The organism is Streptosporangium sp. NPDC006013, from assembly GCF_040614275.1.
GTDB lineage: Bacteria > Actinomycetota > Actinomycetes > Streptosporangiales > Streptosporangiaceae > Streptosporangium.
The window spans coordinates 1-42,613 of record NZ_JBEXUE010000024.1; the positions used below are offsets into that span (position 1 = coordinate 1).

Consider the following 42,613-nt stretch of genomic DNA (forward strand, 5'->3'; position numbering starts at 1 on the left):
GGCCGTCGCGCGGGCGATCGACGACGGCTTCGGCGCGGGACGCCCCGCGGCCGGGTTCGCCTGGCTGGCCCTGCTCGGCGGTGCCTGGCTGCTGGCCGCCGTCGGCGCGCGTCAGGTGGTACTGGCCGTCGCCGCGATCGTGGAGCCGTTCCGCGAGGAGCTGCTCGCGCATGTCGTCGACGACGCACTGCGCCACTCGGCCGCCTCCGGGCAGGGGCCGGGGGCGGGAGCGGTGGCCCGCGCCAACCTCCAGGTCGAGCTGGCCCGCGACGCCTTCGCCTCGGTCATCACCGTGGTCAGGTCGTTCGCGTTCACCGTGGTGAGCGTGGTACTCGGGCTGGCGACCCTCGTCCCCGGGGTGCTCGCGCTGGTGCTGCCGCCGTTCTGCGCGGGCCTCGTCCTCTTCTCACTGTCGCTGCGTGCCCTGGCCAGGCGGCAGCGGGACTTCATCCTGGCCGACGAGCGTACCGCCGGGGCGCTGGCCGGCATGGTGGGCGGGCTGCGCGACATCGCCGCCTGCCGGGCCGAGGAGCGGGTCGCGGGTGACGTCGGCCTCCGGGTGACCGAGCAGGCCCGCGCGGCCAGGTCGCTGGCGCGGGTGACCGCGCTACGCACCGCGTCGCTGGCGGTGGGCGGCTGGCTGCCGGTACTGCTGGTGCTGGCCGGGACCCCCTGGCTGCTCCGCGAGGGCGCGGGCGCCGGGGTGATCCTGGGCGCGCTGGCCTACGTCACCCAGTCGCTGGCGCCCGCGCTCGGCAACCTCGTGGAGGGGCTGGGGATCAACGGCGTCCGGCTCCGGGTGGCACTCGACCGGCTGCTGCGCGACGGCGACCCGCCCGTACGGGCACGCGGACGGCTCGCGGCCGAGAGCGGAGGTGCCGAGCTACGCGGCGTGACGTTCGCCTACGGCCCGCATGCCGAACCGGTGATCGACCGCCTCGACCTGTCGGTCCCCGAGGGGGACCACATCGCCGTGGTCGGGCCGAGCGGCATCGGCAAGTCCACCCTCGCCGCGCTGCTGACCGGCGTGCTGCTGCCGGGCTCCGGCCAGGTCATGGTGGGCGGCGTGCCCGCCGACCGCCTCGACCCCGCCGACCGGGTGCTCATCCCCCAGCAGGCGTACGTCTTCCGCGGCTCCCTGCTGGAGAACCTGACCTACCTGTCCGACGCCCCGAAGGAGGCGGTGGACGAGGCCGTGGCCGCGGTCGGCCTGACGAACCTGGTGGCGCGGCTGGGCGGCTACTCCGCCGGGATCGACTCCGGTCTGCTCTCACCCGCCGAGCAGCAGCTGGTCGCCCTGGCCCGCGCCTACCTGGCCCCGGCCCGGCTGGTGATCCTCGACGAGGCGACCTGCCATCTGGACCCGGCGGCCGAGGCCCGCGCGGAGGAGGCGTTCGCCCGCCGGGACGGCACGCTCCTCGTCATCGCCCACCGGCTGACCTCCGCCCTGCGGGCGCGGCGGATCCTCGTGATGGACGGCACCAGCGTCCGGCTGGGCACGCACGAGGAGATGCTCGCCGCCTCCCCGCTCTACGCCGACCTGGCCGGACAGTGGAATCCGTCGAGCAGACAGGAGCTGGTGCCTTGACTCTCCCCGAAGCCAGAGCCCTGGGTGTCCACGCCGAAGGAGATTCGATGATCTATCCTCCCGCCGAGCGGCAACCGGTCGTCGACCACCTGCACGGCCACATGGTGCCCGACCCGTACCGCTGGCTGGAAGACGCGGACAGCCCGGAGACGCGGGGCTGGATGTCCGCCCAGGAGGAGCTGTGGCGCGGCCACGCCGCCGCGCTGCCGGGGCGCGACCTGTGGCACGCGCGGGTGGCCGCGCTGACCGGCGCCGGGATGGTCGGCGTGCCGATGTGGCGCGGTGGGAGCCGGTTCCTGCTGCGCCGTACGGCCGACCAGGAGCACGCGGTCCTCTATCGCACCGGTCCCGACGGGGTCGAGGAGGCGCTGATCGACCCGGTGGAGCTGGACCCGAGCGGGCTGACCACGCTCGACCACTGGCAGCCCGACTCGGACGGCCGGCTGATGGCCTACCAGCTCTCCACGCACGGCGACGAGCGCTCGGAGCTGCGGGTGATGGACGTCGCCACCCGGCGGGTGGTCGACGGCCCGATCGACCGCTGCCGGTACGCGCCGGTGGCGTGGCTGCCCGACGGTAAGGCGTTCTTCTACGTCCGCGCCCGCCAGGTCCGCCTGCACCGGCTCGGCACCCCGGCCGAGGACGATGCCGTGATCATGGGCGAGGACCGCTCCTACGGGCTGGGGATCAGCTACAACGGGCGCTGGCTGACCGTCTCGGCGGCGGCGGACGACGGCAACGACCTCTGGCTGGCCGACCTGTCCACCTCCTCCCCCGAGCGCCCTGACCTGCGGGTCGTCCAGCGGGCGGCGGGCGCGGTGACGATGTCCGCGGTCGGCCGCGACGGGCGCCTGTACCTGCTCACCACCCTGGACGCGCCACGGGGACGGCTCTGCGTGGCCGACCCCGCGCGGCCTGGCACCGAGCACTGGATCGAGCTGGTCGGCGAGGACCCGCAGGCGGTGATCGGCGAGTTCGCGATCGCCGGACAGACGCTGCTCGTCGGCTGGACCCGGCACGCGGTCGGCGAGATCAGCGTCCACGACCTGGCGACCGGGGAGCGGCGCGGCCTGGTGCCGCTGCCGGGGCTCGGCTCGGCCGGCGCGATGTCCACCCGTCCCGAGGGCGGCCACGAGGTCTGGTTCACCTACACCGACAGCGTCACTCCGCCGAGCGTGCACCACTACGACACCCGTACCGGGCAGACCTCGCTGTGGAGCGCCGCGCCCGGCGCGGTACAGGTGCCGGAGCTGGAGGCCCGGCAGGTGGTCTTCGCCTCGGCGGACGGCACCCCGGTGCGGATGGTCGTGCTGGCACGGCCCGGCTCGGGCCCCCGGCCCACGATCCTGTACGGCTACGGCGGCTTCGGGCTCTCGCTCACCCCCTCGTACTCCGGCTACATCCTGCCCTGGGTCGAGGCCGGCGGGGTGTTCGCCCTCGCCCAGCTGCGCGGCGGCGGCGAGGAGGGCGCCGCCTGGCACCGCGACGGCATGCTGGAGCGCAAGCAGAACGTCTTCGACGACTTCGCGGCGGCGGCCGAGGCGCTCGTCTCCGGCGGCTGGACCACTCCCGCACAGCTGGGCGCCTGCGGCGAGTCCAACGGCGGGCTACTGGTCGGCGCCGCGCTGACCCAGCGCCCCGACCTGTTCGCCGCCGCGGTCTGCTCGGCACCGCTGCTCGACATGGTCCGCTACGAACGCTCGGGGCTCGGCCCGGCCTGGCGTTCGGAGTACGGCTCGGCCGACGACCCCGAGCAGCTGGGCCGGCTGCTGGGCTACTCCCCCTACCACCGCGTCACCGAGGGCGTCGACTACCCGGCGACGCTGCTGACCACCTTCGGCGGCGACTCCCGCGTCGATCCCCTGCACGCGCGCAAGATGTGCGCGGCCCTGCAGTGGGCGACCTCGGGCTCACGGCCGATCCTGCTCCGCCACGAGGGGGACGTCGGCCACGGCTCCCGCGCAACCGGCCGCGCGGTCGCCCTGGCCGCCGACATGCTCACCTTCCTCGCGGCCCACACCGGTCTGGATCTCCATACGTCAGCTTCTCAGCCCTGAAGGACTGAGCTTGCAGCTCCTCGCCGTCGGTGGTTTCGACGGTCTGGTCCGCGTCAGGCAGCGTGACTCACTGCCCAGCTCGTGACACCGCGTGCGGCGATGTTACGAGCTGCGTTGACGTCGGCGTGCTCAGCGAAGCCGCACGACGTACAGCGGAAGGTTTCCTGGTCGGGCCGGTTCTTCTTGTCCACATGCCCGCAGGCCGAGCAGCCTTGCGAGGTGTAGGCCGGGTCCACGTACACCACGGCGACACCGGCACGGGCCGCCTTGTAGGCGATGAACCGGCCGAGCTGGTGAAAACTCCACGAATGCAACGTGACCCGCTGGGGCTTGCGGAGCCGTACCCGGTCGCGGATGCCCTGGAGATCTTCCAGGGCGATGCCTTGCCCGGTGCGTGTCGCCTCGGTCACGATCTGCTTGGCGATGGTGTGGTTGGTGTTCGCGGCGAACCGGGCCTCGGCCCGGCGGCGCCGCTTCAACAGCCGTTTGGCGGACTTGGTCTGCTTGGCCTGCAGGCGGCGGCGCAGCTCGCGGTGGCGGTGGCGGACCGCGTTCAGACCTTTGCCGCTGTGGCGAACCCCGCCGCTGGTGGTCGCGAGGTTGGCGATCCCCAGGTCCACCCCGGTGAATCCGTTCGGGGTGCGCACCGGCACGTCCGGCAGGTCGCAGGTGGCGATGAGGAACCACCTGCCGTCGCGGTACAGAAGGTCTGATTCGCCCTTGCGGTAGGCGGCCAACGTCTGGAGCTGATCGGCCGAGGCGGTGAACGCCACGTTTTTCATTCGCCCGCGCGTGGTCCAGATGCTCACTGTGCACGCGTCCATCTGCCAGGACAGACAGCGGTCGTCGAACGACTGGGCCGCGCCGGGGCGAAAGACGATCGGCTTGGCCAAGGCCCGCTCGCGCCGCGCGGAGCCGGACCTGCCCACATTGCCGTTGCGGACATTGGCGTGCAGCGTGGCGTAGGCGTCGGTGACCTTCTTGACGACATGCTGCGCGGCCTGAGCCGCCAGCCCGTAGTCGTCCTTGATCTGCCCGTAGGCGTGCCTGCGCAGATCGTAATTGCGAAATACCCGCTGGTCGTGGGCGAGCACCGCCACCCAGGTGGCCGCGTCGTTGACCGCGCGCAGGGTCGCCTCCAGCGCCGCCGCCTGCTCAGGCGTCGGCAGGAGTCTCACCTGCACCACCAGCTTCACCTCGAACACTTTAGCCTTAGGTCCATGTCACCGAGATGGGAACCGAACCCCGATATAAGAAGGGGCCGAAGCGTTGTTTACACGCTTCATGCGCATTTGGTCTTCATCCCGAGGTATCGGCGAGGTGTGTTCACCGACGAGATTCTGCGTCGCTGCGAAGACATCATGATCGAGGTGTGCGACAGTTTCGGGGCGAAGCTGGTCGAGTTCAACGGCGAGGAAGATCACGTGCACCTGCTCGTGCACCACCCACCCAAAGTCGCCCTCTCGACGCTGGTGAACAGCCTCAAGGGCGTGTCCGCCCGGCTACTGCGCAAGGAGTACCCGGCACATATCCGTAGGTATCTGTGGGGCGGGCACTTCTGGTCGCCGTCGTACTTCGCCGCCTCCTGCGGCGGCGCACCCCTATCGATCATCAAGGAGTACATCGAAGACCAGAGACGCCCGGACTGAGCCGCTCGACGGCCTACCGGTCACCGCACCGCTCGGGCCCTGGCGACCCTCCCGCGCTGTCGTTTCCTCCCGGGCGTGAACGCCCGGGGCTCCACGCCAGATCACGCTGAAGCCGGGACCGGCGGCGTGAGTCCTGGTCATCGCCACCGGCCCCGGGGTCAGGAAGGCGGGCGGTGGTCGAGGAAGGCCGGTGCCCACGGTTGCGTGGGAAGGTGGGCACCGGCCTTCTGGGGCGAACGGCCGTACCTTGCCAGGCCGGTTCGATCGCTACGAGCAGCTGTCAACGCGCGGGATCACGAAGCGCTCGTGCGGGGAGTCCAGCCAGGCCGCGTGGATCTCCTCACCGGTCACCCGGCCCGCCAGGACGAACGCCGACGAGATGCTCTCCTCGATCGACCCGCCGTTCTCTTCCAGATCGAACCTCAGCCCATTCATGAAGGGATCCAGCGCGGTGATGTCCGTCCCGGTGCGGTGTTCGGGGAGGATGAAGGAGAGCCTCACCGCCACAGCGCCGTTCACCGCGTAGCCGATCTCCTCGTTACCGCCGATGTCCCAGCTCACGCTCAGGGCCCGGCGGCCGTCCTCGGAGAGTCGCATGAGGGTTTCGTCGAGCACGACGTCACAACCCGCGACCTGGAGAATCAGAGCCCATGCACCGGCCTGCCCGGCCAGGATCACGCCGTCACCGTACTGGATGTCCAGGTCGTCGCAGACCCCGGCGAGGGTGCACATGCGGGCGGAGCCAAGGTCGGCACCGAGCAGGGCGGCGATCGACCGCGGATCCCGGCCTTCGCACCAGAGGACGGCGAACTGCTCGAACGGGCTGGTCTCGTCGTCGTATTGCTCGACGTGCGAGAGAAGCAGATCGTACAACCGCGTATCGGAGCTCATGAATTCTCTTTCCGCCGACATCGGCAAAGCGTAGTGGCCGAAGTCGTGACGCTCGCACTCGATGCCCTACTCCTCTAAAGAGAGTCGAGGCGGGTCATTTCGTCCTCTGAGAGTCGCAGGGCGCCGGCGGCCACGTTGTCGGTCAGGTGATCGGGGTCGCCGGTGCCGGGGATGGCCAGCACATGTGGTCCGCGCTGCAACGTCCAGGCCAGCCGGACCTGCGCGGCCGTCACGCCGTGCGCGCGTGCGACGGCGAACACCTCCTCGCTGTCGGTGACCCCCGCACCCGCCTCGCGCCCGGCACCGGCGATCGCGAAGAACGGTACGAACGCCACCCCCTGTTCCCCGCAGATACGCAGGAACTCGTGGTCCTCGGGCCGTGCGCCGATGCCGTAGGCGTTCTGCACGCAGACCACCGGCGCGATGGCCTGGGCCTCGGCGAGGTGTGCGGGCGTGACGTTGGAGATGCCCAGATGCCGGATCAGCCCGGCGTCGCGCAGGTCGGCCAGCGCACCGAAGTGCTCGGCGATCGAGCCGGTCGCCAGGCTCCGCGGGATGCGCAGGTTCACCACGTCGAGGTGGTTCCGGCCGAGCTGGCGCAGGTTCTCCTCGACCTGGCCACGCAGTTGCTCCGGCCTGGCCCACAGCCACTCACCCGACGGATCCCGGCCCGGCCCGACCTTGGTGACGATGACCAGATCATCGGGGTACGGCGCCAGCGCGCGGTTGATCAGCTCGTTCGCCGAGCGCAGTGCCGAGAAGTAGAAGGCCGCGGTGTCGATGTGGTTCACCCCGAGCTCGACCGCGCGGCGCAGCACGGTGATCGCCCGGTCACGGTCGCTCGGGGCGCTGTTCCCGAACACCGTGCCGTGCTGCGTCAGGCGCATCGCGCCGAACCCGATCCGGTTGACCGGCAGGTCGCCGAGCTCGAAGACGCCCGCTGCCGCGGCGGTGATCGTCTTTGCGGTCATCGAATCTCCTTGAGCGTGGCGGCCCCCGCCTCCAGGCATGGGGAGGAAGTCAAGGTCGAAGTCTGCCAGCTCCTGAGCCGCGGCCACATCGCGACCGGAGTTCGGGCGGAAATCCCGGACCGCGTGAAAGGGCCTATGCGGCGCAGAACTCGTTGCCTTCCGGGTCCAGCATGATCCACCAGTGTCCGGCGGGCCCCTTGTTCACTTCGCGGACGCGGGTGGCGCCCAGGCCCTCCAGCCGTGCCGCCAGCGCGTCAAGACCACCGGGCTCGCTGTGTACGTCAATGTGCAGACGGTTCTTGCCGGATTTACTCTCGGGTACGTCCTGGAAGAGCAGACGTCGCCCGCGGCCGACGCCGCTGGTCTTGTCGAACGGGTCCTCGGGGTGGCGGATCGCGGCGTAGCCACGGAAGACCTTACGGCCGTGATGCTCGGTGACCGCTTCCTCGCCGATATGGCCGGCGGCCAGCAGCTGCTCGATGAGCACGCTGGGATCTTCCACTTCGTAGCCCAGTGCCGCGGCCCAGAAGTCCGCGAGCGCGGGTGCGTTCGTACTGTCAATGACCAGTTTCCAACTCAATGCCATGTAACCGGTCATACCGGTTACATGGCATTCACCGCAACCCGGAACTCCCCCAAGCCGGCCGGCAGTTCCTCTGCGCGGGCCGCTACCCGCCGTGCGTTGGTCACCCCGCGACGCCTGGCCTGCCGCTCGGCCTCGGCGAGCATGTCTTCATCGGGGTCAGCGCCCGACCGCCTCGGTGAAGAACCGCGCCATAGCGAGCGTCACGGCGCCCGGCCCGCAGCCGACGTCGAGGAGTCGGCTTCGGCCGTCCAGGGCTGTGGCCAGTGTGCCGAGGCGCCCGCACCTGAGCCACCGTAGACAATTGGTAAGTTTCTTTACAATAATGAGAGACCGCGCACCCCCCATCATCGCGGCCGCCAGTCCTGCGCCGCGCCCGCCAAAGCCCGGTCTCCGGGCTGGAGAAGGGTTATCCACATGACGCGAATACCGCGCCCGCTCGTGCTGGTCGTCTCATTACTGCTCGCGGCCCTGGGGGTCCTGGTCATCCAGACCTCGGCCCGCGCGGCCAACCTGCTCGCGAACCCGGGCTTCGAAACCGGCGCCCTGTCACCCTGGTCCTGCACCGGCGGCCTGGGATCCGTGGTCGCCTCCCCCGTCCGCTCCGGCACGAAGGCGCTCGCCGGCGCCGCCGACTCCTCCGATAACGCCCGGTGCAGCCAGTCCGTGTCAGTCCAGCCGAACACCGCCTACACGCTGACCGCCTGGGTCCGTGGCGGCTACGTGTACCTCGGCGTGAACGGCGGCGGCTCCACCTGGACCTCCTCGCCCTCGGCGTACAGCCAGCTCACGGTCCCCTTCACCACCGCGGCCAACCAGACCACCGCCGTGGTCTACCTGCACGGCTGGTACGGCCAGGGCACGTACTATGCCGACGACGTCAGCTTCGACGGTCCCGGAGCCACGCCCACGCCCACTCCCACGACCTCGCCCACGGTCAGCCCCACGCCGACGGTCAGCCCCACGCCCACGGCCTCTCCCACCCCGACGCCGACGGGTGACACGACGTGCCCGGTGAAGTCGAAGCCCGTGGGGAAGGTCCTGCAAGGTTACTGGGAGAACTGGGACGGCGCGGTCAACGGCGTGCACCCGCCCTTCGGCTGGACGCCGATCACCGACCCCCGCATTCGCCAGCACGGCTACAACGTGATCAACGCGGCGTTCCCGGTCATCCGCTCCGACGGCACCGTGCTGTGGGAAGACGGCATGGACGCCACCGTCAAGGTCGCCACCCCCGCCGAGATGTGCCAGGCCAAGGCGGCAGGCGCGACGATACTGATGTCCATCGGCGGTGCGACCGCCGGCATCGATCTCAACTCCAGCGTCGTCGCCGACCGTTTCGTCGCCACCGTCGTGCCGATCCTGAAGAAGTACAACTTCGACGGCATCGACATCGACATCGAGACCGGCCTCACCGGCAGCGGCAACATCAACCAGCTCTCCGCCTCCCAGGCCAACCTCATCCGCATCATCGACGGCGTGCTCGCCCAGATGCCGTCCAACTTCGGCCTGAGCATGGCACCCGAGACGGCCTACGTCACCGGCGGCAGCGTGACCTACGGCTCGATCTGGGGCGCCTACCTGCCGATCATCAAGAAGTACGCGGACAACGGCCGCCTGTGGTGGCTGAACATGCAGTACTACAACGGCAGCATGTACGGCTGCGCCGGCGACTCCTACTCCGCCGGCACGGTGCAAGGCTTCGTCGCCCAGACCACCTGCCTGAACAACGGGCTGGTCATCCAGGGCACCACGATCAGAGTCCCCTACGACAAGCAGGTCCCCGGCCTACCCGCCCAGCCTGGCGCCGGCGGCGGATACATGTCGCCCTCACTGGTCTCCCAGAGCTGGAACAGCTTCAGCGGCAACCTCAAGGGGCTGATGACCTGGTCCATCAACTGGGACGGCTCGAAGGGCTGGACCTTCGGTGACAACGTCAAGGCGCTGCAGGGCCGCTAAGGTGCGCCGTCAAAAGGATCCAGGTCGTACGAGATCATGTCCGGGTGATTCGCCGTCATGAACTGACCGATGAGAGTTACTCCCGTCAGGGCGGTCGAGCCGCCCTGACGGGAGTAACGATCGCCGGGTACTGAACGGCATCGCGTGGAAGATCCGTACCGGTTCGCCGTGGCAGGGCTGCGGTGAGACGGCGGCGAGGCTCCCGGCCGGAACATCGGATCTTGGTCGACCGCCGTCTTACCCGGGGCCTTCTCTTATCGACCGGCACCCTCCGCGGACCTGCTGCGACCAGGGCCGTCTCAGTCCTCCGCCAACAGCCACGCCTCCAGCGCACGCGGCACGGCCGGCGACGGCGAGAACCCCGTGCTGTGCAGCACACCCAGCCGCTGGGTGGCACGGGTCAGGGCGACGTACAGGTCGTTGAGCCCGCGTGGCGACTCGGCGACGATCAGGCCCGGCTCGACCACCAGCACCTCGTCGAACTCCAGGCCCTTGGCCTGCCTGACGTTCAGCGCGACGACGGGGCTGGGCGCACCGGGAGCCTCACCGACGGACGCTTCCGGCACCCCCGCCGCGATCGCGAGGCCGAGCGGTTCCAGCAGCGAGTCCGGTGTGATGACCGCCAGCCGCCGATCGGTCAGCCCGGCGGCCTCGGTCGCGACGACCTCGATCAGCCGGTCGGTGAGTTCCTCCGGCGGCACGCGGAGCCCCCAGGGCTCGACACCGCTCTCCCGTACCGAGACGGGCGCCTCAAGGCCGGCGTCGATCTCCGCCAGCACCTCGGTGGCGACGGCCATGATCTCAGCCGGCACCCGGTAGTTCCGGGTGAGGTTCTCAAGCCGCCAGCGCCCCTTGACATAGGGGTCGAGCACCCGTCCCCACGACAGGGTGCCTGCTAGGTCCCCGCTCTGCGCCGTGTCGCCGACGACGGTCATCGACCTGGCCGGGCATCTCCGCATCAGCAGCCGCCAGGCCATCTCCGACAGCTCCTGCGCCTCGTCGACGATCACGTGGCCGAATGCCCAGGTCCGGTCGGCGGCCGCACGCTCGGCCGAGGTGCGGTGGTCCGCCTCCCGGTGCCGCTCGGCGAGCGTGTCCGCATCGACCAGGTCGTTGACCGTGAGTATCTCGGCCTCCTGGTCGTCCTCCAGGTCTGTGGCCCGCGAACCCATCGCGACGTCCAGCACCCCCTGGGCGTAGGAGACCCGCTCACGCCGTTCATACTCCTGCCGGAGCCGCTCCGCCCAGGTGTCCTCACCGAGCAGTTCGGCCGCCTCGTCCAGCAGCGGCACATCGGCGGGCGACCAGCCACCGCCGGGCTCCCGCAGCAGCAGCGCCCGATCCTCGGGGGTGAACCCCGGTGCCGCGGAGGCGATGCGATCTGCGGAGCAGAACAGATCAGTGAGCAGCCGCTGTGGCGTCAGGTCGGGCCAGAGCTCATCGAGTGCGGCCATGACCGCCTCGTCGGTGAGCATCTCCCGGCGGATGCTCTCCACCTGGTCGTCGTCCAGCAGACGCTCACCGTCGAACGGATCGGTGCCGACGCGTTCGGCGTACTGCTCGGCGAGGGCTCCGCTGATCTCCCGGACCACGAGCGGTCTGGCCGGGTTGTGCGGGGACAGCGAGCCCCGCGCCAGGTCGCGCGCCCGCTCGCAGGTCCGCCGATCCAGGCGCAGCGTCTGTCTCTCGTACTCCACCTCCAGGTGGTCCTCCGGTACCCACTCGCGGTCGCGTACGGTGGCGGCGATCACCTCGGCCATCGCCAGCCGGCCCTTCACCTCGGCGGTCTCGGGCGTCTCCTGTCGTTCCGCGGTCACCCCGGGATACAGCCCGCCGATGGTCGACAGGAGCACACTCGTCTCGCCCAGCGCGGGAAGCACGTTCCCGATGTAGCGCAGGAACGTGGCGTTCGGTCCGATCACCAGCACCACCCGCCGCGCCAGCTGCCGCCGGCGGGTGTAAAGCAGGTAGGCCGCACGGTGCAGCGCCACCGCGGTCTTTCCCGTCCCGGGTCCCCCCTGCACAACGAGCACTCCGGTGTGCTCGGACCGGATGATGCGATCCTGCTCGGCCTGGATCGTCTGGACGATGTCGGACATCCGGCCGGTCCGACCGGCGTTCAGGGCGGCCAACAGGGTAGCCTCGCCCGCCAGCCCTTCGTGCCTGGCCCCTGCCGCGGATTCGAGGTCGAGCAACTCGTCATGGATCTCGATCACCGTGCGGTCGCGGTCCTTGATGTGCCGGCGCAGCCGGACGCCCTCCGACGTGACCGCGGTGGCGAGGTAGAACGGGCGGGCGGCCGGTGCCCGCCAGTCGATGAGCAGCGGGGCCATGTCCTCAGCCTCGTCCTCGGCGTCGTCGAACATGCCCATCCTGCCGATGTGGCGGCACTCGCCGTCGAGCATGTCGAGCCGTCCGAAGCACAGGCCCTGCTCGGCCGCGTTGAGCCGGGCGAGGCGTTCGACGTAGGCGGCGTGCGCGGTGTCCTTCTCGACACGTGCCTGGGCATTGCCACTGGATGTCGCGAGCACCTGGGTCAGCCGTCCGGTGACGTGTTCGCGGAGCTCGTCGAGCCGGCCGTACAGCATCGACACGTACTTCTGCTCCGCACGCAGCGCTTCGCTTGACAACAGCACTCCTCGTGATACAATTAACCGGCAGATGTGTGTGTTCTGCATCATGGACGACCAGTAGCGTAGCTCTCGTCGGCACGCCCGTCCAACCTCTCCCGCGCTCGTCGCCGAGCAGTGGCTCTTCCTGCACCCATGCCGCGACCGCGCGAGGTCGGCCTCGAACGTCATCGCGGGTTCCGCGGACCGCTGCCGCCGATCGTCGACCCCTCCCCGGACGCCCGGAGCAAACTCGCCGCCGACATGCGGACCGCCCGCCACAGCCTCGATCGACCCGGCCCCGGACAGCTGAGCGCCATCACCAAACCCAGCGCTTACCGCATTTCACACCGTCTATCTGGTGAACGACCGACCAGAGCAGTGACGCAAACAGCCTGAATAATTAGGCTATTTGGTGTTTAATGGCAATTATTCTATTGGTCGCATTTTGCCTCTTTGGTCGCCAATCACGTCGCAAACATCCGGGTCATTGTCCGGCATGGTCGTGTACAGTCGGGGCCACGATTTCATCCCTCATTTCGAGTGGCGACCAAAGAGAGGTAATGGAATATGCAGAAAGCAGCCATCGATCGAGTACAGCTCATTTTCACCCTGCTCGACGCGGACGGCACCGGCTACCTCGAAGCCGAGGACTTCGAACTCATGGCGACCCGCGTCATCGCGGCGGCCCCCGATTCCGACGATGCGGCCAAAGCCGCCATGCTCGCCGCTTTCCACCGTTATTGGATGACTCTCGCCGCGGAACTGGACGCCAACGACGACAACCGCATCAGCTTCGAGGAGTACACCGCCTGCGTCCTCTCCCCGGAACGCTTCGACGCGGCGATCACCGACTTCGCCGAGGCACTGGCCGCACTGGGCGACCCGGACGGCGACGGACTCATCGAGCGGCGTGTCTTCATGGCGCTCATGACGGCCATCGGCTTCGAGCGCGCGAACATCGACGCGCTCTTCGACGCGTTCGGGCCATCGGACGCCGACCAGATCATGGTCTCGGTCTGGGCCGCCGGCATCAAGGACTACTACCGCCCGGAGAAGACCGGAATTCCGGGCGATCATCTGGTCGGTGGGCCGATCTGATCGAAATCACGGCAGCCTGACATATCCGGCCTTCGACAGAGGAACACACGTGGAACCAGTCATCGGACTTGCCGTCGGCCGGGGAACGGGCCCCGAACTCGCGACGGTCTTCGAGCGGGTGCTGACCAGAGTCGCCGATGCGTATTCGGTCGAAATCAATGTCACCCGGTCGAAACGGGTTTACCACTCCTATTCCTCATTGAAGGCCGGCGCCGGAATCGAGCGGATCCGCGAACTCACCGGGGAGGACGCCGACCACTACGCGGAGTTCTGCCGCACGCGGGCCGCTCTCGGCGTCCCGGCCATCTTCCGCACGGCGATCAACGCCCAGTCGCTCTACCTGGTCCGCCAGCGCCTGCAGGCGGTGAAGGTCGACGCCATCGCCACCCCGGAGGCGTCACTGCTGCTGGTCCGGGACGAGGCCCAGGGCTTCTACACCGGGGAGAACAGCCACGCTCCAGGCGCACTCATCCGCACCATGGCGTTCAGCCGGGAGATCACCGAGAAGGTCATCGCCTTCGCCGTCCGGCGTGCGCGGCGGCAGTGGCCGGACGGCGGAATCGACCAGATCGTCATGGCGTACAAGTTCCACCTGCTCGACGGAGCCCTCGACGAGTGGGTGGCCGAGAGCGCCGCGCGGCACGGCGTCGAGATCCGCCTGTTCCAGCCGGACACGGTGAACCGCAACCTGATCGAGCACGGCCCGCGCCCCCGCACGGTGATCATCGCGGGCAACGAGTGGGCCGACATCATGCATGTGGTCCTGCTGGACCGTTTCGGCGCCGAACGCCAGGAGAACCGCTGCACCGAGAACGTCTACCTGCACCCCGACGTGGCCGGGCTGGTCGAGTACCAGACCGTGCACGGCTCCGCCGACGACCTGACGGGAACGGACACGGTCAACCCGGTGGCGACCGTACGCGCCGCGGCGATGATCGCCGAGCGGCACGCGGGCTGCGCCGGGGCGGTGCGGATGGTGGAGCGCGGCCTCGAATCACTCGGCCACCAGGGCATCGGCACCCCGGATCTGGGCGGACGGCACTCGACCACCGCCATGGTGGATGCGCTGCTCGACGTGCTGGAGCCCGCCGGACAGCCGGCCGTCAACGACCCCGGCCTGAAGGCTGGAGCTTGAAGTGCCGCATCGCGCACCGCCGGCTCCACATTGACCAGCCCCAGCCATCACGATTTGGAGGTGCAACCAGATGGCCATGTTGAACACACGTCGGCAGACCGGCTCCGGGGGGCTTCCTGGATTCACATGACCACCGCACTGGTCGTCGTGGACCTGCAGAACGACTTCTGTGTCGGGCCGACCGCCCGCGCCCGGTACTCCGGCGCCCCTGCGACCCTGGAGGCCGTCGCGACGAACACCGCGCTGGCCGTCGACCGGGCGCGGGCCCGCGGCATGGAGGTGGTCTTCGTCCGGTTCGTCGGCGACGCCGAACACCAGGGTCCGAGCTGGCGGCGCCGGGACCGCGTACAGAACAAGCCGCTCAAGTGCCTGGAAGGCTCGTGGGGTGCGGAGTTCCATCGGGTGTCACCCCTGCCGGAGGAGCGCGTCTTCACCAAGCAAGCGTGCTTCGACGCCTTCCTCAGCGCCGGGTTCGAGCAGCATCTCGTCCGTCGCGGCATCGGGCGGCTCGTGTTCGCGGGCCTGTACACCGACGTCTGCGTGGACTCCACCGCCCGGACCGCGTTCCAGAAGGGCTTCCACATCACGGTGCTGACCGACTGCACCACCAGCCGACACCTGCCGGACGCGGACATCCTGCGCTTCATGGCCGTTCTCTACGGCGCCCACCTCACCAGCTATAACCACCCGTGGACGCCCTCAGCCGGAGAGGAGAACCCGTGCCAGGTGTCGAAGGCGGCGTCGGCCTGACCGCCCTCATGGTCGCCGCCGCGCGGGCGATCGAGACCCACCGGCCCGATGCCCTGGCCGGCGACGCCTACGCCGAGCACTTCGTACGCGCCGCCAAGGTGTCCGCGGCCTGGCCGGTCCGCCCGGCGGAGGTGCCGGACGGGGACGCCAACCCCCTGTGGGGCAGGCTGGGGCGCTATTTCGGCCTGCGCACCCGAGTCCTCGACGACTTCCTCATCCGCTCGGTCCACGCGGGCGCCCGGCAGGTCGTTCTGCTCGGCGCGGGCCTCGACACGCGGGCCTTCCGGCTCGGCTGGCCGCCGGAGCGGGTCATCTACGAGATCGACCGCGACGGCGTCCTTGCGTTCAAACACCACGTGCTCGACGGCATCGCCGCCATCCCGACGGCCACCCGCCACCCGATCGCGGCCGATCTGCGCGACGACTGGACCCAGTCGCTGCTGAGCACGGGCTTCGACCCGGCCGTGCCGACCGCGTGGCTGGCCGAGGGCCTGCTGCTCTATCTCCCGTCGGCCGCCGAGCGGCATCTCATCGACACTGTGGACCGCCTGAGCGCCGACGGAAGCACCCTGGCCTTCGAGGTCAAGCTGGGGGTGGAGTCTCCGGAGGTCCGCGCCGGCCCCGTCTACGTCGCGGCCAGGCAGCAGATCGGCGTCGACCTGCTCGCCCTGTTCGACGGGGAGCCACGTCCAGACTCCGCCGGCCACCTGCGGGAGTTGGGCTGGTCCACCGCGACCCACACCCCCTTCGACTTCACCCGCCACCACGGCCGCGGCCCACGCCCTGAGCCGAACGACGCCCTGGCAAGCAACCGCTGGGTGTTCGCCAACAAACCCGGCATGTACCGCTGATCGGCTTCTCGGCGGTAACCGCCTGATGTCACACCACCGGTGTCCGGGCCACGGAGGGGAAACCCTCTTTTGATTCGGGGTGAGGAACGCCTCCGTACCGAGCTTGGGAACGGCTGTGGAACCGGGACCGACGGCGTGAGTCCCGGTCATCACCACCGATCCCGAGGTCAGGAAGGCAGGCGGCGATCAGGGAAGGCCGGTGCCCCAGGTCACGCGGGAAGTCCGCACGTCGAAAGTGACGGAGTATGGCGCTGACGTGCTTCCCAAGGGATCGCCGTACCCGGGACTGTCAGAATTCCTCAAGGAGTTCGGCGGCAGCCTTGGGATCCATGATGTTGGACCAGACCTGTTCCGCGGGCAGGAGATCGCGTTCGGGCAGCGCGTATTCGGGGAACCAACCGTCTGCCTCGCAGCCGGGAACCCTACCCAGGATCATCGCAACCAGGTTGGCCGGGACGGAACCGGTGATGCGGATCGCCGCATAGGTTTCGTTACCGTGATCGGCGCGGACCTGGACACCGAGGCGGAAGCCGGAGAAGTCAGCGGCATGTTCGTGGCCGTCATGCAGGGATCCACGTGCGAGATCACGGATGGTGGAGTTGAGCCGCAGGGCGAATCTGGTAGCCGCTTCGAGCCGGTAGCGGTCATGGTCGTCACGGGTGGGCAGGAGATGCCCGCTGTAGGTGCCGGTAGCCAAGGCATTGTCATGCTCAGCGTTGTAACGGGCACGGGCCGCTTTTCCGCTGCTTTCCAGAGCGGTATAGAAGTCATCGTTGGAACCGTCTTCGCGAGTCCCCGCAGCGACCATCCATGTTGGGACCTCAGCGTCGGGATCATCGGTCCATACGGCTCCACGCCAGCGTTGCACCTTCACCTTGAACAGCACCACGTCATCGATAGCACGGATGCGCTCGTGCACGCTGCCGGGATCGGCGAACTGCTCGGAAGCCTTGTCCAGCAGTGGATGGCTGATCGTGTCCAAGGGAGTCTGCCCAGATGGTACGGGCAGCTTCAGGTCGTTGCGGAGGACACGCAGTGTGGGGCGGACACGGTGCATGGAGATGTCAGTCCTCCCAGTCGCCGGTGCCACCGAGTTCGTTGATGCGTTCGGGCGACAGGCCGGTGAGCAGGGACACATTGGAGGACAGGGAGCCGTCCAGGACCTTCATCGACTCGATCATCCCGCGGCGGATCTGTTCGCGCTGCTGGTCCAGGTAGACGCGGACGGCGGCGGCGACCAGGTCTTTCTTGGTCATCCCGAGGAAGTGGGCTCCCTGGGAGATCAGCTCGTCGGTTGCCAGGTCGACTTTCAGCGGTGATTGCCGCTTGGTCGGGTGAGGCATCGTCATGGCTTCCCCCTTTCGCTTCCATGGTACCCAGGTACCTCAAGGTGAACAATCACCAGAGAACCAGCGAGTGGATGCCAGGTTGGCGTCTGAAGAAGATCCCGCACCGGCCGTCAGCAGAACCGGCTCCTCTCTCAAGGTCGAAGAGCTGACATAAAGGGGTTGCCTGGCGCGAACCTGACCGATGTCCTCGTGAAAGATGACATCCGGGATGCTCTCGGCTCCTCACGTCAATGCCTCCGCCATCTCGGGAGTCCGTGATCAGTCCCAGAAGTTGAACATCGCCTCGCCAACCGTTGCGGGTTCCAGCTCATTCGCCATGAGCTCGGAAAGGTCAGCGCGAGCCATCGGCAGAACCAGCTCCGCCTCGCTCAACAGCCGGTACGGCCCACACTCACCGAATCCCGCTCGCCAACCGAATCGTCCAGAAACGACACCGGCACGCCGTTCTCACTCCCACACCGAGCAGGTGCGAGAAGCGGAAGGAGTGTCACGATCCTGCCGCAGCCCGCCCGAACTCGTGGACGACCTCGATCACACCCACGATGTGGTCGTTGAACTCCGCCAACTCCTCGGCGGGCACCCACAACTCCAGGATGTCCCTGCCACCCGCCTGCCGGACCGGATAGCGAGCGACGAAGTCACTGTCGACCTGGAACCGGGTGACGTAACCGACCCCGGAGTGCGGGACGTTCCAGTCTCGGGCGATCTTCACCGCGTACGCCTCGTTGAGCACCGGATAGAAGATCGGCTGCTCCGGCAGACGCGGTGGCCACCTGCGCCACCCCGACCGGCGCACCAACTCCAACTCCTCCGGCCCGGTCGGCCTCCAGAGCGTGGTGAACCCCACCGGCCGCATCGACATGATCCCCTCCCTCTGGCGGCCATTCTCGTCAGACGAACCCAACGGAAGCGACCCGTTTCTTTAGCGGAGGTGTGCTCCTGGTCCGTACTCCCACCCTCAACTCGCGGAGGTGACACACCGCGCTAATCCTGCTCTTGCTGCTCGGACAGTGACGACGCGTCGCATCCCTGCTTGGCGGGGCCCTGTTCGAGGTGGTCTTCGTACACCCCGACCTTGAACGTGATCAGGTCCAGGCACCGGGTCAGCTTGTCCATCTGGGCGAGCACGTGCTCCCGGTGCCGTCGCAGCAGCGCGAGCCGTTCTTCCTCCGTGCCGGAACCCTGCCTGACCAGGTCGGTGTACTGGCGGATCTCGGGGAGGGGCATGCCGGAGGCACGGAGAATGACGCAGAGCCGCAGCCACTCCACGTCGTCCTCGCTGTAGAGACGACGTCTGCCGGGTCCACGGCCTACGGGATTGGCCAGGACGCCTTCACGCTCGTAGAAGCGCAGCGTATGCACGCTCAAACCGGTGCGTTCGGCGACCTGTCCGATGCTCAGATCCTGTTCGACTTTCGGCATGCCCTTCACAGTAGGGGCTTGCCCTAGAGCCGACTCTAGAACCTAGAGTACGCCGCATGATCACCCCGGCCCGCGACCACTAAGGGAGTTTGACCATGCACTACCGCGTTCTCGGTGGTACCGGCATCGAAGTGAGTGCCCACTGCCTCGGAACCATGATGTTCGGCGCTGTCGGCAACCCCGACCACGACGAGTGCGCCCGCATCATCCACACAGCCCTCGATCAGGGGATCAACTTCGTCGACACCGCGGACATGTACTCGGCGGGCGAGTCGGAGGAGATCGTGGGAAAGGCGTTGCGCGGCCGTCGTGACGACGTCGTGCTCGCCACAAAGGTGCACTTCCAGATGGGCGAGGGCCCGAATCGCAGCGGTAACTCCCGGCGCTGGATCATCAAGGAGGTCGAGGAGAGCCTCCGGCGCCTGCGCACCGACTGGATCGACCTCTACCAGATTCATCGCCCTGACCACACGACCGACATCGAGGAGACGCTCAGCACGCTGAGCGACCTCGTACGCCAGGGCAAGATCCGCGCCTTCGGCTGCTCCACATTCCCGGCCGAGGAGATCGTCGAGGCGCATCACGTCGCCGAGCGCCGCGGTCTGCTGCGCTTCAGGACCGAACAGCCGCCGTACTCGCTGCTGGCCAGGGGCATCGAGACCTCCGTGCTGCCGGTCTGCCAGCGGCTGGGAATGGGGGTGCTGACCTGGAGCCCGCTGGCCTCGGGCTTTCTGACCGGCAAGTACCGCAAAGGCCGGCCCATCGATCTCACCACCGGTCGTGCGGCACTGACACCGGCACGCTTCGATCCCTCGCTTCCGGTGAACGCCACCAAGCTGGACATCGTCGAACAGCTCGTGGAGGTCGCGGACGGCATCGGCTGCTCGCTGCCCGAACTGGCTGTGGCCTTCACCGTGGCACATCCCGGCGTCACCTCGGTGATCGTAGGGCCGCGAACGATGAACCAGCTGGAGACGCTGCTGAAGGGCGCCTCACTCACCCTCGACGACGCGACCCTTGACCGGATCGACGAAATCGTGCCGCCCGGGACCAACGCCTACCAGCCGGACGGTGCCTGGCGCCCGCCGGTGCTGGCCGACACCGCCCGACGCCGTCGCCCGCTCACGAACCGTTCCGCGGCCTAGTACTTACAGTGACACTTTGGGATCATGGCTGGTACGCGTTTCGATGACGTTCCGCGCGGACTTCTCCTGAGCGTCGAGAAGCTTGTCACCGTGCTGAGTCGCCCAACGTCCGAGGGCCTTCATCGGGCCGTCGACCAGGCTCTGTCCCAAGCCTGTCAGGGCGTACTCGACACGCGGCGGGGCTTCGGCATGTGCGCGGCGGTCGATCAGCCCGTTTGCGAGCAGGCGACGCAACGTATCTGTCAACACCTTGTCACTGATGCCGCCGATGGCATCGCGCAGTTCGCGCCGCCTGCGCGCCCCAGAGGCAAGAGCCGCCAGGACCACAGGATCCCAGGTGTGGGCGAACAGATCGGTGGCCGCACGCACACGGCAATCCGCCACGAACTCGTCTCGACCCATGTCCTGATCGCTCCTCTCGACGAAGCATGATCGCCTGTTTGTCACACACCGATCGGTGCATAACGACTTCTCTACCGTGACCACCAGACAATCGTCGCTTGACGCGAGTGCATGAGAGGGGTACGCGGATGCGCATCGGAATTTTGGGCACGGGAATGCTCGCGGCAGCACTCGGCGAGGGCTGGGCCCGCGCCGGACATGAGCTGACCGTCGCCGGGCGATCTCCGGCCAAGGCGCAGGAGCTCGCTGACCGGCTGGGGCGGAGGGCTCGCGCCGTCACGCCGCGCCAGGCCATCGTAAATCGAGATGCCGTGCTGCTCGCCGTGTCATGGCAGGGCGCCGAGGACATGCTGTGCAGCGCGGGCGCGGCTGACGGCTCGCTGGAGGGAATTGCGCTGATCGATCCGACGAACGCCGTCGAGCACGGCGTAGGTGTGGTGCTGACCGGACCCGGCGAGGCGATGGCTCAGCGGATCGCCAGGCTGTCTCCAGGCGCGCACGTCGTGAAAGCGTTCCACATGTTTCCCTCCGATCAGTGGACTAGGTCTCGCGCCACTGGCGAACCCCCTGTCACGGTGGCGATGTGCGGTGACGATCCGGAAGCGTTGCGCGTCGTCGGCGAACTGGTCCGTGATGTCGGCGGAGTCCCGGCCGTGCTGGGGTCGCTGGATCGCGTTCGCCAGCTTGAGGAGGTCGCGGGGTTCGTCATCAGGCTGACCTTCGTCGGCACCGACCCCAACTCCGCCATCCCACGCGTCCCGTCAGCGGCTGCGTGACACCCATGCCGACACTTCGCGATCTTGGCCCGGTGGTCGCATGATGAAGGCCACCACTTGATCATTCGGAGCTTGTGAAGATATCTGAAGATCACCTGATGGCCGTGGCCGACAACGTAGACCCTGACGACTGGCTGGCCACCTTCAACGACCTGATGAGCCGGATCGCCGGCCACTTCGGACGGGTCGAACCTCGTCGTACGGCCACCGCCTACGTTCGTGGCCTGCTGTCCGACATAGACCGGAAGAACTGCTGGAGCCTGGCCGAACAGGCCAGGCTCGCCGGCCCGCAGACCATGCAGCGCCTGCTGCGCAGCGCACGATGGGATGCCGAGGCCGTCCGCGATACCGGTGTGCTGATCGTGGACGAGACAGGCTTGAGCTTGCTCCGCTTTGACGGACACCGATGGTGTGGTGTTCAGGCTGCTGCGGCTTCGAAGTCGGCCTGGCGCACCCAGTCGCGCACCGCGGTCTCGGTCAGATCGAAGTCCGCGGCCACCTGCCTGACCGACCGGTCACCCCGCCGGCACAACTCGACGATCTCGGCCTTGAACTCCGGCGTGAACGAACGGCGAGGCCGAGGCTTCTTCTTCCCCATGCTCTCCATGATGGACATCCTTCCGGGGACGGACCCCTGATCTCGGATGTCCGCCAAACCGGATCAAGCCCACTTCGCCAGGGGGGCCATCTACGCGACAGGTGTGATGACCCCTTGTCACTGCCGGAAGAAGTCGTCGTAGGCACAAGCCGCGGCAATAATTCGGTTGGGCGAGGTGGGCGGGTAGGTTAGGCTCTCGCGCGTGATCTATTTCATTCGCCTGCGTTCAGCCTGACACGGCGCGACCGCCGGGCCTGCCCGCCATCGGGCGGCCCCTTTTGAGCGACCCTGTCCTTCGGGTCTTCTCCTGCGCGCCGTCGGAACACCTCGTTCGAGAACCGACAGGACATCATGCGTACGCGCGAACACATCGCCATGATCGGCTGCACTGCGCCGAGTCACATCTATCCCTCGCTGGCCGTCATCACCGAACTCGTATCCCGTGGATACCGGGTGAGCTACGCGGTCGGTGAGGCCCTGACCGGGCTGGTGGAGCCCACCGGCGCCGAAATCGTCGCCCACCCCTCGCTGCTCCCGACCAGCGAGGCCGACTGGCCGGACGATCCGGCTTCGGCCATGCACGTCTTCCTCGACGAGGCGATCGCGGTGCTGCCGCACCTCATCGACCGCTACGACGACGACCGACCCGACCTCCTGCTCTATGACATCGGCGGGCTGCCCGCACCCGTGCTGGCCGCACGGTACGGCATCCCCGCCGTGCAGCTTTCCCCCACGCTCGTCGCGTGGGACGGCTACGAGCAGGATCTGGCCGAACACCTCGACGCGATGCGGACGTCGGAGTCGGGCGAGCGCTACTACACGGCGCTCACCGCCTGGCTCCGCGACAACGGCATCGAGCGGGACGCCTGGGACTGGCAGTCACACCCTGACCACGCCCTCTCCCTGATCCCTCGCGCGATGCAACCCAACGCCGACCGGGTGCCGTCGAACGTCCGGTTCGTGGGGCCGTGCCTTTCTCCCCAGCGGCTGGCGGACACCGGTTGGACGCCGCCCGGCGATGACAGGCGGGTGCTGCTCGTCTCGTTCGGCACCACCTTCAACGACAAGCTCGACATCTACCGGGCGTGTCTCGAAGGTTTCGCCGGTTCGGACTGGCACGTGGTACTCGCGGTGGGCGCGAACGTCGATCCCGCGGATCTCGGCCCGCTCCCGGACGGCTTCGAGGTGCATCGCACCGTGCCGCAGCTGGCCGTACTGGCCGAGGCCTCGGCGTTCATCACCCACGCGGGAATGGGCGGATGCGTCGAGTCGCTGTGGTTCGGCGTGCCGACCGTGGCGATCCCCCAGGCCGTGGACCAGTTCGGCAACGCGGCCATGCTCGAACAACTCGGTGTCGGAAGGCATCTGCCCACCGAGGAGGTCACATCGGCGACCTTGCGCTCCACGGTCGAGGAGGTCGCGGGATCAGCGGAGGTGGCCGCCCGCCTGGCGGAGATCCGTGCGACCGTACGGGCTGACGGCGGCGTCGACCGCGCCGCGCAAGCGGTGGAGTCGTTCCTGAGCTGAGCCCTCGTCCTCGCGGGGCAGGCCCCCTGCCCCGCGAGGCGGGTATCACGACAGTGCGGTGACCCGGAACATGTAAGCAGCCGAACACCTCCTCAAGGTGCGACAGCTCGACTCCGCTTCCGTGACCACGTGGCGCCCGCCTCGTCCTTCCCGGTCAGCCGGACCTGCCCCGGCGCCAGTAGGCGCTCACCGCTCGGACCGCTCAGCGCGTCGTACGCGGCACGTCCGGGCTCAGCTCCCGATGATCCGCTCGACCAGCTCGGGTACCCACTCGACGTACTCCACTTCCGGCCCGCCGGCGTGGCGGGCGTAGAGGAACCGCCCGGTGGGGCTCGTGCTCATCGCGGTGGTGATCTCGGCGCCGTGCGCCTCCAGGGCGCGGACCTGCTCATCGAGGTCGGAGACGATGACGGTCGCCGAGGCATGGGCGTACCTCGCTCGCTCCTGCTGCGGTCCGGCCACGATGAGGAGGTCGCCGATGGCGGCCAGCTCGACGCCGTCGAAGGCGAACCGCAGGTCGGGTTCGGCCCCGACCATCTCCCGCAGCAGGGGCAGAGCGCGGTCGAGGTCGTCGGCCCACAGGCGGCCATAGGTCTTCAGGATCGTCATGGGACCTCTCCCGGTCGGCGGGCCTTCCGGCCACACTCTCTTGTAGTTACCCGGTAACCGTAGAAGAGTGTGCGTTGACGTGGAAGAACGCACTTTTTGGAAAGGGAGGCACCTCGCGGTGACCGAGCAGCTCAGCCCCGTGCCGCACCGGGCGGACCTGACCCGTGCCGACTCGCTGGCACGCGAGATCTTCATCGGGATCGCCAACAAGTGGGCCCTGCTGATCGTCAACGTGATGGGCGAGCGCACGTTGCGCTTCACCGAGCTGCGCGCCGAGATCGAGGGCATCAGCCACAAGATGCTGACCCAGACGTTGCGCGGACTGGAACGCGACGGGCTCGTGGACCGGGTGGTCCACCCGACGGTTCCCCCGCGCGTGGAGTACACCCTGACCGCCGCGGGCCGGGAACTGCGGGACACCGTCAACGGCATCTGCGGCTGGACCCGCCGGTATCTGGACCACATCGAGCAGGCCCGCCACCGCTACGACGCCACAGCCCGGCGGTGACCTTCGGACAGCGGGCGACCGCCGCGGAACTCAGCTGCTGTGATCATAGGTCGCGGTCAGGGAGGAGCTTGACCTTGACGCGACGTCAACGTCTGTAATACAGACATGCGAATCGGAGAGGTCGCGGCGCTGGTCGGCATCACCACCCGCGCCGTACGCCATTACCACCACCAGGGACTGCTGCCAGAACCACCGCGGCGGCCCAACGGCTACCGCGTGTACGGCCTGCGGGACGCGGTCGAGCTGGCACGGATACGGCGGCTCACCGAGCTCGGCCTGGCCCTTGAGGAGGTACGCGACGTCCTGGCCGACGACCGGGGCCGTGACCTGCACGAGGTGCTCGTCGAACTGGACGCCGATCTCGCCCGCCAGGAGCGGGCGATCCAGGAGCGCCGGTCCCGGCTGGCGGTGCTGCTGGAAAAGGCCTCCGGCGCCGATCTCGACCCCGACGACGTGGTCTCCCCCGGGCTGGCCGGGTTGTTCGGCGCGATGTCGACCTCGGCAGCCGAGCTGCCGGAACCCGCGCTGGCGGCCTGGGACCGCGAACTGCTCGCGCTGATGGACACGGCAGCCACTCCCGAGGATCGGGAGCGGCTGTTCGCCGCCATGCGGCCGATGGCCGCCGACCCCGGCGCCGTGGCCCGCTCCTACGAGCTCTACCGCAGGCTCGGCGAGCTGACCGAGGCGACCGCCGACGATCCGCGGATCCCCTCGCTGGCCGCCGAGTTCGCCGACCACGTCCCGGCCGACCTGCTGGCCCTCCTCGGCTCCGATCTCCCGGGGGCCTCCACCGATCCACTCGGTGCGGCCTTCCTGGCGGATCTTCCCCCGGCCCAGGCCGAGGTCGTACGCACGACGCTGCGGCTTCTCGGCGGGCGGCTGTGCTGACTTCCTCCCCGCGGCTGAAGCCCGGGGTCTCCACGCTGGAGGTATTCAGATGAAGCGGCTGGTCCGCGCGATCGCCTACGCGGTGCTCCCCGCGGAGATGGCCCTGGTGGTGTGCCTGGTCGCGGGCGTCCCCATTCCGATGCCAGTGATCGTGGTGGCCGAGGTGGCCGTCGCCACTCTCGTCGGGGTGGAGGCATTCCTGCTGACCGGGGCGTTCAGAAGGCACCGGTCGGCGGGCCTGACGGCCGCCGAGGCGGCCGGGGCGGCGCTGCGGGAGCTGGTTCCCGAGCCGGTCCTGCGGTTGACGGCGCATGAGGCGAGAGCCGTGGCGAGCATCGGATATCTGGTCGCCGGGCGGCGGCAGGGGGTTCGCGGCGACGCCGTCGCGATCGGCTACGCCCGCGAGCAGACCCCCATGATGGTCATCCTGCTCGTGGTGTGCGTGATCGAGACGGTGGTGCTGGCCATCCTGCTGCCCTGGCCCGTCGTCCACGCGGTCGTGCTGGTCCTGGACGTGTACACCGTGGTCACGATGCTGGCGATGACGGCCGCCGGCATCGTCCGGCCCCATGTCGCCGCCCCGGGCGAGCTCAGGCTCCGCTGGGGTACCCTGTTCGACCTCCGCGTGCCGATGGCACTGGTCGAGTCCGTACGGGTGGACCGGCGCTACGACCACGAAGGTCTCCTGCGGGTGACCGGTGACGAACTCTCCCTGGCGGTGTCGTCCCAGACGAACCTGGTCGTCGACCTGGCGGAGCCGGTGACCGCGGTGCGCCCGCTGGGAGCCGTCGTCACGGCCCGGCGCCTCCGCTGCTACGCCGACGACCCGGCCGCCGCCGTCGCCGCGATCGGTCGGGCTCGTGACGGAGCACGGGCGACCGCATCGGCCGCCCAGCCTGAGTGAGGATTCGAGAGGGGTGCCACCGGAATGACGAACGTGCCCACCGGGTAGCCCTTGGGCGGCGCGGGCCTCTGGTAAGTCAGGTGGAGTTCGCCACCGATGAGGGTGATCGGCCCGTCGTAGCCGTGGTCGAGACGCAAGGCTCGGGCGGCTTTCGTGCCGGCAAGGCTCGCTCCGACGATGACCATGCCGGGCTTGGCGGCAGGGCAATGCTCCTAGATGATCTCGAGGTTGGCCATCATGGCCATGTCCTCGTGTTCGGCGTTGTGGCAGTGGAACAGGTAGCGGCCGCGGTAGCCGTCGAAGCGGGTGATGATCTCCACCGCTTCGCCCGGCCGCAGGGAGACGGTGTCTTTCAGGCCCGCGTCGTGGGGCAGCGGCGGCCGGCCGCGGCGCGAGAGCACCCGGAAGCCGACCAGGTGCAGGTGGACGGGGTGGTGGACGTCGGCGATCAGCCGCCACACCTCGACATCGCCGAGGCGGGTGGTGACGTCGGAGCGGGCGGGGTCGAACGGTTGCCCGCCGATCAGCCAGCCGCGCCCGCCGTGCATCCGACCGGTGCGGAAGGCGAACTCGCGCACCCCGACGGCGTCCGTCCTGCGCCAGGTCGGCAGATCGGTGGACAGGATGGGTGGGATGCGGCTGTCGTCGGCGGCCTTGCGCGCGACCACGAAGGCCATCACGTCGCGGGTACGACCGGAGCCGAGCCGGTTGAGGAGTCTGACGCGGCCGCCGACCGGGACGCCGGAGAAGTCGACGACCACGTCGTAGCGTTCGGCCGGCGCGATCGGCAGGAGCCGGTGGGTGACCGGCGTCGCGAGTAGTCCCTGGTCAGCCCCGATCTGCACGAGGTCGAGCCGGCGCCCGTCGTCGGTGACCGCTTCGAGTTCGTAGTGACGGGCATTGGAGGCGTTCAGGATGCGCAGCCGGTAGCGGGCCGCGTCAGCCTCGTGCACGGGCCACGGGGCACCGTTGACCAGGATCACGTCGCCGAGGACTCCGGCGAGGTACGGCTCGCGCACGCCCGGCCGCTCCCGCAGCGTGGGATCGAGGGCGGGATAGTCGAGACTGCCGTCGGCGGCGAACGCCCGGTCGGCGATCATGAGGGGGAGTTCGCGCCGCCCGGCAGGTAGGCCGAGCGAGTCCTCGGCACCGTCGCGGACGATGTGCAGCCCGGCCAGGCCGCGCCAGATCGCGGGGGCGGTGAAGTCCATCCGGTGGTCGTGGTACCACAGCAGTGTCGGCCGCTGGTCCAGCGGGAAGGTGTAGTCCCGGGTCTGCTGGGTCACCACCGCCCGCGGATCGTGCATGCCGTGTCCGTGACGCGCGATGGCCTGCGGCCAGCCCTCGGGTAGGACGAGGTCGGTGGGGTATCCGTCGGAGGCTGCCGGGGTGCGTCCGCCGTGCAGATGCACGACGGTCGGCACGGGCAGCTCGTTGCGGTGCGTCACGGTGATAGGTCGGCCGCGGCGCGACTCGATCGTCGGGCCGGGGAAGGTGCCCTCGTACGTCCACAGCGGCGTCTTGAGACCGGGCAGGATCTCCGCACTCGCTTCGCGCTGGGTGATCTCGTAACGGTCGGCACTGACGGGCTTCAGCAGGGACGGAATCGGCAGCGGCACCTGGAACGGCGGTGGTAGTGGTACGGCGCTGCGCAACTCGGCGCCGGTGATCGACGGCCGACGGGCCAGCACGGCCGAGGCCGACAGCCCGGTGGCCGCCATCAGCCCGAGCGCGCCGCCGATGCCCAGCACCCCTCGCCTCGTCATGCCGCCGGCAGTGTGCTCACGCATCGTGAGCCTCCCGCCTCGGGAAGGGCCGGCGCCAGACGGCGATGAACAGCACGACGAGCGCGGCGATGGTCATCACGCCCAGCGGGAGGTGCAGCCACAGCGCGCCGTCCAACCCGGCGAAGTACTGCACCGTCTCGGCCGCCACCACCGCCATCGTGGCGAGGAACGGCCAGAGGTGGCGCAGCCGGACCCAGACGATGATCGCCACGATGACCTGCAGGTAGCCGATGGAGGTGACCACGTCCGCGCCGACCGCGTGCCAGTGCAGGCTGTCGTAGTCGCCGGTCAGATACACCCCGGCGAACACCGGCTGGCCGACGATCACCGCCACGTGCGCGCTGACGACGGCCCGCAGTGTCCAGGCTGTGGGTGTCGTCCGGTGCGCAGCGTGGGATCCCAGGCTGTTGGCCGCGGTGGCCATAAGAGATCTCCTCACTCTGTCCTCAAGTCGCGTACGCCTTCGACGCTATGGCTTGTGAATTATCTTGTCTAAGATCAATATTGCAATGGTGTTATGTGTTGGGAGGCATGATGGAGCTGCACGCGCTCAGGCAGTTCGTGGTGGTGGCACGGTTGGAGCACCTGAGCCGCGCGGCCGAGGAGCTTCGCGTTGCTCAGCCGTCGCTGAGCCGTACCATCGCCCGGTTGGAGAGCGAGCTGGGCACGCCGCTGTTCGATCGGAGCGGCCGGCTCCGGCTGAACGACACGGGCAGGCTCTTCCGCGATTACGTCGAACGTTCCCTCGGCGAACTCGAGGCGGGACGACGCGCTGTCGCCGAGGCCACCAGCGAGGGCTTGGGCACGGTGAGACTGGCCTCGGAAACCTTCCTCACCCTCACCGGGCCGTTGGCGGCCTACAAGCGGGCCCATCCCTCCGTCGAGATCGAGCTCCACTGGTCGCCGGCCGAGGACATGGCCCGTCGCCTACGGGCCCAGGACGTCGATCTGTGTGTCGCCTCGCAGCCGATCCACGCCGAGGGCCTGGAGTCTGTGCAGTTGTTCGATGAGGCGGTGGGGGTGGGCACGCCACTCGGTCATCCGCTGGCGGGCCGCGCTTCGGTGAGCATCGACGAACTTGTCGGCCAGCCCTTCGTCACCGCCCGCAAGGGACACTGGATACGCCGGCTGCTCGATCGGCTGTTCGCCGCGAGAGGCCTCACACCGAAGATCGTCTGCGAAGTCGACGAGCCCAGCGCCATCGCGGGCCTGATCAGCGCGGGACTCGGCGTCGGCCTCGTCCCCGCCTTCGCCCGCCGCAGTGCCACGCGCCCCCCCGGCGCCTGGGTCGCCGTCGACAGCCCCGACTGCCGTCGCACGGTCACCCTGCATTGGGGCGCCGACAGCCACCTGTCAGCCGCCGCCCGGCTGATGCGCACCACGATCACCAGCTGGGAGTGGATCACCGGCGAACCCCAGGAGAAACGCTGATGATCAGCTCGCGGGGTAGGCGTGACATGCCCCGGGTCTTGGCCATCCCGATTGAGCAGCCCGTGTCAGCAGTTTCCTGGGATTCGACGCGCGCAGCTTCCAGGCGACCGGCTTAGACAGCCGGGCGGATCCGCACGAGGTGGTCGGGTCGAATCGGACCACGGTAGGTCTCGCACCTACGACAAGGCGCCAGACCTACCGGGTCGGGGTTCGATGACCCGGTAGGTCGGCGGCGCTCGGCCGGCGGAGACTCATCGAGCCGAATTCGCCCGGCCGGGCGGACCACCCGTGTCCCGGCGGCGGATCAGGCCGAGTTCGGTCAGGTCGTCGGACCAGAGCCAGCCCGCCTCCTTGGCGATCCTGACCGCCTCCACGCGCGTGCGGGCGTCGACCTTGGTGAGGATCCGCGCCAGGTAGTTGCGTACCGTGCCGCCGGACAGGCAGAGCCGGTCGGCGATCTCGCCGACCGGTGCGCCCTCGGCCGCGGCCTGCAGGACCTCCAGCTCGCGCGGGGTGAGCGGGTTCGGCTTCGCGTTGAGGGTGGCGACGGCCAGCTCGGGGTCGACGACCTGCTGGCCGGCGGCCACCCGGCGTACGCAGTCGGCGAGCTGGCTCGCCGGGGTGTCCTTGACGACGAAGCCGCGTGCCCCCGCGTCCAGCGCGCGGTGCAGCGCGGCCGGGGTCGCGAGCCCGGTCAGGATCACCGTGGCGCACTCGGGGAGCCTTCTGTGCAGTTCCGCCGCGGCGGTGAGGCCGTCGGTGCCGGGCAGGCCGATGTCGAGGAGTGCGACGTCCGGCCGGTGGTGCAGGCAGGAGCGGACCACCTCGTCGCCGTGACCGACCTCCCCCACGACCTTGATGTCGTCCTCGATGGAGAGCAGGGCGACCATGGCCCCCCGGACCAGGTGCATGTCCTCGGCGATCAGGACGCTGATCATCGATCGTCTCCCCGTCGTCTCATGGCGCGCTCGTGCCTGGCCCGGGGCCACTACCCACACGCGAGGAGACTACCCACAGAATTCAGCCGATTACTGTGTACCAGCGTTAAACACCGAAAAGCCTGACATGAGGTTATCGTCCTTACGAGGGAAGATTGCCGTCACCGGCTCCATCTGGACCACGCTCCGCGAACTCTGTAATGGCGCGAACATATAACTCGAATAAGTGCCGACTGTTTAGCACCCCGCCGGGTCGTCCTCCGCTGACGCCTCATGACGGCCTCGCCCATTTGCGCCTTTGGGGGTGTTCACGGACGCGATGCGCGAGCATCCGGATTTCATCCTCGTCGGCAAGCCGATATGCCGACGACCACGGCCGCGGCCCGGTTCGCAGGACAACTCCGTCCGGCTCCGTGTGATCGACATCCCCACCGTGGTCAAGCGCGTATGCGACACCACGGGCATGGCCATGACGCGGGAGGAGTGGGGGCTGTACATACCTGGCATCGGCTACCCGCCGCCCTGCCCGGCCCGCTGAGCGGAGATCCCGGCGGCGTCAGACCGGGGCGACGGTGTGGTGTTCCAGCAGGACGTCGGTCAGCAGGTAGCCGCCGCAGATCAGGTGGGCCAGCGGGTGGGCCCGTATCTCCCGGTAGTGGGTGGCGATCCGGAACGCGGCCGCGACCGGGGTGGCGGCGCTCGTCCACAGCGGTCTGTGCCGGCCGGTGGAGGCCGGGACGACCCACCAGAAACGGCAGGCGTCGTCGAGGCGGGCGACCAGCCCGTAGTAGATGGAGACGACTATCTTGCCGGACGGCAGGCGGTGGACGTCCGCCGGGATGTTGTGGGCTCGCGCCAGCAGGGCCGCCAGTTCACGGGCCCGGAGTTCGGCTGGGTGCGGCGCGAGGTCTTCGGGGGATGTGTGATCAACGGTCACGCTCGCGAGACTAGAGATCATGAGATGCCCACCTCAACGGTGTTGCGCGATGTTGCGAGTTCACCTCTCGCCCAACGCGGCGGCCGCGGCCCGCAACAGGGCGCGGGCCTCCTGCCCGTAGGCCGCGGCACCGCTCAGTGCCCGGAACGCCTTCTCGTACACGCCCACGTCGCTCGGGGCCTTGTGCTGGATCTGGCCGGGCACGGTGTCGACGCGGACCCGGTTGGCGTCGTATATCCAGAAGTTCTCCGGCGGCATGAGCGGCGGCCTGATCGTCGCGGGGACGATGCCGAAGGACACGTTCGCGACGCCCGAGGTCAGCTCCGCCAGCCGGTCGAGCTGGGCGGCCATCTCCGCCGGGCCGACCAGCGGGGTGCGGAGTGCCTGCTCGCCGACGACGAACGCGAACCGCTTGCTCCCGTTGCGCAGGATCTCCTGTTGTCTCAGCCTCGCCGCGACCGCGGCGTCGATGTCGTCGGGGATGCCGCGGAAGTCGATGATGGCGCGCAGGTGGCCGCGGGCGTAGTCGCCGGTCTGGAGCAGGCCGGGGACGGCCGAGTGCTGCCAGACGCGGAACTGGTGGGTCCTGTCGTACAGCGGCTGGAAGGAGCGCTGCACGTGGCCGAGGCCGCTCTCCTCAAGGCGGCGCCAGTCGGTGTACATGGCGTCGATGTTCTGGGCGGCCGCGATCAGGTCGACCACCTGCTCGTCCGCGTCGCAGGCCTCGCACCACGTCCGGATGTCGGCCTGGTTGGGCATCTGGACCGCGTTCTCGATCTTTGAGATCTTGGTGTGGTCCAGGCCGGTCTTGGCCGCCAGCGCTCGCCCGGTCAGCCCGGCGTCGGCGCGAAGCGCCCTGAGCCTGGCGGCGAGAATGCCTTTGGCCTCGTCGATGCGTGCTGTGGAGGTCGCCATCTCCGTCACCTCGTCACCGCGGGGGGGTTGATCCTCCGACCGTACGTCGGATGTTGCGATCTGTCCTGAAAGTTGCGAATAGTTGCGGAATGCTGATGGGCGCGCTCCCGCTCCGTTGTCCGGAAAGCCTGCGACAGGCCGTGCGAGGTCGGTGAGAGACCTACGATTGGCCGTCCCACCTGCGCTTTCCGCTGATGCGGGTCGGGGATGTCGGGCGCAAGCCTTACGGTAGGGCGCGTGCCAGAGACGAACCATGAGCTCACGCTCGACTCGGCCCTCACCGAGGAGGCCGTGCTCTCGACCTACCGCCGCATGTTCGCGGCGCTCGCCCGCGACAGCGGCGCGGTGGTGGACGACCCCGCGCTGGTCGACATCGCCGAGACCCTGTTCGCGGCGTTCGCCGAGGCCGGCGAGGAGTGGCTGACCCACGAGCAGATGCGCAACGTCTGCCGGGCCTATCCGCTCGACCGGTTCGAGAACCGGCTCCGGGTCCTGCGAGGCCTCGGCGCGATCCGCGAGGTGTTTCCCAAGCCCAACCAGCTCCGCTACCGCGCGTCGTTCACCAGCGTGGTGGGGCTGATGTTCATCCGCCGGATGATGGACGACGGCGGCCAGTCGGAGATGCACCGGCTGCTCGCGCTCGAAGACCTCAACGTGGCCGACCCCCGCACGACGATGGAGGAGGCCCGCGCCAGCGCGCAGAACCTCTCGCGCGCCTTCCGGCTCTGGGCCCTGGAGCTGATCACGCTGACCGGCGGCACCATCGAGGAGTTGCGCGAGCAGGCCCCCAAGCTATGGGGCACCGAGGAGATCGCCCGGCGGGCGCAGAACCTGCACGGCACCATCCTCACCCGCTGGCCCGACCTCGACCGCACCTGTACCGAGCTGCGTGCCGCGATCTACTCCTACAGCGACGCCTCGCGCCGTGCTGCCGGGCGTCTGGCCGACTCCGCGGGCACGACGAGGAACCTGACGCTGCTCCCCGCGGAGCTCTGGCGCACCTTCGCGCAGACCGCGAGCAAGGAGCGGCTGGCCTCGGTGCTCGACGGCTTCGTCTTCGACGCCCCCGCCCCCTGGCACGATCCGGCGGCGATCGTCAGGGCCGTGGACGAGAGCCCTCGCCCGGCACCCGCCCAGCCCACTCCCCCGCGCTCGGCCCTGCCCGACACCGGCCCCGCCGACACCCACGACCCCGCCACCGACGGCCTCGACCACCTGACCACCGTGGCCGAGGCCGCCCTCGCCGGGCGCTCCACCGCCCGGCTGGAGGAGTTGCTCACCGCCGACGGCGAGTGGGTCTCCGCCCGCCGTCTGCTGGCCGACCTCGTCTCGGCCGACCTGCGCCCCGACTCCCCCTATCGCCTGCGCTGGTCCGACGGCCTCACCGCCACCCCCGGCGCCGAACCCGCCTGGCTCTCTCACGGCCGCCTGGAAAGGACCGGCGGTGTCGGCTGATCCGCGGCACGTACCGGCCCCGGCGACCGAACCGGCGAGCAGCGGCCCCGAGACACCTGAGCACCCGCTGACGACCGGGGAAGCCGGCGCCGAGACGTACCCGCGGCCCCCGGAAACCGGGCTTGAACCGTCCGCGACGGTACACGTCCGTACCACCGAGGCGTACGCGCGGACCTCGGAGGCCGAACCGTCCGCGACGGCACATGTCCGGGCCAGGTCGGGCGGACCTCTCGCGCTCCATGCCGGGCAGGCGGCTCCGGCGGGGATGGCACGGCTGGGTCGCGGTGACGGGACGGGCATGGCGCTGCCGGTCTGGCCCGACGGTGCGACCCCTTCGCTCCTGGAGGAGTACCAGGTCGCGCCGGTCCCGGTGGAACGATCCGGCGAGACCCGGCGGGTGCTGGCCGCGGCGCTGCGCTGCTGCTGGAGCGATCTGACCGCCGACCCGTGGCCCGGCACCCCCGCCCCGGTGGACGACGTGCTGTCGACGTACCGTGCCCTGATCGGGCGCGGCGACGACCTGATGCGCAACTGGGCGATCGGCGCGCTGCGCCGCCTGCACGACTCGGCCTGGCTGGAGGTCGCAGACGGGTTCGTCCGGCTCGGCCCCCGGTGCGCGTCCTGGCCCCCCGCGTCCCACGCCCAGCTGCGGGAGCTGATGCGCCGCCTGCCCACCGCGGAGGAGACCCCGGGCGGCACGGAGGTGCTCCCGGTCATCGATGACGGCCCTGACGGCGCCGCTGAGGACGCGGAGGCGGGGGCGAGTGTCACGATTCCCGACGAGGTGGACACCGATCTGCTCGGCCCGTTCGACGAGCGTCGCAGGGCCGAGATCGTGGCGGCGTTCATGGCGGTGGAGCACACGGCCGAGCCGGTGCACGAGGCCCGCTTCTCCGCGCTGCGCGACCCGGTGCTGCGCCGCACGCTCACCGAGATGCTGGAGCGCCGCGGCCGGGTCCTGATCCACGACCGCGAGTCGTGGATCTCCGGCTACGCGGCTGGGACATTCGGCGCGGGCACGGCCTCAGGAGCGGGCACGGCTTCGGGAGCGGGCACGGCTTCGGGAGCGGGCACGGTGTCGCAGGCGGGCTCGACGTTGGACGAGGCCGAGCGGGCGGTGCTGGTGCTGGTGCTGATCCACTCGGTGGCGATTCCCAGGGCCGACGGCCTGCTGCCCACCGACAGCTGGCTCTCGCCGTTCCCGGCCCAGATCGACGAGTTGCGGCGGCATACCAAGCTGCCGATCGGCGAGCTGGAGGCCGCACTGCGCACCCTGCGTCACGCGGGTCTGGTGACCCAGGTGAAGGCGGGCGAGGAGGCCGGGGGGTACGTGCCGGGACCGCAGTTCCACCGGCTGACCCCGCAGGCCAGGCGGCGCCTGCAGGAGGAACTGATCCTCGCGGCGGGGCCGCACACCCCGCTGGCCGCGGCCGTACGGGCCAACCGGCGGTGATCGGGAGTGGAGCGACCACACCACGCGATGAGTCGACCCCGGTGGGGAGTACCGAGGACCCGGCGCTCCCGGTATCGGGAACGGGACGGAAGAAAGGAACGACGGGGTTGACCGACCAGCGGAACCAGGCCGCGAAGAGTTCACGGGGGAGCCGCGCGAAGGCCGCCGACACCGGAACGGGCACGGGCGAAACCGTCCAGGCCGGAGCCGGGACCATCCCGGCCAGGGGCGGCCGGGGTGCGAACCCCCGGACCGGGGACGTGCCGGCCAAGGGCGGCCGGGCCGCGAGAGCCGAGACCTCCGAGACCTCTGCCGGGACGCAGGCGAGCCTGGTCCCGGTGGAGATCCGTGCCACCGCTCCGACCGAGAACGTGGTGGGTGACCGGGTGCTGGTCGCCGTGCAGCCGGTCAACATCTCCCGGCTCTCGACCCACCCGGTGCCGACCGTGCCGGGCACGCTGATCGTGGTCGCGGGCGCCGGTCCGAAGGACTCCAACGGCGCGGGCAAGTCGTCGTTCATCGCGATGATCACAGCGCTGCTCGGAGACGAGCAGTGGCGTTTCGCCTCAGGCGCCAAGTCGGTGTCGGAGCTGCTGTTCAACGCCGAACTCGCCGCGGGCGGCGGCGGCCGGACCTGGGCCAGCGCCGACCACGGCTACATCGTCGGTGTCTTCGCGCCGGCCGACTCCGTGCACACGGGCTCTCCGAACACGGGCTCCATGGGCACGGGCTCCATGGGCACGGGCTCCATGGACCCCGGCCTTCCGGACGCCGCCCCCTCGGACGGTGGCTCTCTGGACGGTGACTCTCTGGACACCGACCCGGCGCGCACCGGTTCCCTGGGCGACGCGGTTACCGTGTGGCTGCGGGTCAACCAGGAGGCCCCGCACCTGGAGATCAGGTGGGCCCCGGGAGTGCACCTGGCGTCGGCGGCCTCGGAGGCGGAGCGGGTGACGCGAGCCGACGCGCTGTGGGCGGCACTGCCCCGCTCGGCGGGACGACGTGACGTGGTGGCGCGCGACCTGACCAGGTTCCTGTACGGCGACCGGGTCAGGTGCGTGTCGTTCCTGTCCACCTCGGTACGGAGCAAGGTCGCCACCAACCTGCTCTCCCAGCCGCTCAACGAGATCTCCCCGGAGCGGGTCTTCGAGGCGATCGCCGCGCTGACCGGCCTGGACGCCGAGCTCGACCAGGAGCGGGAGGCCCGCCGCGACGAGCACGCCAGGCGGGTGCGCGCGACGCGGGCCATGGAGCTGCTGCGGGAGTTCGAGGACGAGTCCCGTACGCTCCTGGAGACCTTCGACCGGCGCGACCGTGCCCGCGTCCGGCTGGCCGAGGCGATGCGCCGCTGGCGGGGACGGCTGGCGCGCAGGCTCGCCGACGCGGGACAGCGGGACGAGGCGCTGGCGGTGGAGCTGGAGCGGGCCGGCGCGGCGGCCGAGCGCGCCACGGAGGCGATCGGCGAGATCAGGGCGGAGATCGCCACGCTCAAGGACGACACGCTGGAGCGCGGTCTGGCCGAGGCTCGCAGGGAGCTGGCCACCCTGCAGGCACGCGCCGCGAAGCTGGACGCCGACCGAGCGGTGGCGGAGAACTCGGTGGACGACCTGCGCGGCTGGATTCCCGGGCTTGAGGAGCAGCGCCGGCTGGCCGACGGGCGCGACGTGACGGCGGCGGGCGCGGAACTGGCCGAGGCCAGGACGCGGTTGAACGAGGCGCTGAAAGCGCTGGGCGTGGCCGACCGCGAGGTCGAGGGGGCGAGGGCGGCGCTGGACGACGCCGAGGGCGGACCGGCCGCGGCCCAGCTCAACGCGCTCGCCGAGGCGGGCGTCGGAGCGACCGGCCTGCTCGACGCGATCGACGTCGCCGAGCAGGCCCGCGAGGACGAGGCCGGGCGGAAAGCAGCCGCGCTGGGATCTCGCGGGTGGCCGCACGAGCACGCGGTGATCGTCGACGCGGCCGATCTGGAGGCCGCGTCGCGGGCGCTGGACGCGCTGCCCGGCTCGGTGCTGGTCAGCGCGGCGGGAGTCACCGTCGTGGGGTCGTTCGAGGTGGCCGTCACCGGCAGGGAGGCCCGGATCAAGGCCGCCGAGCAGCGGCTGCACCGGGCGCGCGACACGCAGGAGAGCGCCGCGGCGGCCGTACGGGCCGCCGAGGACGCCGTGGCCGAGGCGGGCAGGCGGCTGGAGGGAGCCAAGGCGTCGGTGCAACTGGCCGACATCGAGCGGCGGCTGGCCGAGCGGCGGAACACGCTCGGTGAGCTGACCGAGGCACTGGCCGAGGTCGCGCCGAAGGTGGGCGAGGCCGAGCGCCGGGCGAGCACGCTGGACTTCCGCGCCCGTACCAGGAGCATGGAGGTCGAGCGCCTGGAGGGCCGCAGGGCCAGGCACGAGTCCGACCGCGACCAGGCCGCCGGGCAGGCGGCGAGAATCACCGCCGACCGCGAGGCGCTCAGGCTTGACGCGCTGGCCGGCGACTGGGGCGGCACCGTCGACGGTGCCCGCGAGTGGCTGGGGGCCCTGGACGAGCAGGAGCGCCCGCTGACGGCCGAGGAGTGGTGGCGGGCCGCCGAGCGCCGCCTGGACGAGGCGCTGCGCGACACCTTCCCCGGCGAGGACGAGGAGATGCCCGAGGAACTGCGCTTCCTGGTCAGGGAGCGGACCTCGCCCGGCGCCGGGCGCACCGCCCGCGAGCAGGCGACGTTCCCCGGCGTGTGCTCGGCGCTCGCGTCCTACCTGTGCGGCCAGGAGGAGTACGAACGGCACCGGCGCCGCCAGATCGAGACGCAGATCACCACCCGGCAGCGTGACCTGACGGCCGCCGCCAAGGGTGCCGAGGAGGCCGCGCAGTCCACCGCCGTGCACCGGGCCGCGCTGACCGCCGCGATCAAGGCGCGGCTGACCCGGGTGGCCGAGGAGTTCGACAGGCTCGACACCTCCTACGGAGGCTACGGCGCGACGCTGGAGTTCCCCGTGCCGCCCGCGCCCGCCGACCCCGAGCAGCGCTGGGCGTGGCGGGTGACGCCCAAGTGGCGCAGGGGCGAGGGGCAGGGGTTCGTGCCGTACAACCGGCGGGCCAACACCGCGCTGATGGACGAGAAGGCGGTGAAACTGGTCTGCGCGGCGGCGATCGCGTCCTCCGGTGGCGGGCACCTGTGCCTGGTCCTCGACGAGCTGGGCCGCAACCTCGGCAAGGAGCATCGCAGGGAGGCCGTGGCGCTGTTCCGCCGGATCGGCGAGACGTACGGGATCACGGTGATCGGCGCGCTCCAGGACGACATGGAACCCTACGCCGTCGACGCCTGCGGCCAGTACGTCAAGCTGCGCCGCTCGTCCGACGCCATGCCGTACAACGAACCACCGATCGTCATCGGCCACGACCGGAACGCCGAGCGGGTGCGCGCCCTGGCTTCCGCGGTGAGCAGGTGAGCGGGTGAGTAGATGAGCGGGGAAGACCGATAAGCGGGTTGAGCCGGTCTTCCCCTGCCGCCGGCCTTCCCGCTATGCGGGAGGGCTTACGACGCTGCGCATCGTGAGCTCCGCGTCCTGGAGGGAGAGGGAGACCCGTACGGAACCCAGTTCGGAGGTCCGCGAGACATGCGTCCCGCCGCAGGGGATGCGCGCCTCGCCTTCGGGCAGCGAACAGTGCCACATCCGCCGCGCGGACAGGGACGGGGACGGGCTGTCCACCGTGATCGGCGCATCGGCCGCGATCCACTCGCCGAGCTGGTCGTCGATCCGCCGGGTGAGCTCCGCGAGGTCGAGTCCCTCGGCGTCGAACCCCTTTCTCCGCAGCGACTTGCCCAGGCGGTAGACGTCGTCACTGCCGTGTTCCACGATCCGTGACGTGGTGATCGCCGCCTGGTCGAAGTCGGGCCGGCCGAGCGAGTCGGGCGTCACCTCCTTGCGCCACCGGTCGGCCAGCGCCGCGTTGAGGGCCAGCGCGGCGAGGTGACACGCGCTGTGCCCCGCGGAGAGCGCCGACCGGTACGCCTCGTCGACGACCAGCTCGGCGTCCCCGGCGATCGGCTCCTTCAGCACGTGGACCACGAGCCATTCCCAGCCGTCGGCGCCGCGGCGTACCGGGATCTCCTCCCCCAGGTAGAGCCGCTCGCCGTCCGACGCGCCGGTCACGCAGTCGACGACCGGCAGCCCGTTCACGGTCCCCCGGTCGGCGGGCTGGTCGGGCCAGGTGTGGTCCAGGGGATGGAACGGTGTCTGCGCCGTCACCACGCCGTAGCCGCCGCTCACCGGTGTGGCCGAGACCACCCGCGAGACCCCGTGGACGTCGCCGCGTGGATAGGTGACCTGTGTGTCCATAGCTGATCTTTGGTTCCCATCGTTCCGTGTCATTCCGCAAGCGACCGCGAGGACCGCGCCGAACACGATATGACCTCGCGATGACCTCGCGGCCCCCTCGGCCCGGACTCCGACGATCAGGCGGTCTTCGCGGCAGCGGCACCGGACGGGGAGGTACGTCCCGCTATGCCGTCCCACAGGGCATGGCGCGCCTCCAGCGCCGCCCGCAGCGTGGCCGCGCAGTCGTTCCACTTCCGCCGGTCGTCCCCGCAGAGATCGACCAGCATCTGCATGGCCATCGGCGTGTGCTGCTCGCCGTCGACCTCGATGTGGCGAGAGAGGTAGTCGCGGAACTTCTCCAGGGCCTCCGCGTGCCGGTCCGTCCGCAACACGCGGTCGAACATCTCCGGGATGAGGTCCTCCCTGCCGAACGCGAAGGTCGCCGCCTGGGCGTGCAGGGGAGCGGACTCGATGATCTTCCAGGTGGTCCTGACGAAGTCGGCGGCCGCCGGTGGCACACCGGGGAGCTCCAGTCCCTTTTGGACCGTTCCACCCTCCCTCAGATGGCTGACGAACGACTCGATGGGCCGCACGTCGGCACCTGCCTGCCGCATCCCCTCGACGTACAGCTCGAAGTGGCTGATGTGGCCTTCCCCGAGCTCGTCGCTCTCCTCCACGAGCACGATCTCGTTGATCAGGCGCCGGCTCGTCCGGGGGCCCTGCGGGACCCAGGGGACCCGCACGCAGGTGAGCCGCCCCTGCAGGTTCTTCAGCAGCGACATGAAGTCCCAGACCGCGAAGACGTGGTGCTCCATGAAGACGACCACGTCGTCGAGCTCGTTCAGCGAGTTGTAGACGTCGTGGGCGAGGATCTTCTCCCGGATCGGTTCGATGGTCCTTTGCAGCTCGTGGAGACCTGGGTGAGAGACGTTCCAGCTGTAACGTGATTCCGACATCTTCTGACTCCTTAGTAGACGTCGTAATCCCACGACGTCGGCCTGTCGTGCTCCAGGAGATCCGCCTTGGCGAGCCGTTTCTCGTATCGTGCCAGCTCTCTCCGTGTGAGCAGGCGAAAACACGAGACGAGGCATCCGTCGGGGATCCGTCGGCAGGCTGCCCCTTCCAAGTCGATTGCAAGATCGTTCGCCTAGCCTGACCGGCGTGCGAGAAGTGATCGTCGTGGGTGTTCTCATCGCGGCCCTGAGCGGCTGCGCGACCGAAGGCGGGGAGCGGATGACGGGTACGGTCGATGCCGGGCGGGAGACCATCGCGGAGCGGCAGGCCGGGGCGGGGCAGTCGGAGGCCGGGGTGCTCAAGGGGCGGGTCGTCGACGCGGCGGGCAGGCCCGTCGCGGGCGCGGAGATCGTCGCCGACAACCGGCTTCTGTACAACAGCAACCTGGTCGTGACGACGGACAAGGACGGCCGCTACCGGGTGAGCACCGACGTCGCCGCAGCCACGTTCCGGGTGACCGGCACCGTGACCCGCCGCTTCGAGGGCCGTGCCTACACGATGGAGCTGACCCCCCACGACGACACCCCCTTCGCCGGTTCGGACGGTGCGATCCGCGACTTCACCTGGCGGCTCACCGGTGAGCGGTCCGACGGGCTGGGCTTCTACGGCAGCATGGTCCTCTTCCATCTGGAGTCCTACGACCCACAGAGCCCGGAGACCTTCCTGCAGGACGAGGACGTCACGCTCACCCTGACCCCGCAGGGACCGCTGATCGACGGCTCGGCCGGTGACGTCATCACCCGCCGGGCCGAGCGCGGTGGCGACGGCTCGGGGGTGCTGGACGTGCCCATCGGCCGCTACCGGATCACCGCCGAGCACCTCGGGCGACCCCTGAAGATCCGGATCCGCGACACCGGCGAGTACGGCGAGGCCGTCGTCGCCGACTTCGAGCGCCTCCTGACCACCGTCCACCGCATCCAACTCGACCTCAAACCCTAGTGCGACGTTCCTGACCGGAAGTACGGATCCCCCCCGGCCCTGGCGTCAGGAAGGCAGGCCCGACGGTCTCGGTTTCCCTGGCTTCCGCCGATTCCGAGCTCGCGTGGCGAGCATGTCCGGCCGCGGTACCGGTACGTGTGACACCGCACCCATCCTCCTGGACCCGCCGGTATCGAGGGAGCACGCCCAGCTCGCGGAGGGTGAAGCCGTTCCGGAAACCGACCGGTGGTGAAGGATGCCAATGGCCGGTTTCCTTGGCCGTCGTGTCACCTGGTGATGAGGATGCCGTCGTCGTCGGCGAACAGCTCCGCGCCCGGGTGGAAGGTGATCCCGCCGAAGGTGACGGGGACGTCGCGTTCCCCGACGCCTTCCTTGCAGCTTTTACGAGGGTTGGAGCCAAGGGCTTTGATGCCGAGGTCGAGGTCGCACAAGGCGGCGACGTCGCGGACGGCTCCGTTGATCACTATTCCCGACCAGGTGTTGGCGACGGCGATGCCCCCGATGACGTCGCCCATCAGCGCGGTGTGCAGTGATCCGCCGCCGTCGACGACGAGGACGCGTCCTTGTCCGGGTTCGGACAGGGCAGCTTTGAGCAGCACGTTGTCCTGGTGGCAGCGCACGGTGGTGATCAGGCCGTGGAAGGCGCGCCGCCCGCCGTACTGGCGCAGCTGCAGGTCGCAGGAGTCGAGGTCCTCGCCGCGCTCGTCGTAGAGGTCCGCGGTCACGATGTGCATGGTCGGCCTTTCGTGGTGGTGTTCACGGATCTGGTGGAAGGTGGCGTGCCGCCAGGCCCGCCCAGCCGAGGCCGAGGGCGGTCACCCACAGCACTCCGGCCGGGCCCGTCCCGGCCGCCACCAGTCCGGCGGCGCCGGGGATGAGGATCTGTCCGGTGCGGTTGCCGACCAGGCGCAGGGACATCGCGCGGCCGCGCATACCCGGCGGAGCTGATTCGGCGAGCCAGGACATGGTCAGCGGCTGGCCGACGCCCAGTCCGAAGCCGACGACGAGCAGCAGGGCGGCCAGTAGCCACAGCGGCACCGGCAACGGTGTGATCACCAGCGCCAGGGCGGCCGCGATCGTGCTGATGATCAGGAGCCGGCGCCGGCCCGCGGCGCGCGAGAGGTGGCCGAGGAAGAAGCGCGAGGCCATGGACGCCGCTCCGCGTATGGCCAGC

At 69.6% G+C, this 42,613-nt stretch carries 41 protein-coding genes and 1 pseudogene; 21 read left to right on the forward strand and 21 right to left on the reverse strand.

Translation table 11 applies throughout. The features are described from left to right. Positions 1–1,588 (forward strand): ABC transporter ATP-binding protein (locus tag ABZ260_RS06225; RefSeq protein WP_355613546.1); only part of this gene is annotated, 1,588 nt, incomplete at its 5' end. Between the two features lie 47 nt (positions 1,589–1,635). After that, positions 1,636–3,645 carry a prolyl oligopeptidase family serine peptidase gene (locus ABZ260_RS06230; protein WP_355613551.1) on the forward strand — a complete coding sequence of 670 codons (2,010 nt, stop codon included), beginning with the start codon at positions 1,636–1,638 and terminating at the stop codon, positions 3,643–3,645. Positions 3,646–3,698: 53 nt separating this feature from the next. On the opposite strand, the gene ABZ260_RS06235 is transcribed toward ABZ260_RS06230, so the two are convergent. Further along, on the reverse strand, positions 3,699–4,841 hold the full coding sequence (locus tag ABZ260_RS06235) for a transposase (RefSeq protein ID WP_355613554.1): 1,143 nt from the start codon (positions 4,839–4,841) through the stop codon (positions 3,699–3,701). A 24-nt stretch (positions 4,842–4,865) separates the two neighbouring features. Between ABZ260_RS06235 and tnpA the strand changes: the two genes are divergently transcribed. Further along, a complete protein-coding gene (tnpA, locus tag ABZ260_RS06240) occupies positions 4,866–5,294 on the forward strand; it encodes an IS200/IS605 family transposase (RefSeq protein WP_355613556.1) in 429 nt (142 codons plus the stop codon). A gap of 267 nt (positions 5,295–5,561) precedes the next feature. Here tnpA and ABZ260_RS06245 read toward each other — a convergent pair whose 3' ends face one another. The 3 genes from ABZ260_RS06245 to ABZ260_RS06255 form a co-directional block, all read right to left on the reverse strand. Continuing rightward, positions 5,562–6,185, reverse strand: a complete 624-nt coding sequence (locus ABZ260_RS06245; RefSeq protein WP_355613558.1) for a DUF6461 domain-containing protein — start codon at positions 6,183–6,185, stop codon at positions 5,562–5,564. Positions 6,186–6,259: 74 nt separating this feature from the next. Next, complete coding sequence (locus ABZ260_RS06250; protein WP_355613560.1) at positions 6,260–7,156, reverse strand: oxidoreductase; 897 nt, start codon at positions 7,154–7,156, stop codon at positions 6,260–6,262. A 133-nt stretch (positions 7,157–7,289) separates the two neighbouring features. Next, the gene (locus ABZ260_RS06255) at positions 7,290–7,742 is read right to left on the reverse strand and encodes a VOC family protein (RefSeq protein ID WP_030907952.1); all 453 of its coding nucleotides are present in this window, start codon (positions 7,740–7,742) and stop codon (positions 7,290–7,292) included. Between the two features lie 414 nt (positions 7,743–8,156). On the opposite strand from ABZ260_RS06255, the gene ABZ260_RS06260 reads away from it, so the two are divergent. Continuing rightward, on the forward strand, positions 8,157–9,698 hold the full coding sequence (locus ABZ260_RS06260; protein WP_355613562.1) for a glycosyl hydrolase family 18 protein: 1,542 nt from the start codon (positions 8,157–8,159) through the stop codon (positions 9,696–9,698). Positions 9,699–9,997: 299 nt separating this feature from the next. Here ABZ260_RS06260 and ABZ260_RS06265 read toward each other — a convergent pair whose 3' ends face one another. Next, positions 9,998–12,334 carry an AAA family ATPase gene (locus ABZ260_RS06265; protein ID WP_355613564.1) on the reverse strand — a complete coding sequence of 779 codons (2,337 nt, stop codon included), beginning with the start codon at positions 12,332–12,334 and terminating at the stop codon, positions 9,998–10,000. 543 nt (positions 12,335–12,877) lie between these two features. Between ABZ260_RS06265 and ABZ260_RS06270 the strand changes: the two genes are divergently transcribed. From ABZ260_RS06270 to ABZ260_RS06285, 4 genes are all read left to right on the forward strand, one after another. Continuing rightward, complete coding sequence (locus ABZ260_RS06270) at positions 12,878–13,408, forward strand: EF-hand domain-containing protein (protein ID WP_355613566.1); 531 nt, start codon at positions 12,878–12,880, stop codon at positions 13,406–13,408. Positions 13,409–13,457: 49 nt separating this feature from the next. After that, complete coding sequence (locus ABZ260_RS06275; RefSeq protein WP_355613568.1) at positions 13,458–14,543, forward strand: isocitrate/isopropylmalate family dehydrogenase; 1,086 nt, start codon at positions 13,458–13,460, stop codon at positions 14,541–14,543. A gap of 126 nt (positions 14,544–14,669) precedes the next feature. Next, positions 14,670–15,293, forward strand: a complete 624-nt coding sequence (locus tag ABZ260_RS06280; RefSeq protein WP_355613570.1) for an isochorismatase family cysteine hydrolase — start codon at positions 14,670–14,672, stop codon at positions 15,291–15,293. Beyond that, on the forward strand, positions 15,263–16,144 hold the full coding sequence (locus ABZ260_RS06285) for a class I SAM-dependent methyltransferase (RefSeq protein WP_355613572.1): 882 nt from the start codon (positions 15,263–15,265) through the stop codon (positions 16,142–16,144). The genes ABZ260_RS06280 and ABZ260_RS06285 overlap by 31 nt, the downstream gene beginning before the upstream one ends. A gap of 289 nt (positions 16,145–16,433) precedes the next feature. On the opposite strand, the gene ABZ260_RS06290 is transcribed toward ABZ260_RS06285, so the two are convergent. The 4 genes from ABZ260_RS06290 to ABZ260_RS06305 form a co-directional block, all read right to left on the reverse strand. Further along, positions 16,434–17,126: a hypothetical protein gene (locus ABZ260_RS06290; RefSeq protein ID WP_355613574.1), complete on the reverse strand. Its 693-nt coding sequence runs from the start codon at positions 17,124–17,126 to the stop codon at positions 16,434–16,436. Between the two features lie 82 nt (positions 17,127–17,208). Further along, positions 17,209–17,493, reverse strand: a complete 285-nt coding sequence (locus tag ABZ260_RS06295) for a hypothetical protein (RefSeq protein WP_355613576.1) — start codon at positions 17,491–17,493, stop codon at positions 17,209–17,211. Positions 17,494–17,980: 487 nt separating this feature from the next. After that, positions 17,981–18,355, reverse strand: coding sequence for an ADP-ribosylation/crystallin J1 (locus ABZ260_RS06300; RefSeq protein WP_350916715.1), 375 nt, complete (start codon positions 18,353–18,355; stop codon positions 17,981–17,983). A gap of 122 nt (positions 18,356–18,477) precedes the next feature. Continuing rightward, positions 18,478–18,915, reverse strand: coding sequence for a MerR family transcriptional regulator (locus tag ABZ260_RS06305; protein WP_355613578.1), 438 nt, complete (start codon positions 18,913–18,915; stop codon positions 18,478–18,480). 95 nt (positions 18,916–19,010) lie between these two features. Between ABZ260_RS06305 and ABZ260_RS06310 the strand changes: the two genes are divergently transcribed. Beyond that, positions 19,011–20,060 carry an aldo/keto reductase gene (locus ABZ260_RS06310; RefSeq protein WP_355613580.1) on the forward strand — a complete coding sequence of 350 codons (1,050 nt, stop codon included), beginning with the start codon at positions 19,011–19,013 and terminating at the stop codon, positions 20,058–20,060. Between the two features lie 3 nt (positions 20,061–20,063). On the opposite strand, the gene ABZ260_RS06315 is transcribed toward ABZ260_RS06310, so the two are convergent. Beyond that, positions 20,064–20,462, reverse strand: coding sequence for a helix-turn-helix domain-containing protein (locus tag ABZ260_RS06315; RefSeq protein ID WP_355613582.1), 399 nt, complete (start codon positions 20,460–20,462; stop codon positions 20,064–20,066). A gap of 107 nt (positions 20,463–20,569) precedes the next feature. Between ABZ260_RS06315 and ABZ260_RS06320 the strand changes: the two genes are divergently transcribed. Beyond that, on the forward strand, positions 20,570–21,238 hold the full coding sequence (locus ABZ260_RS06320) for an NAD(P)-binding domain-containing protein (protein ID WP_355613618.1): 669 nt from the start codon (positions 20,570–20,572) through the stop codon (positions 21,236–21,238). 155 nt (positions 21,239–21,393) lie between these two features. Beyond that, positions 21,394–21,585, forward strand: a pseudogene (locus ABZ260_RS06325) (transposase); the annotation flags it as partial. Positions 21,586–21,656: 71 nt separating this feature from the next. Here the strand turns inward: ABZ260_RS06325 and ABZ260_RS06330 are convergent. Then, the gene (locus tag ABZ260_RS06330; protein ID WP_355613620.1) at positions 21,657–21,854 is read right to left on the reverse strand and encodes a transposase; all 198 of its coding nucleotides are present in this window, start codon (positions 21,852–21,854) and stop codon (positions 21,657–21,659) included. 333 nt (positions 21,855–22,187) lie between these two features. Here ABZ260_RS06330 and ABZ260_RS06335 point away from each other — a divergent pair, with 333 nt between their 5' ends. Beyond that, positions 22,188–23,363 carry a macrolide family glycosyltransferase gene (locus ABZ260_RS06335; RefSeq protein ID WP_355556738.1) on the forward strand — a complete coding sequence of 392 codons (1,176 nt, stop codon included), beginning with the start codon at positions 22,188–22,190 and terminating at the stop codon, positions 23,361–23,363. A gap of 231 nt (positions 23,364–23,594) precedes the next feature. On the opposite strand, the gene ABZ260_RS06340 is transcribed toward ABZ260_RS06335, so the two are convergent. Continuing rightward, complete coding sequence (locus ABZ260_RS06340; RefSeq protein WP_030907873.1) at positions 23,595–23,972, reverse strand: glyoxalase/bleomycin resistance/dioxygenase family protein; 378 nt, start codon at positions 23,970–23,972, stop codon at positions 23,595–23,597. Positions 23,973–24,090: 118 nt separating this feature from the next. On the opposite strand from ABZ260_RS06340, the gene ABZ260_RS06345 reads away from it, so the two are divergent. The 3 genes from ABZ260_RS06345 to ABZ260_RS06355 all read left to right on the forward strand — a co-directional run bounded on the left by ABZ260_RS06345 (position 24,091) and on the right by ABZ260_RS06355 (position 26,272). After that, on the forward strand, positions 24,091–24,480 hold the full coding sequence (locus ABZ260_RS06345; RefSeq protein ID WP_355613584.1) for a helix-turn-helix domain-containing protein: 390 nt from the start codon (positions 24,091–24,093) through the stop codon (positions 24,478–24,480). Positions 24,481–24,585: 105 nt separating this feature from the next. Continuing rightward, positions 24,586–25,368, forward strand: coding sequence for a MerR family transcriptional regulator (locus ABZ260_RS06350; RefSeq protein WP_355613586.1), 783 nt, complete (start codon positions 24,586–24,588; stop codon positions 25,366–25,368). 49 nt (positions 25,369–25,417) lie between these two features. Then, the gene (locus ABZ260_RS06355; RefSeq protein ID WP_355613588.1) at positions 25,418–26,272 is read left to right on the forward strand and encodes a hypothetical protein; all 855 of its coding nucleotides are present in this window, start codon (positions 25,418–25,420) and stop codon (positions 26,270–26,272) included. A 212-nt stretch (positions 26,273–26,484) separates the two neighbouring features. Here ABZ260_RS06355 and ABZ260_RS06360 read toward each other — a convergent pair whose 3' ends face one another. After that, the gene (locus ABZ260_RS06360; protein ID WP_355613590.1) at positions 26,485–28,062 is read right to left on the reverse strand and encodes a multicopper oxidase domain-containing protein; all 1,578 of its coding nucleotides are present in this window, start codon (positions 28,060–28,062) and stop codon (positions 26,485–26,487) included. Continuing rightward, positions 28,055–28,483, reverse strand: a complete 429-nt coding sequence (locus ABZ260_RS06365) for a hypothetical protein (RefSeq protein ID WP_355613592.1) — start codon at positions 28,481–28,483, stop codon at positions 28,055–28,057. Before ABZ260_RS06365 ends, ABZ260_RS06360 begins: the two co-directional genes overlap by 8 nt. A 107-nt stretch (positions 28,484–28,590) precedes the next feature. Here ABZ260_RS06365 and ABZ260_RS06370 point away from each other — a divergent pair, with 107 nt between their 5' ends. Continuing rightward, on the forward strand, positions 28,591–29,490 hold the full coding sequence (locus ABZ260_RS06370) for a LysR family transcriptional regulator (protein WP_355613594.1): 900 nt from the start codon (positions 28,591–28,593) through the stop codon (positions 29,488–29,490). Positions 29,491–29,741: 251 nt separating this feature from the next. Here the strand turns inward: ABZ260_RS06370 and ABZ260_RS06375 are convergent, their stop codons facing one another. Beyond that, a complete protein-coding gene (locus tag ABZ260_RS06375; RefSeq protein WP_355613596.1) occupies positions 29,742–30,428 on the reverse strand; it encodes a response regulator transcription factor in 687 nt (228 codons plus the stop codon). 304 nt (positions 30,429–30,732) lie between these two features. Between ABZ260_RS06375 and ABZ260_RS06380 the strand changes: the two genes are divergently transcribed. Then, positions 30,733–30,966 (forward strand): hypothetical protein, encoded by a 234-nt coding sequence (locus ABZ260_RS06380; RefSeq protein ID WP_355613598.1) that lies wholly within the window; start codon positions 30,733–30,735, stop codon positions 30,964–30,966. 18 nt (positions 30,967–30,984) lie between these two features. Here the strand turns inward: ABZ260_RS06380 and ABZ260_RS06385 are convergent, their stop codons facing one another. Both ABZ260_RS06385 and ABZ260_RS06390 read right to left on the reverse strand, forming a co-directional pair. Next, positions 30,985–31,365: a hypothetical protein gene (locus ABZ260_RS06385; protein ID WP_355613600.1), complete on the reverse strand. Its 381-nt coding sequence runs from the start codon at positions 31,363–31,365 to the stop codon at positions 30,985–30,987. Positions 31,366–31,425: 60 nt separating this feature from the next. Beyond that, positions 31,426–32,280: a helix-turn-helix transcriptional regulator gene (locus tag ABZ260_RS06390; RefSeq protein ID WP_355613602.1), complete on the reverse strand. Its 855-nt coding sequence runs from the start codon at positions 32,278–32,280 to the stop codon at positions 31,426–31,428. Positions 32,281–32,517: 237 nt separating this feature from the next. Between ABZ260_RS06390 and ABZ260_RS06395 the strand changes: the two genes are divergently transcribed. The 3 genes from ABZ260_RS06395 (at position 32,518) to ABZ260_RS06405 (ending at position 38,616) form a co-directional block, all read left to right on the forward strand. Further along, positions 32,518–33,735: a hypothetical protein gene (locus ABZ260_RS06395; RefSeq protein ID WP_355551307.1), complete on the forward strand. Its 1,218-nt coding sequence runs from the start codon at positions 32,518–32,520 to the stop codon at positions 33,733–33,735. Beyond that, complete coding sequence (locus tag ABZ260_RS06400) at positions 33,725–35,188, forward strand: hypothetical protein (protein WP_355613604.1); 1,464 nt, start codon at positions 33,725–33,727, stop codon at positions 35,186–35,188. The genes ABZ260_RS06395 and ABZ260_RS06400 overlap by 11 nt, the downstream gene beginning before the upstream one ends. A gap of 107 nt (positions 35,189–35,295) precedes the next feature. After that, the gene (locus tag ABZ260_RS06405; RefSeq protein ID WP_355613606.1) at positions 35,296–38,616 is read left to right on the forward strand and encodes a chromosome partitioning protein ParA; all 3,321 of its coding nucleotides are present in this window, start codon (positions 35,296–35,298) and stop codon (positions 38,614–38,616) included. Between the two features lie 72 nt (positions 38,617–38,688). Here ABZ260_RS06405 and ABZ260_RS06410 read toward each other — a convergent pair whose 3' ends face one another. Continuing rightward, positions 38,689–39,507 carry a metal-dependent hydrolase gene (locus ABZ260_RS06410; RefSeq protein WP_355613608.1) on the reverse strand — a complete coding sequence of 273 codons (819 nt, stop codon included), beginning with the start codon at positions 39,505–39,507 and terminating at the stop codon, positions 38,689–38,691. A 116-nt stretch (positions 39,508–39,623) separates the two neighbouring features. Then, positions 39,624–40,442, reverse strand: a complete 819-nt coding sequence (locus ABZ260_RS06415; RefSeq protein ID WP_355613610.1) for a DUF3050 domain-containing protein — start codon at positions 40,440–40,442, stop codon at positions 39,624–39,626. A gap of 205 nt (positions 40,443–40,647) precedes the next feature. On the opposite strand from ABZ260_RS06415, the gene ABZ260_RS06420 reads away from it, so the two are divergent. Beyond that, positions 40,648–41,439, forward strand: a complete 792-nt coding sequence (locus ABZ260_RS06420) for a carboxypeptidase-like regulatory domain-containing protein (protein ID WP_355613612.1) — start codon at positions 40,648–40,650, stop codon at positions 41,437–41,439. A 266-nt stretch (positions 41,440–41,705) separates the two neighbouring features. Here the strand turns inward: ABZ260_RS06420 and rraA are convergent, their stop codons facing one another. Then, entirely contained in the window at positions 41,706–42,173 is a 468-nt protein-coding gene (rraA, locus tag ABZ260_RS06425; protein WP_355613614.1) for a ribonuclease E activity regulator RraA, read from the reverse strand. 22 nt (positions 42,174–42,195) lie between these two features. Beyond that, a partial coding sequence (locus tag ABZ260_RS06430) for an MFS transporter (protein WP_355613616.1) occupies positions 42,196–42,613 on the reverse strand: 418 nt, incomplete at its 5' end.

Excerpts from the sequence above, each read along its gene's own strand:
- ABZ260_RS06230 (WP_355613551.1), top strand. The coding sequence starts at position 1,636 with ATGATCTATCCTCCCGCCGAGCGGCAACCGGTCGTCGACCACCTGCAC.
- tnpA (WP_355613556.1), top strand. The coding sequence starts at position 4,866 with ATGTCACCGAGATGGGAACCGAACCCCGATATAAGAAGGGGCCGAAGC.
- ABZ260_RS06245 (WP_355613558.1), bottom strand. The coding sequence starts at position 6,185 with ATGAGCTCCGATACGCGGTTGTACGATCTGCTTCTCTCGCACGTCGAG.
- ABZ260_RS06250 (WP_355613560.1), bottom strand. The coding sequence starts at position 7,156 with ATGACCGCAAAGACGATCACCGCCGCGGCAGCGGGCGTCTTCGAGCTC.
- ABZ260_RS06255 (WP_030907952.1), bottom strand. The coding sequence starts at position 7,742 with ATGGCATTGAGTTGGAAACTGGTCATTGACAGTACGAACGCACCCGCG.
- ABZ260_RS06260 (WP_355613562.1), top strand. The coding sequence starts at position 8,157 with ATGACGCGAATACCGCGCCCGCTCGTGCTGGTCGTCTCATTACTGCTC.
- ABZ260_RS06270 (WP_355613566.1), top strand. The coding sequence starts at position 12,878 with ATGCAGAAAGCAGCCATCGATCGAGTACAGCTCATTTTCACCCTGCTC.
- ABZ260_RS06280 (WP_355613570.1), top strand. The coding sequence starts at position 14,670 with ATGACCACCGCACTGGTCGTCGTGGACCTGCAGAACGACTTCTGTGTC.
- ABZ260_RS06295 (WP_355613576.1), bottom strand. The coding sequence starts at position 17,493 with ATGACGATGCCTCACCCGACCAAGCGGCAATCACCGCTGAAAGTCGAC.
- ABZ260_RS06300 (WP_350916715.1), bottom strand. The coding sequence starts at position 18,355 with ATGTCGATGCGGCCGGTGGGGTTCACCACGCTCTGGAGGCCGACCGGG.
- ABZ260_RS06305 (WP_355613578.1), bottom strand. The coding sequence starts at position 18,915 with ATGCCGAAAGTCGAACAGGATCTGAGCATCGGACAGGTCGCCGAACGC.
- ABZ260_RS06310 (WP_355613580.1), top strand. The coding sequence starts at position 19,011 with ATGCACTACCGCGTTCTCGGTGGTACCGGCATCGAAGTGAGTGCCCAC.
- ABZ260_RS06315 (WP_355613582.1), bottom strand. The coding sequence starts at position 20,462 with ATGGGTCGAGACGAGTTCGTGGCGGATTGCCGTGTGCGTGCGGCCACC.
- ABZ260_RS06330 (WP_355613620.1), bottom strand. The coding sequence starts at position 21,854 with ATGTCCATCATGGAGAGCATGGGGAAGAAGAAGCCTCGGCCTCGCCGT.
- ABZ260_RS06335 (WP_355556738.1), top strand. The coding sequence starts at position 22,188 with ATGCGTACGCGCGAACACATCGCCATGATCGGCTGCACTGCGCCGAGT.
- ABZ260_RS06340 (WP_030907873.1), bottom strand. The coding sequence starts at position 23,972 with ATGACGATCCTGAAGACCTATGGCCGCCTGTGGGCCGACGACCTCGAC.
- ABZ260_RS06350 (WP_355613586.1), top strand. The coding sequence starts at position 24,586 with ATGCGAATCGGAGAGGTCGCGGCGCTGGTCGGCATCACCACCCGCGCC.
- ABZ260_RS06355 (WP_355613588.1), top strand. The coding sequence starts at position 25,418 with ATGAAGCGGCTGGTCCGCGCGATCGCCTACGCGGTGCTCCCCGCGGAG.
- ABZ260_RS06360 (WP_355613590.1), bottom strand. The coding sequence starts at position 28,062 with ATGCGTGAGCACACTGCCGGCGGCATGACGAGGCGAGGGGTGCTGGGC.
- ABZ260_RS06365 (WP_355613592.1), bottom strand. The coding sequence starts at position 28,483 with ATGGCCACCGCGGCCAACAGCCTGGGATCCCACGCTGCGCACCGGACG.
- ABZ260_RS06370 (WP_355613594.1), top strand. The coding sequence starts at position 28,591 with ATGATGGAGCTGCACGCGCTCAGGCAGTTCGTGGTGGTGGCACGGTTG.
- ABZ260_RS06375 (WP_355613596.1), bottom strand. The coding sequence starts at position 30,428 with ATGATCAGCGTCCTGATCGCCGAGGACATGCACCTGGTCCGGGGGGCC.
- ABZ260_RS06390 (WP_355613602.1), bottom strand. The coding sequence starts at position 32,280 with ATGGCGACCTCCACAGCACGCATCGACGAGGCCAAAGGCATTCTCGCC.
- ABZ260_RS06410 (WP_355613608.1), bottom strand. The coding sequence starts at position 39,507 with ATGGACACACAGGTCACCTATCCACGCGGCGACGTCCACGGGGTCTCG.
- ABZ260_RS06415 (WP_355613610.1), bottom strand. The coding sequence starts at position 40,442 with ATGTCGGAATCACGTTACAGCTGGAACGTCTCTCACCCAGGTCTCCAC.
- rraA (WP_355613614.1), bottom strand. The coding sequence starts at position 42,173 with ATGCACATCGTGACCGCGGACCTCTACGACGAGCGCGGCGAGGACCTC.